Below are 57,671 nucleotides of genomic sequence, written 5' to 3'. Positions count from 1 at the left end.
GCGGCGTTCGCCCGCCATGGGTGCAGGTGCCAAGTGCCACCTACCTGACCGACCAGGAAACCGATTGCGGCCTGATCTACGACACCAAGGTGCCTTACTCGCGGGATGCGCTGCGCCAGCGCTATGGGAGCTTCGAGCATTACCAACAGGCCTTCGAAGACGCCAAGAACCAGTCGGTCAAGCAGGGTTATTTGCTGCCGGAAGATGCCGCCGGCCTGCGCACGATCGCGACACCTCAAGACTTCTAACCCCTTGCCCCCGCGGGAGAACAACAGATGTCATCCATACCTGTGATTACCTGGCTCTATGCCACACCGCTAAGCACCGCCATCAGGGACTTGCTCTGGGTCGTGCCCACGGTGCAGAGCATTCATATCATCGCCATCGCGGTGATCTTCGGTTCCGCCGTGATCTGCGACCTGCGCATGGCCGGCGTATTCGCCACCGACGAACCCTTGCGCGGCGTGGTGCGCCGCTACTATCCGTGGATGCGCAACGCGCTCGTCGTACTGCTCGCCACGGGCTTGATCATGGCCATCGGCGAGCCGGACCGCGTACTCGTCAATAGCACGTTCTGGCTGAAGATGGCCCTGGTCGTCGGCGCATTCACCCTGGCCTGGCGGGTGCGACGCCCCTTTCTGCGCCCCGTTGACCCCGCCCACCACACCCTCGACAAAGAACCGGTCAAGGCACTGGCATGGCTGTCGATCGCCCTGTGGTGCGCGGTGATCGTCTGCGGCCGCTGGATCGCCTACTCGATCTAAGCGTTTTCAACCCGAGCTATCAGGTATTTGTCATGGACATTCAATCAATACTGCAAGTCATAGAGGCCACCTCACTCGCCACACTGATCCGTGAGTCGGGCTCGGCCTTTCCAGCCCTGGAATCCGTGCATGTGATCGGCATCGCCCTGGTGTTCGGCAGCATCGCGGTGGTGGACCTGCGTCTGCTCGGCATTGCCTCCCATCGCCGCAGCGCGCTGCGGCTGATCCAGGAACTGCTGCCGTACACCTGGGTCGCCTTCGTGGCGTGCGTGATTACCGGCTCGCTCATGTTCGCCGCCAACGCCACCACCTATGCGCAGAACCCGGTGTTCCTGTGGAAGATGGGCGTGCTGATGCTGGCGGGCCTGAACATGGCGGTGTTCCACCTGGGCGCCTTTCGCCGCATTGACGAATGGGACACGCGCCTGCCGCCACCCGGCCAGGCGCGTGTCGCCGGGTTCAGTTCGATGGCGTTGTGGGTGGGCGTGATCTTTCTCGGCCGCTGGATCGCGTTTGTCTGATGGCATCCCTATCGCCCCCCTGGCATCGCCCCGACGGCGCACCCAGCCATGACGCCAACAGTCACGTCACGCTGGTGCGCCCGCGCTCCGGTCGCTGGGAAACCCTGGCCCTGCTGCTGGCAGCGCTGGGCGTCATCGCCAGTGTGAGCGGCTATATGCTGTTGCGGCCACAGAAGGTCGGCCCCCCCACGGTCTTGAGCTGGCAGGTGCGCTCCTTCGATGGCCTCGGCCCTGCCGATCAGGCCATCCATAGCGCGCTGTTGCCCGCCGGTGAAGAAATCATCTGGAACAACAACGATACCGGCGGCTGGATCACCCTGGAGCGTGCCCAGGAGCTTTTGCTGCCGCCCTTCTACCGGGACGCGTTCTGGAAGACCAACGGCAAGGTGCATTGGCAACTTATTCTGCCCGGCACCCACCCGTCCCATACGCTATCCGCCGACAAGCACGCCGACACCGACGGGCATGCCGACGCCGCCGTGGCCCCAGTGGACCAACCCCCCAGCGAGGTGTCGAAAGCCACCCAGGGCCAGGGCGCCACCGTCTACTACGGCACCGGCGGCAGCGCACCGGGCCAGAGCGCCTACCTGCTGGTCATCGGGCATGCTCATGCCGGGGTGATGTGGGCCAACCAGGCGACGATCTGGATCCACCCCAACCCGAATGCCCCCTACCCCGCCATCGTCAAGGCCGAGTCACTGGTTGGCGACGGCTGGCGACAGGTCATTCCTTACGACGGCACCAGCGAAATCGAACGCGTAAAAGGAACCCTGCCATGAATACCTTTGCAAAGCACCGCACGCTGTTGCGCCGTTGCCTCGCGCTGCTGTTGCTGATCCCGGCCATTGCCCTTGCCAGCACGGAACACCCTGCGGGCAAGCGCCTCAAGGTTGGCGTCACACTGCACCCCTACTACAGCTTCGTGGCCAACATTGTCGGGGACCGGGCGGATGTGATTGCGCTGATCCCGGCCGACGCGAATCCGCACAATTACCAGCCGCAACCGGACGATATCACCCGCGCGATGAACATCGATGTGCTGGTGGTCAACGGCATCGGCCACGATCAATGGGCCTTCGAGATCCTCAAGGCCGCTGGCCGCCGGGACACATTGCCGATCATCCAGGCCAATGCCTCGGTGGCGCTGATTCCTGTCAACGGCGACCAGGGCGACGTCAAAGTGGTGAATCCGCATACGTTCGTCTCCACCACCGCCGCCATCCAACAGGTGTTCGAGATCGCCCGTCGCCTGGGGGAGCTGGACCCGGACAACGCCGCAGCCTATCGCCACAACGCCCTGGCCTATGCCGGACGGATCAGAGCACTCAGGGCGCGCTTCATGACCCGGTTTGCCGCGCTGGATCTTTCGACGTTTCGTTGCGCGACGTTGCATGGTGGTTATGACTACATGATGCAGGAGTTTGGTTTGTTCGTGAGTGCGGTGATTGAACCGCGTCACGGCGTGGCCCCCACCGCGCGCCAGCTGGCCACTACCATCGACACCATCAAGAAAGCCAACGTCCGGGTGCTTTTCGCCGAGAAAAACTTTTCCCTGGACCTGGCCAAACCCATCGAGGCCGCCACCGGCGTGAAGGTCTTCAGCTTGTCGCACATCACCGGCAGCGCCTACAGCGCGGATGAGTTCGAGGTGGCCATGGGCGAAAACCTCGAGACCCTTGCCGAAGCTGTCGAGTTCACACAGCCATGAAGGGGGCACTTGCGATGCGCGGACCTGCGGTGGTTTTCGATAACGTCTCACTGCAATTGGGCGGCACCCAGGTGCTCGACCAGGTGAGCTTCAGGGTGCAAGCCGGTGCACTGCACTGCCTGGTCGGCCCCAACGGCGGTGGCAAGACCTCGCTGGTGCGGGCGCTGCTGGGGCAGATGCCGCACTCAGGGACCATCCGCCTCGAGGGCGTCGCCAAGCCGCTGGGCTATGTGCCTCAACTGCTGGATTTCGACCGCAACGTGCCAATGACGGTCAACGATGTGATGGCGCTGCTCGGTCAACGCCGCCCGGCCTTCCTGGGCGCGAACCGCCGCGCGAAGGCGGCGCATGCCGAGGCCCTGGCGCGTACCGGTGTTGCCGGCATGGGCGCCAAACCTTTTGGCAGCCTGTCCGGCGGCCAGCGCCAGCGCGTGTTGCTGGCCCAGGCGATCAGCCCCGCGCCGTGGCTGCTGATCCTCGATGAACCCACCGCAGGTATCGACGAAGCGGGGGTGCGCCTGGTGGAAGCACTTGTGGCCGAGTTGCACGGCAGCGGCGTCACCGTGCTCTGGATCAACCACGACCTCGAACAGGTCAGGCGCATCGCACAGTCCGTGACCGTTATCAACCAACGGGTGCTGTTTCATGGCCCTGCCGATCAGATCGACAGCAGACTGGAGAATCTGCGATGAATGCCTTGTATGACTTCATACGCGACCACCTGCAGGCACTCGCCGCCAGCCAGATACTGCCGCAACCGTTCGAATACGAATTCGTGATCAATGCGCTGATGTGCGCAATGCTCATCGGGCCGTTGCTGGGCGTGCTGGGCTCGATGGTCATGATCAAGCGCATGGCGTTCTTCAGCCAGTCCGTGGGCAATGCGGCGATGACCGGAGTTGCCATCGGCGTGCTGATCGGCGAGTCCTACACCTCGCCTTATCTGTCGATGTTCGGCTTCTGCCTGTTGTTTGCGCTGACACTCAAATACACGCAACACCGCACAACGCTGGCCAACGACACGCTGATCGGTGTGTTCCTGTCCATTTCGCTTGCCGTCGGCGCCTCGTTGCTGTTGTTCGTCTCGGCGAAGATCAACACCCACGTCATGGAAAGCGTGTTGTTCGGCTCCATCCTGGCCGTGGACCACACCGATATGAACGTACTGCTGGGCGTCACGCTCATTTGCGCGCTCATCGGGCTGCCTCTGTACAACGGCATGTTGCTGTCCAGCCTCAACCCGAGCTTGGCTCATGCGCGTGGCGTGCGGGTACGCAGTGTCGAATACGTGTTCGTGGTGTTGGTCACGCTGGTGACGGTGGCCTGCCTGAAGATCATCGGCGCGGTGCTGGTCGAGGCGCTGTTGCTGATACCCGCGGCGGCGGCGCGCAATGTCACGCGCTCCCTTCCCGCGCTGGTCGCGCTCGCCGTGGTGATCGCAACGTTCTCCTGCGTGGTCGGCATCCTGGCGCCCATGCAATTGCACATCCCGGTGCCGACCGGCGGCGCGATCGTGCTGGTCGCCGCGCTGGTATTCATCACCACTACCCTCATCCGCGCCACCTCACCGCGCTTCAGAGGGGCCAGCGTATGAAAGGGTTTTGTCTGTCACTGACAGTGCTGGCATGGCTGCTGGGGGCACCGCTCCCGGCCTCTGCCGACACCGACCACCCGCGAGTGCTGGTTGCACTGCCGGCGGTCTACGCACTCACCTCGGCACTCACCGAAGGCACACAGATCGATGCCGTGCGCCTGCCGCCAGATATGCCAGTGCCCATGGAGAGCCTGGCCAACGCGCTGTCGCGTCTTGACCCGGCGCTGTTCCAGCAGGCCGACGCCGTGGTGACCCTGGGCAATCTCTGGCGAGCGGACCCGCTCTATGCGACCGCACGTCGCCACAACCTGCGGATCATCGAGATCGACGCCTCGCGCTCATGGGAGGCTATCAAGCCCGGTGTGGCCGTGGTGCGCGTGCCGTCGAACGACGTACCCTGGGCGATGTCGGGTCACGTCGATGGCGGCCCATCGCCCTACGCCTGGCTGGGGCCGGTGAACGGTATGCGCATGTCAGCGCTGATCGCCGCCGACCTGGCACGCCTGTCGCCCGCCGATGCGCCTCGCATAGAGCGCAACCTCGCCACCCTTGAAAGCCGCTTGCGCCAACTGAAGGCCGAGTACGGCGCCCGGATGGTGGCGCTGCCAGATGTGCGCGTGCTGTCGCTGGCCAACGAGTTCATCTACCTGTTCGGCGAATTCGGCGTCTTCGTCGACGGCTGGTTCGTGCGCCAGGACATCGACTGGAGCGACGCCGACCGCGCCGCACTCACCCAATACCTGCGCGAGCGTGACATTCGCGTGGTGGTCCACAAGTGGGCGCCGAACGAAAAAATCGCCAAGGCCATCAGCAATGCCGGCGCGCGCCTGCTGATCCTGGACACGGGCAACCCGGGAATACTCGCCGACTCGGCGATCAGCTACGAGGCCCTGTTGCGCTCAAATCTGGATGCACTGCTGGCGGCCTTCCCCGCGCCTGACCACCTCGCGGCAAAAGCCAGCGGCGCTGCGCAGGTGCCGGCTCAATGATGACTTCGACCAAGGAGACTCACCCGTTATGAAACCTCTAGGCTCAGCGCACTGGCCACTGATGGCCGGCGCTCTTTTATTCGGTCAGGCCGCCTTCGCCCATGGCCCCGTCTTCGATTGCTACATCGAGCACGCTGACGAGGTGAAATGCGAAGCCGGTTTCACCGATGGCAGCTCGGCCGCCGGGCGAAAAATTCAGGTCCGCGACATGAGCAACAAGGTGTTGCTTGAAGGCAGCGTCGGCCAGGACAGCACCTATTCGTTTCAAGCCCCGGCGGGCACCTACTCCGTGATATTCCTCGGCGGAGAGGGCCATGAAACCACGATTCAATCTGCCGATATTGCAAGGTGAGACCGACCATGATGATCAACCGACTTTCCCAGGCCTTTGTCACCGCGACCGCGCTGTGCCTGGCCGGTGTGGCACAGGCGCACTTCCAGGTGCTCTACGTCGACGACACCGCCTTGCAGCGTGCACAACCCCTGGAGTTCGCGGCCGTGTTCACGCACCCCTTCACCGGGAGCCCGACCATGGCCATGGGCAAGCCCCTCGCCTTCACCCACATCGGCGCCCACGGCGGGGAGAAAACCGACCTGCTCAAATACTTGCGCCCGGTGCAATGGCAGAGCCGCGAAAACCGCGCGACCGCCTATCGCGCATCCATTCCACGGGAGTTGATGCGCGCGATGGGTGACCATATTTTCGTACTCGAACCCGAGCCCTACCTGGAAGCTGAGGAAGGCCTGTACATCCAGCAATTCACCAAACTGATCGTCAACGTCGGTGGCGTTCCCGGTGACTGGTCAGAACCCCAGGGACTGCCGGTGGAAATCCAGCCGCTGAGCAAACCTTATGCAAACTGGACCGGCGGTGTGTTCCGTGCGCGGGTACTGGCCGACGGTAAGCCGGTGCCGTTCGCCAAGGTAGAAATCGAATACCTGAACAACGCCGTCGACCTCAACAATAATGCGTTCGGCCCTGAACCCTATGTAAAGGCGCCCCAACCTTCGTTCAACGTGACGAGCACTTATACAGATGACCTCGGCATCGTCACCCTCGGCCTGCCACGGGCTGGCTGGTGGGGTATCGCCGCGCTCGACATTGGTACGACGAAAACACATAAAGGCAAACCCCTGTCGCAAGACGCCGTTCTTTGGGTACAGGCCAGAGACATGAAGTGACGTAGGGGTAGCCTGGGCTTATCCGCGCTGGGCGGTTAAGCCCGCCTTCATGCGGTTCGTCCGGATTTTTCGCCGGGTCAATCCCGCCCCAGCCACAACGTCGCGTCCTTCCACGCCCCCACTGTCACCAGCTCTTCCAGGGTCTCCAGCAGGATCTTTTCCCAGCTCAATGCCAGGCGGCTGTTTCTGCGATCCTTGAGCGTGGTCAGGGAGACCGTGGAACGAATCCCCGGCCGTTCAATGGCATGCCCCACCAAAAGCCCCTTGGCAAGGTCTTCCTGGACGGCGGCATGCGCCAGAATCGAATAGCCCATGCCATGACGAATGAACAGCGCCACTTGCAGCGGCTCTTCAAGCTTGGCGAGCTGCCGACTCAGCGCCGGCTGGGCGACGAAAAGCTCTTTGGCCGCGCGGCTGAAGCCGCCGCACTGGATGAGCGAGGACGACCGGTTTGATACACCAGGCGCCGGCAAGGCACCGATAAACCGTTCGCTTGAACGCGGCCTGGAGATTCTGCGGGCCTTCCGCGCGGGCACCGAGTACCTGGGCAATGGCGATATCAGCGAGCGCACCGGTTTGTCCAAGTCCACCACCAGTCGCCTGACTCAGACACTGATCCACAGCGGCATGCTGGTGTACGACGGCCAGCGCAGTGCCTATCGCCTCGCCCCGGCCACCCTGTGCTTTGCCAATGCCATGTACAACAGCAGCTCACTGGTGCAGTTCGCCGCGCCGCTGATGCGTGAAGCGGCCCACGCGCTGAGGGTGAATGTCGGGCTGGCCGCCGCCGACCGCGATGAGATGATTTACCTGGAATCGATCCGCCTGAGTCGCAAGAACACGCCGCGCACCGTACAAACCGGCCAGCGCGTGCCCATGGAGTTCACGTCCCTGGGGCGCGCTTACCTGGCGACGATTAGCGTGCGGGAGCGGCAAGTGTTGATGGAGCACTTCAAGGCCAGGCGTTGCGATGCCCGCTGGAAGGTGCTGGAGACCGAGATTGCCGACGCCTGCGAGAGCGTGCGACGTTCAGGGTATTGCGCAGCGTCCTGGCAGGCCGAAGTGGTGGCGATTTCCACCCCGCTCGGCATCCACAATTACCAGGACCCTATTTTGAATATCAGCTTATCCACCCCGCAGTCGATCGAGGCGGTCGTGGCGCAATATGCCGGGGCGCTGCTCAGCCTCAGGCCGCGCTGAAGAACGCAACCTTAGCAGTGAGGCGGTCGGCCAATTGCGCGAGCTCATGACTGGCGTCGGCCACCCGGCGCGAACCATTGGCCGACTGCACCGTCGACCCGTGAATACGGTTGATGTTTTGCGCCACCTCTTCGGCCACGGTGTTCTGCTGCGCGCAGGCGCTGGCGATCTGCGCGTTCATATTGCTGATGGCGCCCACCTGCTCGCTGATCCTGGCCAGTGCCGTTTGCGCACTGCGGGTTTGCACCACGGTCTGGTCCGCCAGTTCGCAACTGTCGCGCATTGTTTGCAAGGCGGTATTGGTGCCCGTTTGCAGCGTGCTGATCATCTGCCGAATTTCCTCGGTCGACTGCTGGGTACGGTTGGCCAGCGAGCGCACTTCATCGGCGACCACGGCAAACCCGCGCCCATGCTCTCCGGCCCGGGCGGCCTCGATGGCGGCGTTCAATGCCAGCAAGTTGGTTTGCGCCGCGATGGAGTTGATCACCTCAATCACTGACTCGATCTGTTCACTGTGCTGGGATACCTGACTCACCGTGCCCGTGGTTTGCTCCAGCCTGACGGCCAGTTGTTCGATGGCAACGGTAGTGCCTGCAACCAATTGATTGCCATTTTCCACCTCGATATCGGCAAGTCGGGAGGCATCGGCCGCCTGCGCGGCGTATCGGGAGACCTCATTGATAGTGGCGACCATTTGCGTGATCGCAGTCGCCACCTGCTCGGCTTCTCGGGTTTGCAGGCTGATTTGGTCATTGTTGGCCAATGAGGTGGAAGACAGCTGAGTGGACGAGTGGTTGACCTCCTGGGCCGCGCCCCTCACTTGCACCATGGTCTCGGCCAGATGGCTGAGGGCGTCTTTCAACACGCCCATCACACTGCGCGGATAGTCGGTAGCAATCGCCTGATTCAACTCACCCGCCGCTAACCGTTCGATGGCCGTTGCAACTTCGGTGGGCTCCGAGCCCAGCGTGGATTTAACGAAGCGAATAATCACCACCGACAACGTTATGCTCAGCAGCAGGGCAATGGCGGTCGCCACCAGCATCAGCGTACTGAACTGGCTGGCAGTGGCCTGCACCTCGCCCAGCTTCGCCTTGATGGACGTCTCTTCGTAATCAATCAGCGCGTTTACGCGGTTTAGCCACTCACTGTAGTCCGCCGATGTTTGCCGCATCAGCAGCGCCCGAGCGCCCGCAATATCGCCGCCCAGGCGCAGGGAGATGACCTGCTGGGTAGATTTCAGCGCTTGTCGTTCCATGTCCTTGATTGCGTTCAGTAGCCGAACTTCATCGGCGGTGACGTGCGCGTCCTTGAACAGTTGATCCATTGGGGCCGCCGAATCGGAGTAGGCCTTTTCCAGGCTGGTCACCTGCGCCAGGTGCTTTTGCAGATCCGCCGTGTTTTCCACCAGCACCGCATCGCGGATCGCAATGGCGCGGTTATGCACACTGCCCCGGAAGTTGATCGCATAGCGCTGCACATTCGCCGCGTTTTCGCTGACATCGCCCAAGGTGGAATCGATAAACGCCACGCGCTGAATGCCGATCGCGGTAATCACCACCAGTAACCCCAAGACCGCTGCGAAGCTCAGCCCTATGCGTGTGGCCAACGAAAGCGTTTTTTTCATGGATAGCTCGAAATAGGGAATGCAAGGGACTGGATTGGCGTGAATGATGCCATTATGCAATCACCGTGGATACAGCCACAATACGGCGATGCCAGATGATCGTCGAGTCAGGATGGGGCCCCCTCAATAACTCCGTGTCGTCAGGAGACACTGATCGTTTCGGGTGGTCAGGGAGGGACCTTTGTCTAATTGAGACCCTGGGGTTGCCATAGAATAACGCACGTCAAAACCCACCATGAACAATGCCCGCTCCAGACTCAGCAGCGTTACGCCTTGCCCCTGTGCATCAAGCGTTTGGATCACCTCGTGCAGGATGCGACCGGTGATCCGCACAAGTCTCGCCCAAACCTCTGCTTGAGATGGCTGTTTGGCGCTGCTTTTTTTGTAAAGGCAATCGAACTTGAAACCTTCCTGCGAAGGGCCACGTGTTTCGATCTTGTTATTGGACGGTTTCCGATTAGGCCCCCAGCGAAACGCAAGATCTGGCGGGACTACGCTTTGCCCGCTCCCCTCGAGCCATTTACGCGCCAATAACCCCAGCGCAGCCCCCACCCGGCCATCGTAAATGATGATGCCATCCGGGGCGGCGGCAGCGTAGATCTTGGTCATTGCGGCGTTCATCAGCAGGTTGATGCCATCGAAAGCCGCGAGTGATTCAGCGCTTGTGGGACGAAGCAGTTCGACCGCACGAAGGATCGCGCGGCACAACGTCCCGTTGACAGCATGCACCTGCACCCACTGCCAAGAAGCATTCTGAGGTGTATTGGCAACACCGCCCCATTTGAATATTTCCAGGCAGGCCGTTCGCGCATCAGCGCAAACATTCGCATCCAGTGCCGCGCGCAGTCGCGTCGCAATGCTGGCAAAGTCGTCAGGTGCTTTGCGTTCCGGCCAGGAATAATGCTCGGCTGCCTGGGCCAGCGACAAACACCACCAACTCTGGCTTTGCGACCGGGAGTATTCCTTCCATGGCCTCCACGCCCGGCTCCGGGTGATCGCGTAACGATGCTCGAAAGAACCCGGACCACCTGACCACAGTGTTACCAGATAGTCAGCAAAAGCCTGTTGAGCCGGACTGAGACTTCCAGCCGGCCTCTCTTCATCAACCCGTTGGCCCGGTACGCAAATCGTCGGTATCGCCATAGGCTGCGAAGTTAACCACGCAGCCGTGGGCAATGTCGGGCTGATTCCAACAACCCCCATTTGCTCAAGAATCGGAAGCACATACGTGATGTTTCGCGGGCCGTAGGTTCCGGCAGGGCGTTTTCGCGAGATTTTGCAAAGCGGGCCGGCCTTTTCATGGTCATTATCAGACTTGATTACACACGGATTACCTACGTAGTGGTCATTGACGTGCAGATAGTCCAGTGCTGCTTCAAAAGCGGTTTTCGGGATCATCAGTGTTGTCTCACCCACAGCGACCTTGACCCGATCAAACGTCACACCCTCGACACCGAATTCAGAACGTCGCGACGGTGTTTGAAGCGTTCCCAACTCACCCAGCCTTGCCCATACCGATGAGAGGGTTCGAACTGCCCAATGCGGCATGCTGACGTCCTTGCCTGATACCGGAAAAAACTAACGACGGACACTAACTGTAGCTCCCCATCCTGCGCAAGATCTCAATTTCCGCTTTAACGGTTTGCGCCTGTTCAGGGGTGAATAGCGCAGAAAAATCGTCAATCACGCCCCTGCCCCGCTAAAGCTTTTGTCGCCGATGCCGATGCAGAGCGATGGACAATCGCTGCGCAAACACGCAGTTCCACACCAACAAGGATGTTGTTGAATGCCTCAGGCAATCCCCATTTCCACGGTTCTCCTTGAGCCAAGCTCCGGACCAGCCTCCTCCGTCCCCATCGGACCGTGTCATTACCGTTTCGCTGAACAGGCGGCGGCCGCTCCCTGCGTTTTCCACATCATCGGAACACCGAATACGGCACAACGTGTCGTGGGCACGCATCACACCCGGCATTTCCCTTACCTCCATGACCAGAGTCATGACCCCTCGTTGCCAGCACACAAGGAACCGTAATGAACGCGCCTCAAGACCTTAACCGCCTGTACTCCGATGTTTCTGCCAATATCGCCAGCGCCATGGCAGATATTCTTGAGCTGAATGTCGAGCACAAAGATGGCAAGCGCGAAGTTGGCAATATGACCGAGACGCTTCGCGCCATTCAGGTTCGCTTCGATGGCGAACTCGATCAGTTGAAGACGCATGCCGAGTGGGACATGTTTACCATGGCGTTTTTCGGCGAAACCAACGCGGGCAAGAGCACGATCATCGAATCGTTGCGCATTCTATTCAAAGAAGAGTCTCGCCAAACGTTACTGGAACACAATGCTCACGACCTGGTGAAGTACGAGAAAGCGCTGGCCGAACATATCGATCAATTGCGCGAAGGCCTGAATGCAATTTACGAGGAATATGCGGCGCAAATCACTGAAATCCGCCAGGGAGTGCGCCGTCTTTCCGAGATTTTGCAGAAAGAAGCCATAGCCAGAAACAGCATCGCTGAAGCCGAAGCTCAGGCCCGAACGGCACTGGCAGAGCAAGAGGCCAATGCCCGATTAAAGGCCGAGCAAGAAGTGGCTGCGCAACGGCTGACAGTTGAACAGGAGGAAGCCGCGCAACGCCTGCGCCTGGCCCAGGCTCAATCCAACGCCCAAATCATGAAAAAATTGATTGCCTTTGCCTGCGGCGGACTGGTGATGGGGGCAGCCGCATCGGCCCTGCTCTTGAAAATGGCAGGAGCCTGAGATGAGCAACTTCGAACTCGACGAACTGTTCGATGAAGCGAACAGCGTGTCTGAAGAGGTAGTTACGGCAAGCCCCTTTGTTCAGCTCAAGACCCACTCGGCAGCCATGGATGAGGTGCTCAACCATCGATTGGCCGGCGTGTTTTCAGCGGCCCTGGCACTTGACCGGAAAAAGGCGCTGGCCTCGCGGATAGATGGAAGAATCATCGGCACGGGCGAAGAGGATTTTACTAAAGGCAATACGTGCTACACCCTCAACTACAAGGGCAAACGTTTTCAGTTGATCGATGTGCCCGGCATTGAGGGTGACGAAAGCAAATATTCTCACATGGTCCGCGAAGCAGTGGCCAAGGCGCATCTGGTGTTCTACGTGAACGGCACCAACAAGAAGCCTGAAAAAGCCACTGCGCAGAAGATCCGCTCTTATTTGCGCCTCGGTACCGAAGTGTGCCCACTGATGAACGTGCGCGGCAATGCCGATCAATACGAGTTTGATGGCGTCCCCGCCACTCTCGAAAGCGATGGCGATTCGACAAAGGCATTGCAGCAGACCGTCGAAGTGCTTGAGTCCGTGCTGGGCACTAAAGCCATGCAGCCCGGACACTGCGTACAGGGGTTGCTCGCTTTCTCATCTCTGGCGATGGCACCAGGAACCGAACGCACGACCATCCACCCATCTCGGGATCGAAACCTGGTCATTCACCAGCGCAATTACCGCAAATATTTCGCCTCGTCGAAAGCCATGTATGAGTTCAGCCAGATCAAGTCAATTGCCCAGGTACTTCACGGAAAACTGGGCACATTCAAAGAAGACATGATCGAAAGCAACAAGACCAAAGTGCATGAGTTGCTGGTGGAGAACCTCGCCATCCTGCAAGAGCTCCACACTAGTCACAAGGTGTTCGTGGCCAGAACAGAGCCGGAATTTGAAAAATGTCGCGCAGCTATCAGGGATGGGCTGACCAGGTTCGAACGCCTATTACAGGATGGCCGAAAGAACCTCTGGAATGGACTATTCATCGACTTGAGCGCCTCGGCCGATAAGATCGTCGAGGAGCATTTCGGTGACAACGATTTTATCTCCACCAAGATTCAACGGGCCTTCCGCGACCGTCAGCAACAACTGAAAGAAGATTTACAGGCACAGTTTGAAAAATATCTCGCGGAATTACAGGGCGACCTTGTCCAGGCCATGCAGCGCTTGCTGGAGGACGTTTCTCGGGTTGAATTCGAGCAGGCAATCGCTTACGCAGGCGAAGACCTCAATGCCAGCTACAAGACACCGGAGTTGGGTCTCGGCCTGGATCTCAAAGATTATGGCTGGATGCTATTCAACGTCGGTTCCTATGCCCTTGCAGGGGCTGGAATCGGTACCGCGTTCCCTGTGGTCGGCAACCTGATTGGCGCTGCTATCGGTGCTGCGGTGGGTTTTCTGATCAACCTCATGAACTTCCTTCTCAGCAAGGAAAAACGCATTCGCAAAGCCCAGGCTCAAGTCCAGGAAAAGATCGCCGAGGCGCGTACCAAGGCCGTCGGCGCCTTGCAGGGCGAGCTCAAGGATTTGCTCGCGCCGGTTCGCAGCCAAATCGAAGAAAAGGTCCTCGGACAAGTCAACGACATCCATGCCTCCCTGATTCGCCCACTGCACATTATCAAGCAGCAGATGGCGTCGATGCAGCGCACTAAAGATCAACTGGAGAAAATGCCCCATGGAACAATTCACTCAATTTAATGTTGATAAACAGGCAGCGATCAAAGGCCTGGATCAGCTTCGGGCCATCCTGAAAGAGCTGGGCGAGTTAGGCGCCGACGTTAATGTCGAAATGGAAAAGATCGACTCAGCTGTCAAGGCGATCGAATCGGATGTCCTGCGGATTGCGCTGTTGGGCGCCTTCTCCGATGGCAAGACCAGCGTAATCGCGGCATGGCTGGGCAAAGTCATGGCCGACATGAAGATCGACATGGACGAGTCCTCCGATCGCCTGGCGATCTACACGCCAGAAGGGCTGCCGGGCAAATGTGAGATCGTCGATACCCCAGGCCTCTTCGGTGACAAGGAAAAGACCGTCGATGGCGAACAGGTGGTTTATGAAGACCTGACCAAACGCTACATCTCTGAAGCGCATCTGATCCTGTACGTCGTGGATGCCACCAATCCGCTCAAGGACAGTCACAGCGCTATCGCCAAGTGGGTATTGCGCGACTTGAACAAGCTGTCTTCGACGGTCTTCGTCATTAACAAAATGGATGAAGTGACCGACTTGACCGAACAGGTGTTGTTCGATGATCAGGCCATCATCAAAAAGAACAACCTGAAAACCAAGCTGCAGCGTGCAGCCAACCTGACTTCAGAAGAACTGGCGCGCCTGAATATCGTCTGCCTGGCCTCTAACCCCGGTGGCCGAGGCCTGGAATTCTGGTTCGGCAAGCCCGAGCATTACGAAAGTCGCTCGCGGATCAACGACTTGAAGGCCATGACCACTCGCATCCTGCAGGACAACGTGCCCACGGTACTGATGGCCAAGACAGGCATGGATGTGGTGCGCGATATCGTCGGTCAGCATGTGACCCGGGCCGAAGAGCAACTGGGCAGGCTCAATGCCTTCGCGCAACAGAACGCCGAGGAGTCTGTGCGGATCAACCAGGACATTTCCAAGGGCCGCCGCGATGTCAAACGTCTTGCAGGGGAGCTGTTCGAAGAGCTGCGAAATGTCGAGAACGAATTGCTTGGCAAGCTCCGCCCTTTGTCTCTGGAGAATATCCGCGACTTTCTCGAAGACGAGATCGGTTACACCGAAGAAGGCGTCGGCTACAAACTCAACCTGAGAATCAAGGGCGCCATCGACCGCTCCTTCGACCAATCATCCAAGGTCACCAGCCGCATCTCTCAGGACATCGGCCGTCAGCTCAATTCAAGCGAAAGCTTCCTGAACGCCATGAGCGAGGGCGCACTCAAGTCCATGGGCGGCGCAGCGAAAGGTATCGCCAATCTGAGCCCGGACATCATCAAGGGTGCAGTGTTTGCCGCACGAGATGCGCTAGGCTCGGTGACTGGTGTGGTTATCAAGTTCAAACCGTGGCAAGCCACTAAAATCGCAGGTGCTATTTCCAAATGGGCCGGCCCTGCCGGTGCAGCCTTCACTCTGACCTCGGACCTTCTAAGCGCCTACAAAGCTCACGAACTCGAACAGGAACTGAAGGCCGCCAAAGAGTCCATCACCACGGTCATCAAGAGCTCATTCAAGGACATCTATGATCTGATTGGCGATGACGAAAAACTGCTTGATTTCTTTGCGCCACAGCTCAAAGAGTTTGAAAAGATCGTCGCAACCGTTAATGAGCGTTCGGCCTTCATCCATGCCAGCCAGGAAAAACTGATTCAGGTGCGCGAAAAACTCAGCGTACTGGGGCTTGCGGGCACCACAGTGCCTTCAATCGATGCGGTGACGGCTTAACCCGGACTTGAGCGCCGCCAGTGCAGCACGCCGCAATCAAAGCTTCTGCGACAGAGTGCCAAGCATCTCATCGGCCGTTTTGACGACTTTTGAGTTCATTTCGTAAGCACGTTGGGTGGTGATCATATTGACCATTTCTTCCACCGTGCTGACGTTGGAGGTCTCCAGGCTGTTTTGCAATGTGGTCCCGAAACCGTTGAGGCCAGGCGTGCCGACCTGCGGGGCTCCGCTGGCGGCCGTTTCGAGAAACAGGTTGCCGCCGACCGCCTGCAAACCCGCCGGGTTGATGAAGTCGGCTGTTTGCAGGTTACCGATGACCTGGATCGCCGGGCTCCCGGCCACACTGATGGAAACCGTGCCATCCCGGCCAACGGTGAAGGTCTGGGCGTTGGCGGGCACCACAACGGCCGGCTCAAGCGCAAAGCCGCTCGCATTCACGACTCGGCCATTGGCGTCCAGGTGGAACGTGCCGTCGCGGGTATAGGAGGTGGTCCCGTCCGGTTGCAGGATCTGGAAAAAACCTCGACCGTTGATCGCCACATCCAAAGGTTGACCGGTGGTCTGCAGGCTGCCCGCGGTAAAGTTTTTTTGCGTGCCGACGATGCGCACGCCGGTGCCCGTTTGCAGCCCGGAAGGCAGCTCCGTGTTTTGCGTGGACTGGGCACCGGGCTGGCGCTGGGTCTGGTACAGCAGGTCTTGAAATTCGGCTCGGTCACGCTTGAAACCGGTTGTCGAGACGTTGGCCAGGTTATTGGAAATCGTCGTCAGGTTGGTGTCCTGTGCGGACAGACCTGTCTTGGCTACGTAAAGGGCTGGAAGCATATTGACTCCTGAGCGCGCCGCCTCGGCGCCGGGCAATGTGAAACGCGACGGCGTTGCCGGCCACATAAGGTCGCTTGAGGAGGCATTCTACGAAGGCGCTGTGGAGTTTCAGTTGAGCGAATGTGGAGGGAGGATGGAGGTCGCGGGAAACGAGCTTGCCGGAACACGTTCGCCGACAAGCTCTCAGGGCCGGATCAACCCTTCGCTAGACCGATCGCGGTGCGCTGCATGCCGACAAAGTTTGGCAATGCCTCGATGCTGCTCAACCATGCCCGAACATTGGCGTATGGCGTCAGGTCGACATTTCCTTCCGGTGCATGGGCGACATAGGTGTAGGCCGCCACGTCGGCAATGGTGGGTGTGTCACCGGCCAGAAAGCGACTTGCGCCCAGTTCGTCTTCCATGACCTCAAGCAAGGCGTGCGAGCGCTTGATAGTGTCCTCGGCGTCGTGCTTGGCGCCGAATACCGTGATCAGTCGGGCCGTAGCGGGCCCCGCACTGATCTGGCCGGCAGCGACCGACAACCAGCGCTGCACCTTGGCTTGTGCAACCGCATCGCTCGGCAGCCATTGGCCGTTTGCGTACTTGACGGCCAGGTAAGTCAAAATGGCATTGGAGTCCGCCAGGACTGTCCCGTTGTCATCAATGACCGGCACCTGGCCAAAGCGATTGAGCGCGAGGAACTCAGGCGTTTTGTGCGCCCCTTTCATCAAGTCCACGTCTACCCGCTCAATCGGCAGGCCGAGCAGAGACAGCATCAGTTCCACACGATGCGCGTGGCCGGACAATGGGTGACGGTACAGTTTGATTGCGTTCTGAGACATGACGGACTCCATGTAGTTATCGGTGTTCGAAGCGACTATCGCGTCGATGAAGCTATCGTCCGGGTTTAAACCAGGCAGCGGAATAACCAGCGTTGGCAATCCAGCATTTCATTATTTGAAACAACGCGCGGGGCCCACACGGACGCGTCGAGCGCTCAAACCTCCACCGTCACAGGTTCGCTGCCCTCGGCGGGCACTGCACAGCAAATCAATACCTCACCCTGCGCCAGAGGCAGCGCCGGGGTGTTCAGGTAATGCACCTGGCCGCTGTTGAGACGGGTCTTGCAGGTGCCACAGGTACCGCCTCGGCAACTGAACTCCGGGCTCAGGCCACGTGCCTCGGCCAGTTCCAGCAGCGTGCCGGCACCTGGCTCCCAGCGCGCCTCCTTGCCCGAGGTGGCAAACAACACCTTCACCGGGGTGCTTGCCACCTGGGTAAGTGGCGGCGTCGCCGCGCTGACCTCGACATCCCGCACGAGTGTGGAAGGGCCGAAGGTTTCCGCATGAATGCGTTCGTCGGGGATGCGCAGCTTTCGCAGGCCGTCATACAGCGCTTGGGTAAAGGTTCCGGGGCCGCACAGGTAGTAGTCGTAGTCATCGAGGGGCAGCAATGATTTGAGCAGTGCGAGATCAATCCTGCCCGCCACGTCATGCCCTCCTTGTGTGCCCTCGGCGGGCGGTTGGCTGACGACACGCACGTGTCGGACCTTGTCGCCGCCACGCGTCACCAACTCATCAAACTCTTGGCCGAATGCAAGATCGTCCACGGTGCGAGCACTCTGTATCAACCAGGTCGGGCGCATGCGATTGATACGTTTACCCTCGTAAACTACCGCGCGGAGCATCGACAACAACGGTGTGATGCCCACCCCCGCCCCCATCAGCACCAAGGGACGCCTTTCGGCGGGCTGTACGGTAAAACCGCCCTGGGGCGAACGCGCGTCGATCCAGTCACCGACCTGCAGCCGCTCATGCAGGTGCGAAGACACCACGCCGTCGCGCTTGACGCTGATGCGCAGGAACCCATCGGACGGTGCGCTGGATACGCTGTAGGTACGAATCAACGGCGCTGCCTGCCCCATTACCGCAACGCGCACCGGCAGGTGTTGACCGGGCTCGTAACGGGGCACCCCGGCGCCGTCGTCGGCCTCCAGATAGAACGAGCGGATGTGCGGGCTCTCGTCGACGATTCGCGCGACGCGCAGCGCGCGCCATTGTGTGCGCAGGGCTTCGGCGCGCAGGCGTTGAGCCGCTTGCTCCCAACTGCCGGTCATCGACGAACTGGGCGAATCACCCTCGGCCTGCTCCGCCCAGCGCAGGGGGATGGCGGCCGGGCGAAAAACAATACGTTGCGGCACAAAGCGCCACAACCGTTCGGCGCCCTGGAAGGCGGCAATTTCAGGATCGTCCAGTAACACCTCGGCCTGGCCGGTCATTTGCAGCAGGTCGCCGGTGTGAAAGTCGACGAACACCAGCCCCGCGCGCGGGTTCAGAAGGATATTGCCCAGGGTGTTGAAAAACAGGTTGCCGGAAAAGTCGGGGATCGTCAGCGTACCGTCTGCGGCCATGCGCACGAAGCCGGGTTTGCCACCCCGGTGGGAAGCGTCGACCTGCATCTCGGTGTCGCGCACGACATAAGTGGCGACATAAAACGAATCCGCCGCAGTGACCAGGCGCCGAACCTGTGGGTCGGTTGCCGTCAGCGCCACGGCCGTGGGCGTTTGCTCTTCGGCAAACGTGTATTGGCGAAGGTTGATGTAGCGCGGGCAATTCCCGTAAGCCTGGCTGACCGATATCTCAATACCGCGTTCGAGTTGGGCGCGCACGCTGCCATTCATGCGGTTGCGGCGCCGCGTGTGCAGTTCAATGCCCAGCATGCCAAGCGCCCGGCCTTCGGCCAGGCCTTCATCGGCCGGGTCGTGGGGCTGTGGATCGAGGGTGATCCGGAGCGTTTCGGGAGTCGGCGAGTACATGAAGCCCGGCGCCCCGGTGCGCAGGGTTGCCCAGACATCACCGTGGTTGTCGACGCTGCCCAGCACCACGAAGGGCAATTGCCGATAGAACTCACGGTGCTGGTCCGGCATCCAGGTTCGCGCCATTTGCCGTTGCCCCACGCCAGCCATCATTTCGACGGCGCCAACGGCACGCTGCAAGGTCAGTTCGCCTTCATGCCACGGCGAGGCTTGCGCTTTCGAACTATCGTTCATTCACTTTCTCCTCGCCTGCAGCGTCGTCATACTGGCGTCGTCGTCAGGTGCTTGATCGCACCGGATCACACACAGCGCTGGCAGTGATCTTCACACCGTCTTCCCGGCGGCGGAACTGACATAAACTGCAATCCACCGTTTCAGAATATGAAACAGCGACACGCCTCCTCCTGGGGCTGGCGGAACGCTATGGGGTAGGCAATCATGGGGTTCAGAAGCAAGCTTCTTTATAGGGTGGTGACGTGAAGCGTGATAGCCGGCTCGTTGTGCTTATGCTGTTTGTGGTCGGCTGCTCGCTGGGAGCGCTGACGGTGTGGAAAGTGCTGGCCTCTCGTGACCGAACGTTGGAGGCAGTGGACGTCCATGGCATGAACCTCACGCAGGCGCTTGCCACCTATTCCGAAGGGATTGTTCGTCAAAGCTCGATACTCCTGCTCGGGCTGGTGGAGCGCTTGGAAAACGAAGGAAGCGGCCCCGCGCAGATCCAGCGGCTGAGCGTATTGATCGCTCAGCAGCGCCCCCTGATGCCGCAACTCAGTGGCGTCACCATCTGCGACGCGCAGGGGCACTGGCTGTTGACCTCCAATCGGCCGATCCCGATCAACCCCAGCAGCAGTGATCGCGCCTATTTCATGCATCATCGCGATAACCCCTCCAACGCGCCGTTCATCGGCCCGCCAGTGCGAAGCCACTCCACCCAGGAGTGGATTGTTACCGTCAGCCGGCGTTTCAACGACGCTGACGGAAAATTCGCTGGCGTAGTGGTCATAACCTTGGGGGTGGAGAATTTCCTGGGGCTTTTCGGGAAAATCGACGTTGGCCAGGAAGGCACCATCGGCTTGTCCCATACCGATGGCACGCTGCTGGTGCGCTACCCATTTCGCGAGCGGGACATTGGCATCGACCTGTCCCGATCGCCCATCTATACCAAATACCTGGTGGACCATTCTGACGGGACCGCGACATTTACCTCCAGCATAGACGGCGTGGAACGGCGCTACGCGTTTCATAAGAGTGATCAAATTCCGCTGATCACTACTGTGGCAATTGGCAGACACGAAGCGCTGGCCGCGTGGCGCCTGGAAACACTGATGTCGGTGGCGGTGGTATCAGGGCTGCTCGGCCTCACCTGCATGATTGGCTGGTACCTGATCCTGGACATGCGCCGCCGTACCGCACTCGAGCTCGTGTTGAGGAGCACTCAGGAGCAGCTACTTTCCTCCAATGAGCAACTTGAACAGCTGGCCATGAAGGACGCCCTGACGGGGTTGGCGAATCGACGCTGCTTTGATGAAAGACTGGCCATGGAGACACGCCGAGCACAGCGCGAGAGATCCTCCTTGGCGCTGCTCATGATTGATGTCGATTATTTCAAGCTGTTCAATGACTTCTATGGGCATGTTGCCGGCGATGCGTGCCTGCAGGGCGTCTCCAAACTCTTGGAAGAATGCATACGACGGCCATCGGACCTGGCGGCGCGCTATGGTGGCGAAGAGCTGGGGGTTATCATGCCCAATACTGACCGCGCCGGCGCACAGGTCGTGGCGCAACATATCCTTGATCGTTTGCAGCAAGCGAACATTACCCACGAATCCAGCCCATTGGGGCGCGTGAGTGTCAGCATCGGCATTGCCGCAACTGATGGCTCCCAACCAGAAACCCTGCAGAGCTTGATCGAAACAGCAGACCAGGCGCTGTATAAAGCCAAGTCATTGGGACGCAACCAGTATGTGATCCTGTAAGAAAACCATCTGATGATCGGGATGGCGTCGATGATTGTCAGTCATCTGGACCGGTTGGCGCCCGCCTGAACCTCAGCTGAAGACAATGGCTATCGGGCCTAAACCGATTGATAAATGCTGGCGTGTATTCAGATCATGGCGGGCCTGTCCGACGAGGCTTGGCCGCCTGTATTGAAGCACTCGGAAAAATGCCATTGACGCTCAAGATTCCCTTTGCGCGATGCCTGTCAGCGGCCGTGCTATCTACCGCTTTGCTGGTACCGCAGCCGTCTCTGGCGGCCAGCCACGCCGACGGTTTTGCCAAGGCCGTGACCGGGGGTGGCGAAGCGCCGACGGTGCATCCCGCCACGCTGGCCGAACTGAAAAAAGCCCTGTGCGCGAGCTTCGACACGCGCGGCAATTGCACCGATGAGACACCGCGCGTTATTGCCTTAGACCGTGTTTTTGACTTTCGCGGTTCGGTGGTATCCGACGGCAGCGCCCAAGCGACAGAAACCGGGTGCATGGCCAACGCCTGCCCCCACGCCGACGGGCAATGGGCAATCGACGGTGCCAACCATTTCTGCCAGTCGAAACCGCCGACCACGGTGACCTATGACAAGGCAGGGTTGCAGCGCCTGAAGATCGGCTCGAACAAAACCCTGGAGGGCGTGGGTGCCCATGCCGGTATTCAGGGCATGGGGTTGTTCATCGGAAGTGGCGCGCACAATGTCATCGTGCGCAACCTGACGCTGTCGGACATCAACCCGCGCGTGGTCTGGGGCGGCGATGCTCTCACCCTGGACGATGCCGACGGCGTGTGGATCGACCATGACACCTTTGCCCGTATCGGCCGGCAGATGATCGTGACCGGTTGGGGCAGCGCGACCCATGTGACGATATCCAACAACGAGTTCGATGGTCGCACGCCCTACTCGGCGACCTGCGATGGCCATCATTACTGGGTCTGGTTGTTCCTGGGCCATCACGACACCCTGACACTGCTTAGAAACTACGTGCATGACACTTCGGGGCGCGCGCCCCATTCCGGCGGAATGGGCAATGCCGAGGTTAGCGCGCAACTGGTCAATAACGTGTTTGCCCATCTGACATACCAGGGCGCGATCATGTCCCGTACCGCCAGCTCCCATCTGTTGGTGGAAGGCAATGACTTCGAAGATGTGACGCACCCGCTGTTCAACGATACCCGGCAACCGGGCACGGCGTATGCCCTCTTCGCCCCTCTCGCGCAGTCGGCCAACGACACCTGCCAGGCCGCGCTTGGCAGGCCCTGTGTTGCCAACCAGCAGCACCTGAGTGGCGACGACTATCGTCCTCAGGACACTCCCGCAGTGGAGGCGTTCAAGCAGTACCGTCAATACCTTATTGCACCGCAGCCTGCCGAAATGGCGCGAGTCGAAGTTCCGCGCGACGCCGGTGCGGGCCACAGCGATCATGGAGACCACTGATGCGACGCCTTTTGCTGATGATGTTTTGCGCGCTTTCGGCCCATGCACACGCCACCGGCTTCGGCTTCACGCACACCGGTTCCCGAATCGTCGTTGACACCGATGCACACCTGCTATTCAGCGTGGACACACGCAATGGCGATCTGGTCTCCCTGCGTTATCGCGACAATGAACTGCAGACCACCGAACCCAAAGCCTCGCAGATTGCATCCGGCCTGGGCAGCGCCCAAGTCGACGCACGCACGCTGGGGGACGTGATTGTCATACGTGCACGGGCGGGTGATCTGACCCACTACTATCTGGCGAAAAAAGGTCGCGCAGCCATTTACATGGCGACCTATGCCCCCACCTTGCTGCCCGTTGGCGAACTGCGCTTTGTTGCGCGGCTCAACGTCAGCAAGCTGCCCAAGGCCGACCGTGGCACCGACTCCAATGTCGGCACGGCGATCGAAGGCAAGGACGTGTTTCTGCTGCCGGACGGACGCACCAGTTCCAAGTTCTATTCGGCACGCCCCATGATCGACGACCCGTTGCACGGTGTTAAAGGCCCGGGCGTCGCCGTGTATATGTTGATGGGCAATCGCGAACTCAGCTCGGGCGGTGCATTTTTCAACGATATTGCCACCCAGAAAACGCCGAACACCCATGAGCTTTACAACTACATGTACTCCAACCACACCCAGACCGAGCCCTATCGCGGCGGCTTGCACGGGGTTTACGGGCTGTTGTTTACCGACGGTGACGCGCCCGACGCCACGTTGACCGACCTGGGTTTTGTCAACAATGACCTGGGCCTGACCGGCTTCCTGGACAGTGCCGGGCGCGGCACGCTGGCCGGCCAGGTTGCCGGCGTGGCCAGTGCGCTGCCGGCAGTGGTGGGTTTGAGCAATGCCAACGCCGAATACTGGGCGCGCGCCGACGACAACGGGCGGTTCGTAGTGACCGGGGTTCGACCGGGACAATACCGCGTCACGCTGTATCAGCGTGAGCTGGAAGTGGCGCAGACCACAGCCACCGTGAGTGCCGGCAGCACCACGCAGACGCGCTTGCAGGCGCAACCGCTGGCCGGCCAGGTGAAATGGCAAATCGGCATGCCCGATGGCACGCCGGCAGGGTTTCTCAACGCCCACCTGCTGCCAGCCGCACACCCCAGCGATTCACGCATGGCGCCATGGGCCCCGGTCACCTACCGCGTTGGCACCCGCACGGCCGACGCATTTCCCGCCGCGCAGTGGCGCGACGTCAACAGCCCCACGCGCATCCAATTCGCATTGGCCGCCAACGAAGTGAGGGCGTATCGGTTGCGTCTGTTTATTACGCTGGCTCAAGCCGGCGGGCGCCCAGCGGTGAGCGTCAATCAACACTGGCAGGCGCCCGTGCCATCGGCCTCGAACCAGCCCGACAGCCGTGGTATCACCCGAGGCACTTATCGCGGTAACAACACCCTGTTCGAGATCAATATCCCGGCCACCGCGCTGCAGGCGGGGGTTAACACGCTGGAGATCGGCGTTGCGTCGGGCAAAACGGGCAAAGGCTTTCTGAGCCCTGGTTTTGTGTTTGATTGTGTGCAATGGGTGCAGTAGATAGTGGCAGATCGCTGAGATGATGGATAAGCGGTCGGCTCCTGGGCTCTCTTTCAGGTGTTCTGCAAGAAAGAATTGCTTTCCATACCTTCGAGCCAGCGACTCTCCGACTGCTTGAGGTGGTAGCGCATCGCGGTTTGTGCCCCCACTAGATCCTTGGCCTGGACGGCATCAAGAATGGCTTCATGCTCAATCACTGCGGCCGCCCAGGTACCACGGCTTTCTGCGTGTTCCCTGATGTGAGCAGACATCGGGCTGTGCCTTTCATCGAATAATGCGCAAATGATTTTAAGCAGCGCAGTGTTGCCACTCATTTTGGCGAGCCGATAGTGAAATTTCCGGTCTTCATCAACGGCCTGCGTGCCTGTTGCAACGCCCTCTCGCATACCGTCGATACACGCCTTCAAATAGCGATAATCGGCTTTGGTGCCATTCATGCAAGCCATAACAATGGACTCGCCTTCAATAATAGCGCGAGCCTGCATCAGTGCCGATGGACTCTCCCCAAACGTGGAGGTTTTACTTTTTGCGTCGAGCAGCTTCTGGCAAACATAAATCCCGGAGCCCATTTTTATTTCGATACTGCCGTCTATTTCCAGAGCAATGAGTGCTTCACGCAATGAGGGTCGGGATACCCCAAGTATTTGCACAAGATCGCGCTCTGCCGGAAGACGGGAGCCCGCCTTGAATTCCCCCTGACGTATGCGCTCCCTGAGACGATCAGCGATGATTTGGTAGACCTTACGTTCTGCAGGTATCTTTTCTTGAGGCATTGAAGAAAGTCCGTGATTATCGCGAAAAGATTACCATAGGGACGTCCAGTTCTCTGCAGGCAGCCGCTTACAGGCGGGCATCTCTGCGCGCAGCTATTGGATAGCGTCGCCGGTGCGCAAGGTGGCGCTTAACCTGAAAATCTCCTTGGACAGCTTCCATTTTCCGCCTGCGGAGCCTGGTATTGCGCACTGAAATCGCCACATCAGTTGCTCCCACTCCTGCACTTTCGGGTTGCTGGCTTCCATTGTCTGCAGGCGCTCAAAGGAAAAGTCATCGCCGGCTTCCAACAGCATGATCAGTCGATTCTGATAACGCCAAATGGTCATGTCTTTCACACCCGCCAGGCGCAAATGATCCAGTACCTCAGGCCATACCGCCTGGTGGTACATCTCATATTCGGCGATCAGAACGGGGTCATCCTTGAGGTCGAGTACTTGGCAATATCTCATCGTGGCGAGCTCTGATGCGTGTCAGTTTGTTTAGCACTCTGGAAAAAAGCCGACATTTCTTCACGTGTTGGCAGCCCGTCACTATCGCCGGGAAAACCCAACACCCGAGCGCCAATCAGGTTTCCTCTGTCGACTGCCTGCGCGATGGGTAAGCCTTCAATCAATGCGCTGATAACACCACACGCAAATCCATCACCTGCTCCGACCGTGTCAACCACATCGCTGACCACGTAGCCTGGGCAAAGCCCCCGCTCGGTCGGCGTTCCATAGTAGGCCCCTGCCGCGCCAAGCTTGACCGCCACCCGTGAACAGCCCTTGTCGATATAAAAACTCACGATGTCATCCACCGTATCCAAGCCGGTAAGAAGCTGCGCTTCCGCCAGCCCGGGAAATACCCAATCGGCAAGACCTGACAGTTCGTTGAGGCACTCTCTCATCACTGTGGCGCTCGGCCAGAGTGCTGCGCGCAGATTGGGATCAAACGATACTGTTCGCCCGGCCGCTCGCATGTCCCTGGCCATGTGAAATATGAGTGCGCAGGCACTTGGACTCAGCGCGGGGCTGATGCCTGTTATATGCAAGTGTCGAGCAGCCGTGCAATAACTTGCGGGGTAATCGTCGATGCCAAGGTGGCTCGCGGCGGAGCCTTTGCGATGATACTCAATGTCCGGATCGCCTCCGTCGGATCGACGTGATTTGAACATCAGCCCCGTTGAATGCAACGGGTCCTGAATCACAAATCGGTGATCGATATTCTCCCTGGACATCACTTCTCGAAGCCAATGCCCCAGGCAGTCGTCACCCAATCGGCTGACGAAGCCCACACGGTGTCCCAGGCGGGAAAGCCCGGTCGCGACATTCAGTTCCGCGCCGGCAGCTACCCTGACATAACGATCCGCGTCCTTAAGGGGGCTGGCCTTCTGCGAAGCGAAGAGTCCCATTGCCTCTCCGCAGGTCACGACACTCATCACGGGTGCTATTACGTTCATGTCACATCACCGCCCCGATTTGCCAGGGCAGGAACTCATTGTCGCCCATGCCGTTTTTCTCGCTGCAGGTTTTGCAACCCGACGCCGTTGCGATCATCAACTCGAACAGCCTGCGCCCCGCATGAGCCACCGATTCATGGCCAGTGACAATCTCGCCAGCGTTGAAGTCCATGTCCAACTCCATACGATGGAACAGTTCGGTATTGGTCGCGATTTTCAAGGAAGGCGTTGGCTTACACCCGTAGGTCGAACCCCGTCCCGTTGTAAAGCAGATAAGGTTGGCGCCTCCCGCCACCTGGCCGGTCGCCGAGACCGGATCGTAGCCGGGCGTATCCATGAATACCAAGCCTCTGGTCTTTACCTTTTCTGCATATTGGCAGACGTCCATCAGCCCCGTCGTTCCAGCTTTTGCCACGGCACCCAGTGATTTTTCAAGAATGGTGGTAATCCCTCCGGTCTTGTTACCCGGTGACGGGTTGTTGTTCATATCTCCACCGTTGTGCAATACGTACTGTTCCCACCAGCGCACACGCTGCATCAATCGATCAGCGATATCCGACGTGGCGGCGCGTGCGGTAAGCAGATGTTCGGCGCCATAGATTTCCGGAGTTTCGGACAGTATCGCCGTGCCTCCTTGACGTACCAGCAGGTCGACCGCCTCACCTAACGCCGGATTGGCACTGATACCCGAGTAACCGTCGGAGCCTCCGCACTGAAGGCCGACTATCAGATGACTGAGCGGCTGAGAGGTACGCCGTGCGGCGTTGACGACAGGAAGCATGTGCTCGATGAGCGCGATGCCCTCCTTTACCGTTTCTCGCGTTCCGCCAGCCTCCTGGATAATCAGGCTCGACATGAGGCCACTTGGACGTGGACTCAAGTCATCCATCAGGGGGACGAGCTGATTGACTTCACAGCCGAGCCCGATCAACAAAATACCTGCAAAATTAACGTGGTTGGAGTAGCCCAGCAGCGTGCGCTTGAGGATGTCCATTCCCTCCCCTTTTGCCCCCATGCCGCATCCGCTGCCGTGGGTAATTGCAACGACGCCATCAACCTGCGGCCATGGGTTGAGGGCATCGCCCTTGAAGGCTTCGGCAATTTGCTTGCAGACGGTGGCGGAGCAGTTGACGCTGGAAATAACGCCGATAAAGTTGCGCGTACCGACCCGCCCGTCGTCTCTCAGAAAGCCTTCGAAGGTGATTGGTTTTTCAACCAGGGACGTAGGCCGATATACGCTTTTCAGCGCCTGTGACGAAGCGTCTGAAGGCATGTCCAGATTATGAACATGAACATGATCGCCAGGGTGCAGGTCGCTCGTTGCCTGCCCTATGACCTGACCGTACTTGTGCACGAGGCTACCGGTTCTGAGCGCTCTAAGCGCTATCTTGTGGCCTGAAGGGATGAGGTCTTGCGCAACGACGGTGACGCCGTCGACACTCACCTCTGTCCCCTTGTCCAGAGCTGTCCGAGCAATCGCGACATCGTCGCCAGGTGCCAGAAGAATTAACGGGCTAAGTACTGCCATTTCCTGGATCCTCATTAGGCAAGCCTCACTGAGTGGCCGCTCGAGAGCGCTTCATTTAAACGTGGTTGAACCCGTTCGGGACAAACCTGTGCCGCCAGCTTTATCAACGGCAAGATCCGTCGACGCTTTTTCTCTTCATGGTTCTGGGCGATGTCGGCAATACGGTGCTGCAGAAATGGATTGAGCAGGCGATCCCTGACGGTGGCGAGGTAAGCTTGAGCGATCTCGCTTTTGCCCAGCGCATCGAAAACCGGTAGCACTTCCTGCGCCCAAACCCTTTCCAGGTCGGCCCGCAACACAGGATCACTCATGGCCTGGTGCACTGTTTCGTCCTGGGCCCGCCCCTCCTCAAGCCAGCGTTCGGCGAGGTAGCTATGCCCCAGATTGAGCAGAAACAACTTGAGCTGCTCAAACTGTTCAAGGTCGTCGGTTAACACCACCGCAGGGTGCGAACAGGGCAACGTCAACCCCGCCTGACGCTCGATCGCCCACAACGCATAGGGTTCAGCTACCGCACCGATGGGTTGGATCGGCTCGGAGACGATGCGGTCAACCAGTGAGTTGGCCCAAAGGCACGTTTGGGACAGGTAGCGAATAAACGCCTGATCCAGTTGCCACTCCGCCGCCAATGCGACGATCAAGTCCCGTAGCACATCGCCGTTACGCACCACTAATTCACAGGGAAACAGGGAAATCGCAGCCGTCGGTCTTTTTGACCAACGACCCTGCAACAGCACGAGCAGCTTTGCGGGAAAGCTCCTTGGCGTCGGCGCGTGGTGTGCCAGCAAACTTGCGTTGTCGAGAGGGTCCAGCCGATAACCACTGTCGCCGGTATTGGAAATGACCACCTGGATGTCGTCTATAAATACCTGGCGCAATAACGCCCATTCAGCCTCCGCATGGACAGCCCGTTGCACTGACGAGGACCAATGAACTTCGTCGACCTCCCGGCCATCCCGGATGCCCTGGACTTTTACGGGATAAGCGCTTCCCGATGCCAGCGCAGCCACTCGCTGCGCACTGTCCGGATTGCCCGTGGTCTGTACGACAGTAATCTTGCCCAACGCTTGACCGCGCGCCAGCGCATCGGACACGAAGAGATCGACATGGGCCTGAAGAAAGCGGCTGGTACCGAACTGCAGAATTGGAGCTACATCTGACGCGATCATTGCCAAGCTCCTAGCACTCGATGATTGCCTTGACGACGCCTTGCGAGGGGTCCAGCAACGTAGAGAACTGGCTCACGACGTCGACCAGTTTCATCCGGTGGGTATTGAGCGCGGCATCCGGTATCAGGCCTTCACGCAGACACTGCTGCACATAATGAAAGTCCTCGACGGTTGCATTGCGGCTGCCGAGCAACGTCGCTTCGCGTTTGTGAAACTCTGGATCGGCAAACGTGATGGTGTCCTTCACAACGGAGATCATCACGTATTTGCCTCCATGGGCGATGAACTCAAAGCCCCGTTCCATCGCTTTGGCATTCCCGGTGGCATCGAATACAACATCAAAGAATTCGCCGTCGGTAAGCGCCGAAAGTTGTTCCTTATCGCTGTCGCCGACCGTCACCGTGGCATCGACCTTGAGGTGTTCACGGCAAAATTCGAGACGGTCATCACGGGTGTCCAGAACGCTGACCACCGCGCCCCTGAGCTTCGCGAAAATCGCCGCAGCCATGCCTATCGGCCCTGTGCCGACTACCAGCGCGCGTTGACCGGACTGAATGTCGGAGCGCCTTACGGCATGTGCGCCAATAGACAGAAATTCGATCATGGCGGCTTGATCGAGGGTGATCCCCTCAGCCTTGTGTACGAATTGAGTGGGCAGGCTGAGGTACTCGGTGAACGCGCCATCGCGATGCACACCGAGCACCTGGATGCGTGTGCAACAGTTGGTTTTGCCCTGCCTGCATGCAATACAAGTTCCACAGGAGATATACGGCATTACATACACCACGTCGCCTGCCGCCAAGCCACTCGCGGCGTCACTCTCCTCAACGACGCCTGAAAATTCATGCCCCATCACTCTGGGGTATTCAAGATAAGGCTGATTTCCCGTGAAGATATGCAAGTCGGTACCGCAGACTCCCACACGCCTGATTCGAATCAATGTTTCGCCATCGCCACGGGTCGGAGTTTTACGCTCCAGAGCAACCAGCGAACGCGGCTTTTCACAAATAACTGTCAACATGATTATTCCCCGATCCACTTTGAGTGGTTGGTTGTCGATGCAAGGGCAGACTCAGGACTGGATGAGCGCGGGTCGGCCGCAATCAATCCGATAAAAAAGACAGGCGTTGATGCCCATGATCAATTGGGTACTTTCGCGGATAGATCGGCTCTCATGCTCCTCCAGGTACTGGCGAGTCATCGTCCACCACGCGAAGTAATCCGAAGCGAGATTGATCACAGGCCAATCGCTGCCCCACATCACCCGCTGTGGGCCAAATAACGCAAGGACGCTGTCCATGTAAGGTTGCAATGCCTGGGCACCGTCGCCTTGCGCGGCCTCCGTGAGCAGACCGGACAGCTTGCAATACACGTTTGGCAGGGCTGCCAGCCGCTGGAGGTGATGGCGCCAGGGCTCGGTCTGCCGACTGGCGATATCCGGCTTTCCCGCGTGATCGATCACGATCCTCAATGCGCGATTACGCGAGGCCAAGGCCACCACCCCGCTAAGATGCTTAGGCAAAACCAGCACATCGAGACTCAGATCGTGCTCCACAAGCGCATCCAGAGCACCTTGGATCTGGCTCTCCTCGATCCAGTTGTGAGCCGGCAGAGCTTGCAACATGGCGCGCACCCCCTTGAATTTTGGATGCTGAGCCAAGCGTGTTATCTCCTGCACTGCCGTGGTTGAGGTCAGGTCGACCCACCCCACTACGCCCAGGATGCTTGCGTGTCGGTCGGCCAACTCCAGCAGGAAACCGGTATCGCCCAAGTGGGGGTTCGATTGAACGGCGACGGTTCCATCGATACCACATTCGCGCAGGTGTTCATTCAAGTCCTCAGGTGTGAAGTCCTTGAAAATAGGCGCCAGGTCAGCCGAAGGCCAATCCCCATGGCCGCTGCCGAGACGCCAGTAGTGTTGATGGGCATCGATGCAAAGCGTCATGGGGCACCTTTGGGCAATGGCGCATCAGCGTCAATCAACGCCCGATCTTGAAGTGCCTTCCAGAAAGCTTCCGGTATGTCCTGCTCGAACCACGCGATACTCCGGTCGAGTTGCTGTGGCGTGCGTGTACCAACGACACAAGACACCACCGCGGGATGCGCCATCGGAAACTGCAAGGCTGCCGCGGGCAGAGGCACCTCAAATTCTTCACAGGCCGTTTTCAGCGCCTGGACTTTTGCAATCACCGCAGGGGGCGCTTCGCCATAATCAAAGTGTGCGCCGCCGGCAAGAATGCCTGAGTTGAATACCCCCCCGACTACAATTGAATTGCCCTGCTCCAGGCATTTGTTCATCAGTAGTCCGAGACTTTGCTGATCAAGCAGCGTGTAACGCCCCGCCAGCAATGTGCAGTCCAACTGGCATTCGTTCATGCTGTCCTGCACAACTTCCCATTCGTTGACACCCAAGCCAATGGCGGCAATCGCTCCGCTCTCTCGCAGACTTTCAAGCGCTCGAAATCCGCCTCCTCTGGTCAAATGATCCCAATGAATAGAGTGCCGTTCGCCGTGGGTAAGCCGCCCGATATCATGCACGTACAGGATATCGATGCTGCAGACCCCCAGACGTTGAAGGCTGTCTTCATAAGCGCGCATGATCGCGTCGTACCCATAGTCGTACACGGGCCGGAAAGGCAGCGGATTGGCCCATCCGTCGTCCCCATTGCGTACGGAATCATCGGCGCGCAGCAGCCGACCGACTTTTGTACTAAGGATAAAATCGGCCCGCGAGCGCTCGGCCAATTCAGTGCCCACCCGGCGTTCGGAACGGCTGTACCCATAAAAGGGCGCCGTATCGTAATAACGGATTCCCCGATCCCAGGCGGCTTGCAGCGTTTGTGTCGCCTGGTCCGCAGAGACTTCCCGGTAGAGGCCACCCACTTGTGAGCATCCCAAGCCGAACACCCCTATTTCCAGCGAGCGTTTGGAAAGCCATCGTTTTTCGGAGATTTTCAAGTTTGCTCACTCCCTTCCAATCAATACAGGACGTTCCGAGCCTCGGAACTGTCGATGTTCGATTTATCGATCAGGAGGACGCCGGTATCGATATTCTTGGGCACTGCAGTCCCGGCGATGACCTTGGCGACGGCGGTCACCGAATCTAGCCCCATCTTGTACGAGCTTTGAACGATGATTGAATCGAGGGTGCCATCCTTCACAAAGTTCTGAAGGTCTTCGTTGCCGTCAAATCCGATGGCGACCAGTTTTCCGGCTTTTCCGGCTTGTGCGATAGCGCGGGCCATGCCTACGGCCGTCGGCTCGTTGGCACCATAAATGCCTTTAAGATCGGGATTCGCCGCCAGCACATCGGTGGTTTGATTGAGCGCGTTGGCCATCTGGGCCTGAGAATAGAATGGGCCCACGATAGTCAGGTTCGAGTGCTGCTTTATGTAGTTGATGAACCCGCCTACTCGACCAATTTCAGATCCCGCGCCGGGCACGTAGGACATCACGGCGATCTTGCCGGTCTTTCCGACTTTTTCGATCATGCGTTGCGCGCAGAGCTCGCCGGCCCTGGCGTTATCCGTTGAGAGGAACGACTGATAATAAGCAGCTGCGTCCGGGGAAACCGCCGAGTCGATAAGTACCACCGGAATATGCGCTTCCCAGGCCAGTTTTATGGCAGGCACCAGGGCATCCGGGTCGGCAGCGGCCAGAACAATCCCGGAAACCTTGCGGTTGACCGCATTGACCACCATGTTCACTTCATCCGCTACCGCCGATTCGGATGCAGGCCCCTGAAAAGTTACCGTCATGTTCGGCAGTTCCTTTGCGGCCGCTTGCGCACCTTTTTGAACATTCTGCCAATAGTTGGAATTTGCACTTTTGACGATCACTGCAATTTCATTATTACTTGCGAACGTGGGGGCGGATGCGAGTAAGGCAGTCATAACAATCGCAATCAAGTTTAGCTTGTTCATCGAGATTCCTTATTGTTGTCGATCTATGGCTTATCTTTTCCGGTTTCTGAGCTGGTCAATACACACGGTCAGCAAGATGACGAGCCCGATGATGATTTGTTGGGTAAAACTGGAAACACCCAACATATTCAAACCATTGCGCAAAATGCCTATGGTGAACGCACCAATTATGGTGCCGGATACACTACCGATACCGCCCGATAAGGAAGTACCGCCAATGACCGCGCTGGCAATAGCGTCGAGTTCATACATGACACCTTCATTGGGCTGTGCGGTTACCAACCGGGACATCAATACACAGCCGGTCAACCCTGCAAGCACACCGGACAGTACATAAGTGAACAGCGTCACTCGGTTAACATTCACCCCGGACAATCTTGCCGCTTCCGCATTGGATCCGACGGCGTAAATGTGACGCCCCAGGCGTGTACGGCTCAAGATCATCCAAAGCCCGATTGCCAGGGCGATCATGATCACCACCGGGTACGGGATACCGGGAAAGATGACATCCGGGAAACCATTGGCACCGATGTTCTCTATGCGAAAAAGAGTACCGTTGCCCAGGGTGCCGAACCCCTTGCCCAGGCCCGAGACAGGTTGAGCATCCGTCAGCCGCAGGGCGAGGCCTCTGGCAACCAGCATCATTCCCAACGTGGCAATGAAGGGTGGAAGCTTCAGTCGAGTGATGAAAACACCGTTAATGGCGCCGCATATCCCCCCCACCAGCAGGCCGACCAGGATGCCGACGGGAATTGAGGCACCGGCTTTGATGGCCAGTGCGTTGGCTACCCCTGCCAACGCCAGGACCGAGCCCACCGAAAGATCGATACCGCCGGTGATAATGACCGCGGTCGCACCAAGCCCGAGGAAGGCAATAGAGGTGACTTGCAGCGCCACGCTCATACCGTTGCCCATCGATAAGAAAGCCTCGCTGGTACTTGCGAATACGAGGATCAGGGCAAAGAGGCTGGCCAAGGCGCCGAACTTTTGTAAAAGCTCTTTGCGTCGATCGGTATTGATCGGGTTTGCGGTAACGGGTGCGGCAGGCTTATCGATACTCAGGTCGCTCATTTGGAATACCCCGACGCGTAACGCATGATTTCTTCTTGTGATGTAGTGCGAGCATCAAGTTCGCCGGTTGCATGCCCCTCATGGAAGACCAGAATTCGATCACTCATACCCAAGAGTTCGGGAAGTTCGGAACTGATCAACACAATCCCGATACCTTGCGACGCCAACTTATCAATCAGTTCATAGATGGCATACTTGGCACCGACGTCTACGCCCCTGGTAGGCTCGTCAAAAAACAGAATTTTGGAGTTTCGAAACAGCCATTTGGCGATAACAACTTTTTGCTGGTTTCCACCCGAAAGATAGCGGGTAATCTGTTCAGGCGAAGGGGTGCGAATGCCGAGACTATCGATGTAGCTGCGTGCGGCCTTGTTTTCATCCTTGAATCGAATGAATCCAAAAGCGTTACAGACCGCCTCCATGTTTGCCAGGGTAATGTTGCTCGCAAGCGACATTTTCAAGGCCAGTCCGTCACTCTTGCGGTCTTCCGACAGGTAAGCGATGCCGTGCCGAATGGCGTCCTGTGGCTTGTTGATCGCAATGGGGTTGCCGAAAAGCTCCAGGCTGCCGGTATCGATAGGATCCGCGCCAAAAATGGCACGTGCGATCTCAGTCCTGCCTGCGCCCATCAGCCCTGCAAATCCCAGGATCTCGCCTTTGCGAAGCTCAAAATCAATCGACTGAAATGCGCCTTTTCGGCTGAAATTCCGGACTCTGAGCAACACCTCTTCAGTAGGCACGCCGGTTCGCGGCGGAAACTTTTCCTTCAGCGACCGACCGACCATTTCAGCAACGATCGTATCGATGGTGGTGTCGATGAAGAGCGAGGTAGAAACATAACAACCGTCCCGCATGACGGTGACCCGATCAACAATGTGTTGCATTTCGTCCAAGCGATGCGAGATGTACAGCATGCCGACGCCCTGGGTCTTCAACTCCTTGATAATTCGAAAAAGCTGAGTCGTCTCCGTTTCGGTCAGTGACGAGGTGGGTTCGTCAAGGATCAGCACTTTTGCATTCAGCGATAAGGCCTTGGCGATTTCGACCATCTGTTGCTGAGCGACGGAAAGTTTTTTAACCAACATGGTGGGGTCAATATCGACCCCTAGGCGTTGAAGGCACTCGCGTGTGTCCGAGAGCAGTTTTCGCCGGTCGATGAGTCCGAACTTCACAGGCTCTCTTGCCAAGTACACGTTTTCAGCGACAGACAGATGCGGTACCAGATTGAGTTCCTGGTGGATGATTGCAATGCCAACCCGCTCGGCATCCCCCACCGATTGAAACATTCGCTCTTCACCCAGATAGGCAATTGTCCCTTCGTCGGGAGCCAGTTGCCCACTGATGACTTTCATCAAGGTCGATTTGCCGGCTCCATTTTCGCCGCATATCGCATGCACCTCTCCTTCATTGAGGCTAAGCGACACACCGTTCAATGCGAGTACACCGGGAAAACGCTTGACGATGTTTTTCAATTGCAAGCAAGGAGGAGCCGGGGGCGGTTGAAATGCAGGCTCACGAGATAGAGATGGCAAGACATTCAAGGTGGCGTTCTCATTTATTTTTATTAAAGGTCTAGAGACCCATTAAGAAAATGCACTCCCCGCAATCTACGCTTGAGAAAAATTATTGGCAAGACCAATTTTGTTTTTTAATGATTGGACAGACCAGTTTGGATTTTTTAAGCGCCTGCGAGGCAAAAACCAGGCGTTAAAAAATGCCGTAGCACGCGCAGTCGCACGCATGCTACGGGCGTGGCAGTCAGGCCATCAGTCCGACTGTTGACGCATAGCCAATTCCACGCCACGGATTTCCGCCAGGCCCTTGAGGCGTCCGATCAGCGAATAGCCGGGGTTACTTTTACGGTGCTGATCGTCGAGCAGTTGATGCCCATGGTCCGGACGCAGCGGCAAGCGCGGGCCGCCTTCGCGCTCACGTCTGCGCTCTTCCGCCACCAGGGCACCGATGACCCCGACCATGTCGACGTCGCCGTCCAGGTGATGGGCTTCATGGAAGCTGCGCGGGTCAGCCTCACGGCGGGTTGAGCGCAGGTGAGTGAAGTAGATGAACGGCGCGAAGTGCTTGGCCATCGCCACCAGGTCGTTGTCTTCACGCACGCCATAAGACCCGGTACAGAATGTCAGGCCATTGGCCGGGCTGGGGACGGCGTCCAGCAACCACCGGGCATCTTCGGCGGTGGACAGAATACGCGGCAGGCCAAGCAGCGCACGGGGTGGGTCGTCTGGATGGATCGCCATGCGTACGCCCACTTCCTCCGCAACCGGAATCACCGCGCGCAGAAAATACCCCAGGTGTTCACGCAACCTGTCGGCGTCGATGCCAGCGTAGGTGCGTAGTAAAGCCCGAAAGTCTTCCAGGCTGTAATGCTCCTCGGCACCGGGCAAACCGGCGATCAAGGTATTGACCAATGTCTCGGTGCGGGCTGGCGTCAGTTGCTCGAAGTAGGTTTTGGCCCGCTGGATATCCTCGGCGCTGTATTCGGCCTGGGCATCCGGACGCTGCAGGATGAACAGGTCGAACGCAGCAAACGCGGTTTGATCGAAACGCAGCGCCCAACCGCCATCTGCCAGCTCCCAGGCCAGGTCAGTGCGGGTCCAGTCGAGCACCGGCATAAAGTTGTAGCACACGATATCGATGCCGCAACTCGCTAGATTGCGCACGCTTTGCTGGTAGTTGGCGATGTATTCGTCACGTCCGCCGCAGCCGCGCTTGATGTCTTCATGCACCGGAATGCTTTCCACCACCGACCAGCTCAAGCCTGCGGCTTCGATCATCCGTTTGCGCGCCGCGATAGCCGCCACCGGCCAGACTTCGCCATTGGGGATGTCGTGCAATGCGCTGACAATGCCAGTCGCACCGGTTTGACGGATGTCCGCCAGAGAGATCGGATCTTTGGGGCCAAACCAACGCCATGTGTGTTCCATGGGGTACTCCTGTCCTGTTATTTCGGGGCAGCACGGTTGTGCAGAAGACTCGCCATGCCATCGCGGGCCAGGGCGGCATAGGCGCGTTGCACTGCTTCGCGAAAGACTGCGCGATCGGACAATACGGCCGGGAACACTTCGTCCAGGCCGAGAAAGGCATCCACCAACGCCGCGCCTTCGAACCGGTCGGCAAGACCGGCAAAGGTTGCGCTCAAGGGGTCATCGATCGCCTGTGCCGAACCGTCGGCCTGCGGCTGCGTGCAGTAGTGAATCCAGGCAGCGATGCCCAATGCGGTACAACTCAGGTCGCGCCCCTCGTCGAGCAACTGCCGTGCACCGAGCAACCAGCGTTGCGGCAGTTTCTGTGAGCCATCCATGGCGATCTGGCGCAGCCGATGTTGCAGACTGTCATTGGCAAACCGCGCCTTCAGCTCCTGGGCGTAGAGCGCGAGATCAATGCCCGCCGGCATGGCCAGGGTCGGCGCTGCTTCCTCGGCCATATAGCGTTCGATGAAATGCGCCAGGTCCGCATCGTTGATAGCGTCGAACACCGAGTCGTGGCCGACCAGCAACCCCACATAGGCCAGCAACGAATGACTGCCGTTGAGCATGCGCAGCTTCATCGTTTCAAACGGGCGGACGTCCTCCACCATCTGTACCCCTTCCACTTCCCAATCCGGACGCCCGAGAGGAAAGTGATCCTCGATCACCCACTGGCTGAAACGCTCGCAGACCACGGCCGCACGGTCATGACAGCCCAGTTGCTGTTCCAGCCGAGTGAAGGACTCGCCATTCATGGCGGGAACGATTCGGTCCACCATGCTGCCAGGGAACGCCACATGCTCATTGACCCATTGCGCCAACCCTTCGTCCTGCACCGCCGCCAGCGCGCTCACTGCCTGGCGGGTGCGCTGGCCGTTATCGGGCATGTTGTCGCAGCACAACACAGTGAACGCAGGAATGCCGGCTGCGCGGCGGCGGCGCAAGGCTTCGAGGAGAATGCCGGGGGCTGTGCGCGGCGCGTGTGGATGAGCGATGTCGTGGACAATCGCTGGATCTTCAGTGCGCAACTGCCCGGTGGCAGGATTCAGGCAGTAACCTTTCTCGGTAATCGTGAGCGTGACGATGCGTGTTTGCGCTGCAGCCATGCGCTGCAACAGCTGCTCAAGTTCATGACCACCCTCGCCCACATACAAGGCCTGGCGCAGTACACCGATCTCACGCAGCGTCACCTGTTCGCGGTCGCGATACTCGGCTACATGGTAGCAGCCGTCCTGCTCGCGCAATTGATCGACCAACGTGCGATTCGAACGCAGGTTCGCGCTGCACAATCCCCAATCACTTTCACCATGACGATTGAGATGGTGTTGCAGGTAGACCGCCTGGTGGGCGCGATGAAACGCCCCCAGGCCAAGATGCACAATTCCAATCTCACGGATGGCGCCGCTGGAGGGCACACGGTTGACTATGGGCATCGACACGCTCCTTTCATGACGGGTTATGGCCGGCTCAGGACCGAGCGTGGTTGCGCGCCGTGTACCGGCGAACTACCACCGGCATCCGCCGCCGACAGGGGTTTGACATAGCGCGCCACACACACGGCGCCAATCACGGTCAACACTCCCGCCAGCAAAAATGCGCTGGTGAACGAACCGGTGAATTGCACCAGAAAACCAGTCAAGGTAGGCCCGATAATGCCCGAGGTGTTGGCCAGAAAATGCATGAAGCCACTGACGCCGCCCACCCGTGCGGCAGGCACGGTGTCTTGGATGATCGCCCAGTAGATGGCACCGGTTAGGTAAAGGAAGAACACCGCCAAGGCGACGAGGATGACCGCCGGATACAGGGTTTTGACGATCCCGGCAAAGGCGATACACGCGGCGCAGAACAACAGGCACGTCACCAGTACGACCTTGCGGGAGAACATCATCCGCCCGGTTCTTTTGAACACGAAGTCGGAAATGAAACCACCGAGGGCCAGGCCGAGGAAACCCAGGACCCAGGGAATGACGGTGGCAATGCTCATGTCTTTGACGTTGAGACCGTGGGCCATGGTCAGGTAGCTGGGGAACCAGGTCAGGAAGAAGAACAGCGTGTAGTTATAGGAAAAGAATGCCAGGGACGTGAACAGCACCGTAGGCTGCTTGAGGTAGTACCGTAACGGGAACACCGGCTGCGCCGCCAGCTCGCCTTGGCTTTCGGCCCGCTGAATATCCTCGGCGCCTTCGCCTTCAGGCCGTTCCTTGACGAACTTGTACCATACCGCCGCCCAGATCAGGCCGATCACCATGATGATAATGAACGACATCTTCCAGCCGTAGGTAACGGCAATGAAGCCCACCACCGGCCCGGAAATCGCCCCGCCCAACGGTGTACCGGACATCGACGTGCCAATCGCCCGCGCCCTGCGCTTGGGGGCGTACCAGTTGTTGATCATCTTGCTCGTCGTGACACTCAGTGGCCCCTCCCCCATCCCGAACAGGATGCGGATGAATACCAGCGAGGCAAAGCCAATCGTCAGCACCGTAAGACCGCTGAACAGTGACCACAGCACCATCGCCAGCAGCAGCGTGGTTTTCGCGCCGTAGCGGTCGGCCGCCCAGCCGCCGACAAAGTTGAACACCGCATAACCGACGAAAAAACTACTGAAGATCATGCCCATTTCACCCGTTGAAAGACCGTAGTCTTTCTGGATAAAAGGCGCGGCAACGGACAATGCCGAGCGATCCAGGTAATTGATGACGCCTGCCAGGAACAGCATGACGATGATTAATGTGCGACCTTGACCAAACATTGGAACCTCCCGCTTCTTGTGTTTATTCGGTGAGGGTGCCCCGCAGGGCACGAGTCTCTGCAGACTGCTATTGATTGACGCCGCTCAGCTCCACGAGGACCTTGCGGGTTTGTTCGGGGTGGTTTTCGATCAAATCGATGGCCGCAGGCATTTCATCGAAGCTCACGCGGTGACTGATCATGTCCTGGACCTTCAATTTGCCGCTGGCGATCAGTTCGATCACCTTTGGAAACTTGCGGTTGTTCAGGCGCGAGCCCACCAGCGTCAGTTCTTTTTTGATCACTTCCAACTGCACCAAATCGCTCGGCACGGTGTTGAAACCCAACAGGCCGATACGGCCCGCCGGCGAGGCCAGCCGGACCATCTGCGGCATCAGTGCGGGAATGCAGGCAGCGTCGACGATCAGCGGCACGCCTTCGCCACGAGTCAATTCGCGCATCGTTGCCTCGACGTCCACATCCTTGCCGTTGAGGGTCCGGCTGGCGCCGAGCGCCTTGGCCGTTTCCAGGCGGGTGTCGATGACATCCGTCACGGTGATATCGCTCAGCCCCAGCGCTCGAGCCATCTGCACCAGGGTCAGGCCGATCACACCCGCGCCGTAGATCAACAAGCTGTCGCCTGGGTGGAGCTGCATGCGATCAAGCACATTGAGGGCGATGGAATAAGGTTCGACCAGCGCCGCGTGACTCAGCGACATCGAGTCAGGCAAGCGGTGGGCATTGGCGGCCGGCACGCAGACCTGCTCACTGAAGCCGCCATCGCGGTGCACGCCAATCACTTGCAGCCGTGTGCAGACGTTCGGCCGGTTGATCCGGCACGGGTAGCAGGTGCCGCAGCTGATGACCGGATCGATGCACACGCGATCACCGACCTTGAGGTTCTCAACGCCCTCGCCCACTTCGCGCACCAGGCCTGAGAACTCATGGCCGGTCACCCGTGGGAATTGCACAAAGGCATTTTGCCCATGGATGATGTGCATGTCCGAGCCGCAAATACCGGCGTAGGCGACGTCTACCTTGACTTCACCTTGCGCCACTTTCGGCATTTCGACCTGTGCAAGGCCGAATTCAAAAGGTGCTCTTACTTGAAAAGCTTTCATCGGGTATCTCCAGCCAGGGTGAGTGGCGCCCTGTGTGCTTGTCGTTATTGATCAATCCAAACAGCGTTTACCAATGCCAGAGCGTGCCGTCTTCCAGGCGGTTGACCGGCAGACTGGCACGCTTGTAGGGGTATTTCGCCGCCAGGTTCTCGTCGATGTCGACGCCATGCCCCGGCGTTTCACCTGGCGTGAAGTGGCCATCCTCAAAGCGATAGGCGTGGGGAAACACTTCGTCGATACGTTCGTCGTGGGGCATGTGTTCCTGGATACCGAAGTTGGGCACCCAGGTATCGAAATGCAGCGCTGCGCCCATACACACCGGCGACAGGTCGGTGGCGCCGTGAAAGCCGGTGCGCACCTGATAAAGCGCGGCAAAATCGGCAATACGGCGCACGTGCGTGATGCCACCGGCATGCACCAGGGTGGCGCGGATGTAGTCGATCAACTGCTCCTGGATCAGCTCACGGCAGTCATGAATGGAGTTGAACACCTCACCGACCGCCAGCGGCGTAGTGGTGTGCTGGCGGATCAGGCGGAAGGCTTCCTGATTCTCGGCCGGGGTGCAGTCTTCGAGCCAGAACAGGTTGAATGGCTCGACCGCCTTGCCCAAGCGACCCGCTTCAATCGGCGTAAGGCGGTGATGTACGTCGTGCAGGATGTGCAAGTCATCGCCGAAACGCTCGCGCACCGCGGCAAACAGCTTGGGCGCATGGTTCAGGTACTTGGCGGTGTCCCACACATGTTCGGCGGGCAGGTCACTGTCAGCCGGTTCATAACGCTCACCGCTGCGTTTGGCTACGCCATAGGTGGTCGCGATGCCGGGAATGCCGCACTGCACGCGCACCGCTTTGTAACCCAACTCGACATGCCGGGCGACTTCGTCCAGGCAACCTTCGATGTCCTTGCCCGTGGCATGCCCGTAGACCATCACCCGCTCGCGACTTTTGCCACCGAGCAACTGGTATAACGGCATTTGCGCGGCCTTGGCCTTGATGTCCCACAGGGCGATGTCCACAGCGGCAATCGCGGTCATGGTCACCGGGCCTCGGCGCCAGTAGGCACCGCGATACAAGTACTGCCAGATGTCTTCGATACGCTGGGCGTCGCGACCGATCAGTGCTGGCAGCACGTGTTCTTCAAGGTAGGCGACCACTGCCAGTTCGCGGCCATTCAAGGTCGCATCACCGATGCCGTAGATACCGGAATCAGTAACGATTTTCAGGGTGATCATGTTGCGACCAGGGCAGGTAACGATGACGCGGGCTTCAGTGATTTTCATAAAGACAGGCCTCTGCGGCAGAAGAAAAGGAAGGCGTGCTCATGCCCGGCATGGCGGCTTTGGGAATCAGCGCAGCGCGATGCTGGACGACTTGGGCCGCCAACCGATGGCCCCACCGCGCCACCAGTTGCGGGTCACCGCCTTGCAGACGGCACGCAGGGTATGCCGCACTGAAGGAGTCGCCCGCAGCCGTGGTGTCAACGCTCCCTTCATCGCGCCACGACTGACACATGGCGTCGCTGAAACTATCGGCGCCTAGGGCAGTGACGTAGCCCACAGCAATTCGGGCGGCCGGGCTCAGTCGGGTCAGGTAGACCGCGGCATTGAACGTGTCGCCGCCGAAGGTCTGGCTGAAGCCTGATACAGGCTCACCGCGCATCTCGATCATGCACTCGCCCAGCAACGCTACTCTCAGGCGGCGATGTGACAGGGATTGCGGGCACCGTCCTGGAATTACGTTCATTACTGCGCGCCTTTATTTTTTTAAAACGGCGGTTCATTTTAATGTTCGTGGTCGAGTTTAATCTGATTTCCCACACCGTCAAGAAAAATGAAACAGCGTTTTGACTTGCCAGCGTATATGCTTGGACTTTCCGTTCTCGTCGGAGCCCTCATGAACGACAGCACCACCCAGAACAACGAACTGGTCTCCGCCGTAGGCCGAACCATGGCCATCCTTGAAACGCTGGCAGGGAATCCCGAGGAAAGTGGGTTGTCGGAAATCGCGCAGAAACTCGACATGTCCAAAAGCACGGTTTACCGTTTTTTGCAGTCACTCAAGGCTCGAGGCTATGTGATGCAGGATGCCGAGGATCGTTATCGGCTCAGCGTTCGGCTGTTTGAACTGGGCGCACAAGCCCTGCCCCACCTGGACATCGTCCGTGAGGCGGAACCGGGCATGCGGCGTATCAACGAATTGACTGGCGAGACTGTGCACCTGGGTATTCTCGACGAAGGCAGCATCGTCTACGTGCACAAGATCGACTCCAAATACAACCTGCGCATGTACTCACGCATCGGCCGACGCGCGCCGCTGTACTGCACCGGTATCGGCAAGGTATTGATGGCGTGGCTGGAGCAGCCCGAGCTGATCGCTCATTTGCAGGAAGAAAGCTTCGAGCGCCGTACCGCCAACACCTTGACCAGCATCGAGGCGTATCTGCAAGAGCTGGAAGTGGTTCGCGCCCAGGGTTACGCCGAAGACCATGAAGAGTTTGAAGACAATATGCGCTGCCTGGCGGCACCGATCCGTGACCGTTTTGGCCATGTGATTGGAGGCCTGAGCGTGTCATTCCCCTGCTTTCGGTTCCGCGAAGAGCTTAAGCAGGACTACGTCAAGCGGTTGGTGGAAGCCACGCAGCAGATTTCCCGGCAATTAGGCTGGCATGCGAATTAGCTTACGCAATCTGTCCTGCAAAGAGCTGCTCCTGATGGAGGGAGCCGGACATCCTGTCGACATGAGTGCAGGTATTTCTCAGGCACAAAAAAAGCCACTCATCCGAGTGGCTTTTTTCTGAATCCTGGAGCGGGAAACGAGACTCGCATCTGGCGTCCTCCCCATTGAAATACAAGGGTTTTCTTTTCCTTCAGAAACAGGGAACACGCGCCTCGTCGACAGGCCTTACCGTATCCGGTACAGCACAGCAGCCCCTGGCTTGGGTTCGAAAGCCGGCACAGTGCGCTGCTCAAGTGCCTCACCTTTGGCATCCCAAACCAAGGTGTCCGATGGGTACTCGTCCTTGCGGGTCATGGCGTCGATCTGCTTGGCGATCACCTCCGAGCTTGCAGGCACTTCGGGGTTCCATTCGAATACACCAACTCTACCGTAGAACACAGCCGGCGCGTCGACATCAAGGCGCCGGTCGGGACACATCACCAAGCCGCGGTCGAGCATAACCCGCAACGCGCCGACAGGCACCGCCTTCACCGTGGGCGTGGTGCGCTCGGTGCTGTGGCCTGGGCAGACATTGGCCGAGCGAGTAACCATGTCCTCGACCACTTGACGATCGGATTGGGCCTGCGCCGAAAAGGCAACGGCAGACAGGGCGAGCGCTACAAGATTTGACTTCCAGAGCACGCGAAACCTCCTATGGAAAAAAATACTCCAACGTTGCGGACCGCCCCATGCAAGAACCGTCCGTTGCCAGGGGGCACTCTGAAGACTACCAAGACATTGGTTGGTTCCACTTGCTGATTAAGGGCCATTCATCTGCATGCATAGATGAGTGAGGGTATTTCTCATACTTCGTTTTTTCCCACACTGCGTACCGCCCTCGGTACATCCCTGCGGCGCCGACAGCTCAACCGAGAGGAAGAGCGACTGATACGTTACTACCGTGTATTGTCAGAGCAGGATCGTGAAGCTGTGCGCTGTCTGTTCTTTGCGATCAAGGAAACCAGCCGGGCCGAACGCCCGAAGCACTAGGACGTGACACAGGTACCTGTCAGCAACAATGAAGCACCCGCGGGGTTGGACACGTTGCAGGGAGCCTGTCACCAACACCCTCCCGATGAATTTTTCCTACTCATCAGCCGACACGGGAAGCGGCGGAATCGTAGCAGTCGCACAGGCATCCCATTGCCACCAACCAGATGGGTAGTTGGCATTGTAGTGAGCAATTTTGACCACCTTTCGCGCCAGATACTCCGGCGTGTTCATACCGAACACCTCCATCGGATAGTCGCCGGCCATGTCCAGCAGCCAGAAATCCGGGAATACCACATCAAACGCCGCATCAAAGCGAAGTGGCTTGTAGAAGCTGCGTTGGTTGTCGTAGAGCAACTTTTCCACCGTTGCCTCATAACCGGAGTCCAAGGGTATCAGGCGTTCACTCACTCGCATCAGCGCCACCTTGTTCACATCCGCATAGGGCTTGGTTCCGGCCCGTACGCTCACATGCAAAATGGCGTAGATCTGAGCACCCGCCTGCCAGGCATTCAACTCGGCGGCGAAGCTCTCGGTTAACGCCGTCCTCGCCATATCGGCCAGGTACATAGCGGGCATGCCGGCGGCGCTGCGCAGGGGTAGTCGTTCAAGCACCGCATCACGATCCGGGTTGTATCTTGCCAGCGGCGCAATGGCCACCACGTTGCGCTTGTGTTGCCGGGCAGCCGCCACGACCTGGAGGTTCCTTTCCTTTTCCTTGGAGCCATCAGCGGCTGGCACCAATAGCACGTCGTTCAGCGTCATTCGTGCAGTGCTGATCCTTTGCGCGTGCTCGGCCATCAAACGCGCGACAAGCCATTCCCCACGCTTTCCATCCATTGCCGGGTACCACTTGATCAGACCGCTTTCGGTCCAAAGCAGATGCAAGAGTCCCAGCAGCGACATCGCGTCCCGTTTCACGCCCGATCCAGCAACGCGCGGCGATGCTGGTTTGGCCTCTGTATTGGCTTGACGCGGCTGACGCAGTGCAAAGTCCAGCCGAACATTCAGCCCTCCATCCTCAAGTTCCTTGACCGCCTTGAGGCTGTAACCCTGCAACCCCGAACTGGTGGCATCCGGTGAGTAGAAGCGGCAATTGCGGCGATGATTCGGACCAGAGCCTGGGTAACGATGCAGGTGATAGTTGTTGCGCAACTGAACCGAAAGCCGACCTTCGCCAGTCTGCGTGCAAAGGCAAACGAAATGGGTCACACGGTGGGCACGGGTAAGCGCAGAGATCCAGCCAGCTCCTTGCTGGCTGTTTCTGTCAAAAACCTTGCCGGTGTTGGCAACCTTGAGTGAGTAAATTGTCGTCATCCCATCTCCATGTTGGTTCGATTCAGTGGCCGGCCTTGCTCACTATTGATCAAGGCCGCTCCTCTAGCTCACGGGTTATAGAACCCCATGATCAGGAAGGCGCGCAATGCAAGGACGCATCTGCACTGCTATGTGGCTGTCGGCGTGACCCATCAATCGCCGTGGGTGGCACAGGCTCTGCAGCAGCTACCGGGCCGGGCGAAGGCAATGCACTTGACGTCAATGCACCCTCCCGATGGGCTTGAACCAAACCCCTACCCTCAGCAATGACCGGACTTAGCATGCGCTGTCCTTTGAAAGCGACTGCCATCCTCGCAGACACGCACGAACTCGCGGGCCGCTGGATAGTCCCTCAGGACCACAAACGCGGAATCCTGGTAGGCAAGGGCCAGACGCAACGCACGCGGATCCAAGCTGATCCGCATGCCGAAGGCTTCACAGACATCCATCACCAGCACCATGGGGTGCACCTTATTCCATGCCCCGCAGAGCAACAGCTCGCGCAAACGCTGAGTCCGCTGATGAGAGAGGCTCGCTGAGTTATTCAACCACGTGACCAATAGCGTCAGAAAAGCGATCACCAGCGGCACAACGATGGCTTGCCACACCTGAAAATCCATAAGTAGCTCCCTGCTGAGCGTTGAAGGTAAACAGTGCCTACTTTCGCATACCCCACCGCCGCATTCAGCTAAGGCATCGGTACTCATTGCTCAGGCAAACAGGACAGTCGCCACATCGGTTTGCCGCTGTCACATCGAGGCGGCCACACCCACGCTACCCCCCAGCACTGCCGACCCGCTCGGCACCTGCCCAGGTAGCCCAAACCTTCAAGGCCATGACGCGGCGTTCACCGTGTTGGTCCAACGGCCTGTCCGAACTCCCACTTGATGCGCAGTGCGCGCAAGGAGGCGGGCAAGTTCACCGAAGGGGTGATTCTGTCCAAATCGATGGAAGTATTTTTCCGCGCGGTGCCGCCGAGTCTGTACTTGGCTATGGCGATGACTGGACCGGAGGAGAAACACCAGTGTCACCAGTTGTTGATCCTGCGTTCCTGCCGCCCTGTTCCGGGTGCGAATTTCTTATCACTCCCTCGGGGTTCCTTGCCCCTTGGGGCGGGCCGCGCAAAACAATCCCGGCTTGAAAGACCTGCTGAACCGCTCCGTTCCGCGGTGCAACTGATGCTTCGGAAGTACCCCGTAAGCTGCCGGCCCTATGAACCTCAAGGCGCCCGATTCGGGCGCCTTTTTTGTCTTATCGGTCAACATCCAACGTCCTGCTGTAGCCTATTTCCGTCATCCCACAAACACTTTGCCGTGGGCTCCGTCTCGATTCCGTCCAGGTGATTGTGGGGCCTACTACGCGCTCCTAGACTCCGCCGCTGTAGGGCAAATCCCTGTCCCATCGATGATTCCCACAGGCGGCATGTCGCACAACTCGCTGCCGCCGCCACTCGCAAGGAGCCACACCCGTGACCAAGACCTCAACCGCCCTCCTACTGCTTGCACTGACCAGCCTGTTGGCGGGTTGCTCTACTAACCCCAATGTTCTGCAAATGCACAAAGTCACCGCCGAGGCGATCGGCCTCGCGTCCACGGATGAACTGACCATGGGCCCGGTAACCAAGGGCAAGGAGGACTTCCTGGGTGGCGCTGAACTGACCTTTAAAGCCACGACCGCCAAGGGGCGTGTGTTCAACTGCTCAACGTTCATGACTCCAGGCATCCTGCTTGAGCCGCCGACGTACTCGCGACTGACCTGCACCAAGTAAGCCCAGCATCCGGAGCGAACATCGCGCGCACCGGCTTGCACTAAGGGTATCGGTCGCGGCGCATAGTGCGGCGACATCCGGGCACGCTGTTGTTCAATCGCTTCGCCAGCCAGTTCGGCTACAGTCTGCGCTGGGGCCAGTTGCCGGTGACGCGCGGGCTGGTCGAGGCTGTCACCGTCAGGGACAGGCCGTCAATATCGCCGAGGGTGTAGTCTTTGCCGGTGGGCTTGGCCTACCGGACGGCAGCATCAGAAAGAGCCATGCTTCTAGCCTCTCTTGTAGCAATCACGTGCCACTCATGGGCTGGTGCATCGACGCGCGCGATCTGCAACCAGTCACCAGAGAATGAAGGACATCCTAAGGTGCTCGGCGACATCAGCAAGCGGTCATTCGCGACTGGCTGCATTCGACCCGCTCCTGCCCTCCGTCCGCCATCGCGCCACGCCGCCCTCCCCTCACATATGCAAAGAAATGAAATCCACGAAACAGCGCAGCTTGGGCGTGATAAAGCGGTTCGGCGGCCACAGCACACTGAAGTGAATGGTGCGAGTCACCTCCTGGGTCAGCACGGCCTGCAGTGCCCCGGACTCAAGGGCCTCCTTGACGGCAAATTCCGGCAGGCAGGCGATGCCACGCCCTTCCATTGCTGCATTGAAAAGCATGTCGATGTTATTGCAGACCAGCACGGCCCGCAGGTCCTGCGTGCCGTTGTGGGACTTATCCGGTAGCGGCCAGCGCTCAAGCTTGCCCGTGGATGGCACCCGGTATAACAGGCAGTCATGGTTGCTCAATTCGCTGGCGTCCACCGGCGTACCCTGGGCCTGGAAATAGGCCGGGGCGCCCACCAGCAGGAAACGGAAAGCACCCAATCGCCGCGCCACCAGGCGAGAGTCGTTCAGCTCACCGGTCCTGACCACCGCATCGAAGCCCTCCTCCACGACATCCACCAGGCGATCGCTGAAATCCAATTCCAGATGAATGTCCGGGTATCGCTTGGCAAAGCTGGACAACAACGTGAACAGGAACTGCCCGGCCAAGGGCAGGCTCACGCGCAGCTTGCCGCGCGGTTCGCTGCTGGTGCTCGACAGTTCCAGCTCTGCTGCTTCCAGCTCATTGAGCACGCGCTGGCAGCGGTTCAGGAAAAGCATGCCCTCCGCCGTCAGGTTGATGCTGCGGGTGCTGCGATGAAACAGCCTGACGCCCAGGCGCTGCTCCAGGCGCGCGACGCTTTTGCCGATCGCCGATGAAGACACGCCCAGCTGCCGTCCCGCCGCGACGAAGCTACGAGTTTCGGCGACCTGGACGAAGACCGAGATTCCGCTGAGGTTGTCCACGCTCTCTCCTTGAGTTTCTTGCGCTTTGGATTGCGGAACGAAACGTCCGATGTGTCAGGAATTCTAGCCTCTGTTTCCCCTGCCGTCTGCGACCTAGCATGGCGACGTCCATTACAGCAGGGAATCGCGATCATGACCGCCAAAGAAACCATTCAACTCTCCAGCGATATCGCCACTGATCCCATGCAGGCGCGAATCGACGCTGCCTTGAACAGTGCCATCGAAGACAAACGCCTGGTGGGCGCCGTGGTGCTGGTCGCCCGTCACGGCGAAATCACTTATCGCAACGCCGTGGGCCTGGCCGACCGAGAGACTGGCCTGCCGATGCGCACCGACGCCTTGTTCCGGCTCTCCTCGGTGACCAAACCTATCACCTCGGCCGCCGCCCTGGCCTTGGTCGCCCAAGGCCGCATTGGCCTGGATGACCCTATCGCTCGCTGGCTACCGGAGTTTCAACCAACCCTGGCGGACGGCACTCGCGTATCCATCAGCGTGCGCCAGTTGCTTAGTCATACAGCGGGCCTGGGTTACGGTTTTCTCGAAGGCACGGGCGGCGGCGCCTATGCGCAGGCCGGTGTGTGTGACGGGCTGGAAAATGCGCCGCTGACCCTGGAGGAAAACATTCGGCGACTGGCGACCGCGCCGCTGCTCTATCGTCCTGGCACCAATTGGGGGTATTCAATTGCCACCGACGTACTAGGCGCGCTCATTGCCAAGGTATGCGGGACCAGTCTGGCCGATGCAATCAACCAACTGGTGTGCGAGCCACTCGGCCTGTCCGATACCCGTTTCAATGTCGTCGACACTTCCCGCTTGACGGCCGCCTATCTCAATGCCGATCCGGCGCCACGTCGCATGAATGGCGTCGAAGTGATCGAGGTTTTCGAAAACACCGCCGGCATCCGGATGGACGCGGATCGGGCCCTCGACAGCAATGCCTACCACTCAGGAGGCTCAGGGATGATCGGCTCCGCCGAAGAATTTCTGACCTTGCTCGAAACCTTGCGCCAGGGTGGTGGCCCGCTCATGCCGGCGGGCCTGGCGAAAGAAATGGGAACCGTCCAGACCGGCAACCTGGAACTCGCCAACTGGCCCGGCCGTGGTTTCGGCCTGGGGTTCACCGTGATGACTGATCCGCAGGCGGCACAAGCGCCGGAGTCTGTGGGCACTTGGCGCCTGGGCGGGGCTTTCGGTCATTCCTGGTTTGTCGATCCGGCGCAGCAGATCTCCGTGGTGGCGTTTACCAACACCGCCTTCGAGGGGATGTTCGGACAGTTCACGGTCGATCTGTGCAACGCCGTATACGGCGCTTGAATGAGGCAAGTCAGTTGCCGCGATAAGAAGTCCATCATGAAAAGACCGGCTTGAGAGCCGGCCTTCATGCGAATGCAGTTTGAGTTGTCCAGCTTTGTCTTGGCTACCTGCCCCACGGAATTGACCTGGCGCTTCGGACCCCGACAGTGCTGCGGATCTTTATTGAAAGGTATCGACTCATGACGCATTCACGCCCGTACCACAATCATGCCAACGTACGCCTGGACTCCCTGACAGGGTTTCGATTTATTGCGGCTGCCTTGGTGTTCTTCTTTCATGCCTCACTGACAAAAATCATCGGATTCAATCCGTTTGCCGACCCACAGATCGTCGTCGGCTTCCAGCGCTTGTTCAGCGTGGGTGGCTGGCTTGGGGTCTCGTTTTTTTTCGTGCTCAGTGGTTTCGTCATCACCTGGTCGGCCCGCAGGAACGATGCGCTCGGCGCTTTCTGGCGCCGACGCTTGGTGAAGATCTACCCCAACCATCTGGTCACCTTCGTCCTGGCGATGATTCTGTTCGCCGTACCACTGACGGCCGTCAGCGCCTGGCTGCCCAACTTGCTGCTGGTCCATGCCTGGGTGCCGGACATGTCGGTGTTTCTGAGTGTCAACGGACCGTCCTGGTCGCTGTGTTGTGAATTGGTTTTCTACCTGGCGTTCCCGTTTCTCTTGCGCGCGTTGTGGAAGGTTCCAGGGAACCGACTCTGGTTGACTGCAGGCCTGACAGTCTGCTCGATGGCCGCAACCCACTGGTTCATCGCCGAGTTTGTCAACGGTACGCCGCAGATCGTCGAATACCCGATATCCCTGAACCAGTGGTGGCTGGCTTATTACTTTCCGCCGCTACGGCTGTTCGAATTCGTTCTCGGCATGCTGATGGCGCGGATCCTGATGACTGGGCGCTGGGTTGCTATCCCAGTCGCTCCGTCCCTGACGTTGGCGGCGGTGGCTTATTTCCTCGCAGGAGAAATGCCTTTTATCTACAGCCTGTCACTCACCACCGTCGTTCCCATTGCCTTGCTGATTACCAGCCTGGCCGCCGCCGATGTCGCGCAACGCAAGTCCTGGTTTCATCATCCGCTGATGGTCTGGCTGGGGGAGATATCGTTCGGGTTCTACATGATCCACCTGCTGATCATGATGGGCGTGACCTCGCTGCTGGACGGCCAACGTTTTTCCGTGGTGCCCGCCTCTTTCATTCTTGCCGCCACGTTCTGCCTGTCGCTCCTTGGTGGCTGGCTGCTCTTCGCCTTTGTTGAGCGGCCCGCCATGCAACGTTGGGGCAAGGCCAAGCCGATGGAGCGGCCATTGAGTGTCCCTCAAGCCTGATTTTTTACATAGAAAGGATGCTTGCCATGTCATCGTTAATTCGCAGGTTGACCGGCGTGCCCGCTTGGGCGCTGGGTATATTGGTGCTAGCGGCACTTGCCGGCTTTGCTATCAGCATGCGGGGCCCGGTTGCCCAGGCAAAAACCGCCCCAGCACCGCTACCCCAGGTGCAAGTGATGACTGCCGTCACGCGTGATGTTATCGATTGGCAGAGCTACACCGGCCGCCTGGTCGCCACCGACACCGTGGTGATCAAGCCTTTGGTGGCGGGCACGCTCATCAGCGTGCACTTCAAGGACGGCGCGCTGCTGCGCAAAGGCGATCTGATGTTCGAGATCGACCCCCGCCCTTATGCCGCCACGCTGCAACAAGCCCAAGCCGCGTTGGTGGCTGCCCGGTCGATGAGCCTGTTTGCGCTGAAAGAGCTGCAGCGCTACGAGCATTTGATCACCAGCAATGCCATCGCAAAAACCGACCTGGACAAGCGCATACAAAGCGCCAACGAAGCCCAGGCCAGGGTCAATGAAGCCCAGGCCAGGGTCGAGCTGGCCCGGCTCGATCTTGAGCACACCCGCATCCTCGCGCCATTTGATGGCCGGGCTTCACGGGCAGAGGTGACACCGGGCAACATCGTCGATGTGGGGGAACGCTCCACGGCGCTGACAAACCTGGTGTCGATCTCACCGATCTACGCTGACTTCGACGTGGATGAACAAACCTTCCTGCGCTACCTGGGCAACCGTGTGGCAGACGATCCGGTCCCGGTCATGCTCGGGTTGGCCCACGAAGAGGGATATCCGCGCAAAGGCAACCTGAGCTCCCTGGACAACCGGCTGGATACCCGGTCAGCCACTATCCGGGTCAGAGCCAGTTTCGACAACAGCAACGGCGAGCTGCGCCCGGGCCTGTTTGCCAGGGTCCTGCTGCCAGGCAGCGCCAGCCACCCCGCTACCTTGATTGAAGACAGCGCCATCGGCACCGACCAGGACAAAAAGTACGTGCTGGTGGTCGATGCCGAGGGCCGCGTCCAGTATCGCCAGGTCAAGCCCGGGATACGCCAGGGTGCGCTACGGGTCATTGACCAGGGCATCGCACCCGAGGAGCAGGTTGTCGTGAATTCCCTGCACTTGGCGACGCCCGGAACCCAAGTCGATCCTGTACGCGCGCCGTCCCAACCACAGGCGCAACAATGATGAATATTTCCGGATTCTTCATCGACCGTCCGATTTTCTCCGGCGTCCTCAGCGCCCTTGTCCTGCTGGCCGGCCTGCTCTCGCTGACGCGGTTACCGGTCTCGGAGTACCCCGACGTCGTGCCGCCGCTCATCGTGGTGAATGCACAGTACCCAGGCGCCAACTCCAAGGTGGTGGCTGAAAGCGTTGCCGCGCCGCTTGAAGAGCGCATCAACGGTGTGGAAGGCATGCTGTATATGCAATCCCAGGCCAACAGCGATGGCACGCTGGCGATCAATGTGACATTCGCCTTGGGCACTGATCCCGACAAGGCGCAGCAGTTGGTGCAGAACCGCGTCTCCGAAGCACTCCCGCGCCTGCCGGCCGATGTGCTGAACCTGGGCGTGACCACCAGCAAGTCGTCATCGACGCAGACCCTGGCGATTCACCTGGTGTCGCCCAACAACGAATACGACGCCAACTACCTGCGCAACTACGGCATCCTGAACATCAAGAGCCAGCTCGAACGCGTCCCGGGGGGCGGCGAAGTGCGAATCTGGGGCGGCGGCGATTACGCCATGCGTATCTGGATCGACCCTGACAGCGTGGTGCAGCGAGGCCTCACCGCCGGCGAGGTGGTCCAAGCCATCCGGGAGCAGAACATCCAGGTTGCGGCCGGCGTCATTGGCGCTTCTCCCATGCATGCCGGCGTCCCGTTGCAGCTGTCGGTGAATGCCCAAGGTCGGCTGAAAACCGAAGAGGAATTCGGCAACATCGTCGTAAAAACGGTGCCGGATGGGGGCGTGACGTATCTGCGCGACGTGGCCCGGATCGAACTGGCGGCTTCTACCTACGCGCTTCGCTCGCTGGTGGACGGGCAGCCGGCGGTGGGCTTCGGTGTTTTCCAGATGGCTGGCGGCAATGCGTTGGACATCTCCGCACGTGCACGGGAAATCATGGCTGACGCCAAGGCCGATATGCCGGCAGGCGTCGATTACAAGATCGTCTTCGACCCGACCCAATTCGTTCGTTCGAGCATCGATGCGGTCATCAGCACTCTGTTCGAAGCCGTCGTGCTGGTCGTGCTGGTGGTCATCATGTTCCTGCAAACCTGGCGCGCCTCAGTCATTCCATTGTTGGCAGTGCCAATCTCCATCGTTGGCACACTGGCGTTCTTGCTGGCGTTCGGATTTTCCATCAATGCCTTGTCACTGTTCGGCCTGGTATTGGCGATCGGCATCGTCGTGGACGATGCGATCGTGGTGGTGGAAAACGTCGAACGCAATATCAGCCAGGGATTGTCCCCTCACCAGGCGACTCACCGGGCGATGGCAGAAGTCAGCAAACCCATCATTGCCATCACCCTGACGCTGGTTTGCGTGTTCATTCCATTGGCGTTCATGCCTGGTCTCTCCGGCGGGTTCTACCGCCAGTTCGCTTTGACCATTGCGATATCCACGGTGATATCGGCGTTCAATTCGTTGACCCTTTCTCCAGCCCTCTGTGCCCTGCTACTCAAACCACACGGCGCGCCGAAGGATCCACTGGAGCGCGGCATCGACAAAGTCATGGGGCGTTTTTTCAAAGGCTTCAATCGTCGATTCAAGCAGGCCGAGGACCGCTATGGCGCCGGCGTGCGCGGTGTCCTGGCGCACAAGGGCAGGACCTTCGCGTTATTCGGCGCTTTGCTGTGTGCCTGCGCATGGCTCAGCCACACGCTGCCGACGGGGTTCGTCCCGGCCCAGGACAAGGAGTTCCTGGTGGGTTTCGCCCAATTGCCCGCTGGCGCCTCGCTGGATCGCACCGAGCAGGTCATCCAACAAATGAACGACATCGCGCTAAAGCATCCTGGTGTTGCCCATACCCTCGAATTCCCCGGCATGTCCGTCAATGGCCTAATGAATTCCTCGAGCGCAGGAATCATTTTCGTGATCCTGAAACCCTTTGCCGAACGCGCCGGCGAGACGCTGGGGGCGAACCAGATAGCGACAGATCTCAATGGCGAGTTCAGCAAGATCGCGCAGTCGTTCACAGCCGTGTTTCCACCGCCGCCCGTCCTTGGCCTGGGAACGCTTGGCGGTTTCAAACTGCAGATCGAGGACCGGGCGAGCCTGGGTTCTGTCGCCCTCGATAGCGCCGTCAAGGCGTTCATGGCCGAGGCTGCCAAAGCGCCGGAATTGGGACCGCTATTCTCCAGCTACCAGATTAACGTGCCCCAACTGGACGTCGATCTCGACCGGGTCAAAGCCAAGCAGCTCGGCGTCTCGGTAACGGACGTGTTCGAGACCCTGCAGATTTACCTGGGGTCTTTATATGTCAACGATTTCAACCTGTTCGGGCGGGTCTACCAAGTGCGGGCGCAGGCCGATGCGCCGTTCAGGGCCAACCCGGAAGACATCACACGCTTGAAGGTGCGCAATGCCTATGGCGACATGGTGCCCCTGTCGACGCTGCTGTCGGTAGACCCCAGCTACGGGCCAGAAATGGTCGTGCACTACAACGCCTTTACGGCGGCGGATGTCAACGGCGCGCCCGCCCCCGGTTACTCCTCGGGCCAGGCCGAAGCGGCCATCGAGCGCATCGCCCGGGAAACACTGCCCCAGGGAGTACGTATGGAATGGACCGACCTGACCTACCAGCAGCGGCTAGCTGGTGGCGCGACCGGCTGGGTATTGGCGGTCAGCACGCTGCTGGTATTCCTTGTGTTGGCCGCACTGTACGAAAGCCTTCTGTTGCCGCTGGCAGTGATCCTGATCGTTCCGATGGGCGTGCTCTCGGCCTTGGCGGGCGTCTGGCTGACCGGAGGCGATAACAACATCTTCACCCAGATCGGCCTGATGGTGCTGGTGGGTCTGGCGTCGAAAAACGCCATCCTGATCGTCGAGTTTGCAAGGGACTTGGAGCGCCAGGGTCATACTCCGCTGAACGCCGCCTGGGAGGCCAGCAAGCTGAGGCTTCGACCGATCCTGATGACCTCGATTGCCTTCGTCATGGGCGTCGTTCCCCTGGTGATTTCCACCGGTGCCGGGGCGGAAATGCGCCAGGCAATGGGTGTCGCGGTGTTCTTCGGCATGTTGGGTGTGACCGCTTTCGGACTGATTTTCACGCCGCTCTTCTACGTGCTGGTTCGCAGCGTCGGTCGCCGGCTACCCCAGGGCCAATCCATTGCAATTGCGGACACATATATCCGTTAACACCGGAACTCCAGCGCGTTTTTCTGCATTGGACGCGCCTCTAGACTGCAAACGTTCCTAATCCTTGCGAGAAATGCCATGACACGTGTCGTTCGATTTTATGAGTATGGTGACCCAGACGTTCTACGGATAGAGGACTTGCCGGTCGCCCAGCCAGGCCCCGATGAGGTCCGCATCCGCGTGAAAGCCATCGGTCTCAACCGCGCTGAATCGATGTTCAGGCGCGGCCAGTACCTTGAACAGGCGGCGTTTCCCAGCCGACTGGGTTATGAAGCAGCCGGTTTTGTCGAAGCCGTGGGCGACGCCGTACACGGCTTCGAAATAGGTGATCCGGTCAGCCTGGTCCCACCTTCGAGCATCGCCCAATGGGGAACCTACGCCGAGCAGGCGGTAGTGCCGGCAGCGATGCTGGTCCGTCACCCGGACAACCTCAGCATGGAACAAGCCGCTGGTATCTGGATGCAATACCTCACAGCCTGGGGCGCGTTGCTGCCCGTGGCCGGGCTGGTCGCGGGTGACTACGTACTCGTCACTGCGGCTTCGAGCAGCGTAGGCCTTGCCGCCATCCAGATCGCCAACCGCGTAGGGGCGATCCCCATCGCAGTGACCCGTGGTGAACAAAAGGTGCGCAAACTGCTGGCGGCAGGCGCAGTCCATGTGATCGTCAGCGACCAGGAAGACCTGGCAGCGCGCGTCGAGCACATTACCGCTGGCAATGGCGTGCGGGTTGTCTTCGATCCTGTCGGCGGGCCGGCTATCGAGCAGTTGGCGGACGCTACCCGTCGCGGCGGCATCATCATCGAATACGGTGCCCTGAGCAGCGAACCCTCGCCTTTTCCGCTGTTCACCGTATTGGGTAAAAGCCTCACGCTGCGGGGCTACCTGCTACACGAAATCATCAACGACCCCGCCCTGTTCGCCCAAGGCAAGGCGTTCGTCTCCAGCGGCCTGGTCGATGGCAGCCTGTCCCCTGTGGTCGCCAAGACCTTTGCCTTCGATGAAATCGTCGAGGCCCACCGCTACCTGGAAGCTGGCGAGCAGTTCGGCAAAGTCATCGTGACGCTGGAGGACCAGCCATGAAAATGTTCAACCCGTTGTTCTTCATTGCCCTGGGTTTGTTCGGTGTCTACACCATCGAATTCGGCGTGGTCGGTATCTTGCCGGTGATCATCGAACGCTACAGCGTCAGCGCCTCCGAGGCGGGTTATCTGGTGGGTGTTCGCCCTGATCATCGCGGTGTTCGGTCCCTTCATGGTGTTGTGGTTTTCGCGTTACAACCGCAAGCGGATCCTGACCCTATCGCTGTTTATTTTCGCCGGTGCAAGCGCCTTGTCGGCCTATGCGCCCAATTATGGAACGCTCGCGATCCTGAGGAT

General features: G+C 59.1%; 51 protein-coding genes and 4 pseudogenes (2 of these 55 running past the window's edge). 26 read left to right on the top strand and 29 right to left on the bottom strand.

Going from position 1 to position 57,671, the window contains the following annotated elements; all coding sequences use genetic code 11:
• The 10 genes in view from AB4O05_RS14840 to AB4O05_RS14795 are tightly spaced (at most 32 nt apart) and all read left to right on the top strand, a layout consistent with a single transcriptional unit that may run on beyond the window.
• A protein-coding gene (locus tag AB4O05_RS14840; RefSeq protein WP_460136861.1) for an alpha/beta hydrolase domain-containing protein crosses the window boundary here: on the top strand, positions 1–248 show its final stretch. It extends 1,261 nt beyond the left edge of the window; 248 of the gene's 1,509 nt are visible here — the last part of the coding sequence; its start codon lies beyond the left edge, outside the window; its stop codon occupies positions 246–248.
• Positions 249–275: 27 nt separating this feature from the next.
• A complete protein-coding gene (locus AB4O05_RS14835; RefSeq protein WP_460136862.1) occupies positions 276–764 on the top strand; it encodes a DUF6644 family protein in 489 nt (162 codons plus the stop codon).
• Positions 765–796: 32 nt separating this feature from the next.
• Positions 797–1,285: a DUF6644 family protein gene (locus tag AB4O05_RS14830; RefSeq protein ID WP_460136863.1), complete on the top strand. Its 489-nt coding sequence runs from the start codon at positions 797–799 to the stop codon at positions 1,283–1,285.
• Positions 1,285–2,064, top strand: coding sequence for a DUF6162 family protein (locus tag AB4O05_RS14825; protein WP_460136864.1), 780 nt, complete (start codon positions 1,285–1,287; stop codon positions 2,062–2,064). Before AB4O05_RS14830 ends, AB4O05_RS14825 begins: the two co-directional genes overlap by 1 nt.
• A complete protein-coding gene (locus AB4O05_RS14820; RefSeq protein ID WP_460136865.1) occupies positions 2,061–2,993 on the top strand; it encodes a metal ABC transporter solute-binding protein, Zn/Mn family in 933 nt (310 codons plus the stop codon). Before AB4O05_RS14825 ends, AB4O05_RS14820 begins: the two co-directional genes overlap by 4 nt.
• A 14-nt stretch (positions 2,994–3,007) precedes the next feature.
• Positions 3,008–3,685: a metal ABC transporter ATP-binding protein gene (locus AB4O05_RS14815; RefSeq protein WP_460136866.1), complete on the top strand. Its 678-nt coding sequence runs from the start codon at positions 3,008–3,010 to the stop codon at positions 3,683–3,685.
• Positions 3,682–4,587, top strand: a complete 906-nt coding sequence (locus AB4O05_RS14810; RefSeq protein WP_460136867.1) for a metal ABC transporter permease — start codon at positions 3,682–3,684, stop codon at positions 4,585–4,587. The genes AB4O05_RS14815 and AB4O05_RS14810 overlap by 4 nt, the downstream gene beginning before the upstream one ends.
• On the top strand, positions 4,584–5,576 hold the full coding sequence (locus AB4O05_RS14805) for a metal ABC transporter substrate-binding protein (RefSeq protein ID WP_460136868.1): 993 nt from the start codon (positions 4,584–4,586) through the stop codon (positions 5,574–5,576). The genes AB4O05_RS14810 and AB4O05_RS14805 overlap by 4 nt, the downstream gene beginning before the upstream one ends.
• A 28-nt stretch (positions 5,577–5,604) precedes the next feature.
• The gene (locus tag AB4O05_RS14800) at positions 5,605–5,928 is read left to right on the top strand and encodes a hypothetical protein (RefSeq protein WP_460136869.1); all 324 of its coding nucleotides are present in this window, start codon (positions 5,605–5,607) and stop codon (positions 5,926–5,928) included.
• A gap of 8 nt (positions 5,929–5,936) precedes the next feature.
• On the top strand, positions 5,937–6,758 hold the full coding sequence (locus AB4O05_RS14795; protein ID WP_460136870.1) for a DUF4198 domain-containing protein: 822 nt from the start codon (positions 5,937–5,939) through the stop codon (positions 6,756–6,758).
• 77 nt (positions 6,759–6,835) lie between these two features.
• On the opposite strand, the gene AB4O05_RS14790 is transcribed toward AB4O05_RS14795, so the two are convergent.
• Both AB4O05_RS14790 and AB4O05_RS14785 read right to left on the bottom strand, forming a co-directional pair.
• Positions 6,836–7,096 carry a hypothetical protein gene (locus AB4O05_RS14790; protein WP_460137762.1) on the bottom strand — a complete coding sequence of 87 codons (261 nt, stop codon included), beginning with the start codon at positions 7,094–7,096 and terminating at the stop codon, positions 6,836–6,838.
• 30 nt (positions 7,097–7,126) lie between these two features.
• A pseudogene (locus tag AB4O05_RS14785) lies at positions 7,127–7,231 on the bottom strand (hypothetical protein); the annotation flags it as partial.
• Here AB4O05_RS14785 and AB4O05_RS14780 point away from each other — a divergent pair.
• Positions 7,191–7,958 (top strand): IclR family transcriptional regulator, encoded by a 768-nt coding sequence (locus AB4O05_RS14780; RefSeq protein ID WP_460136871.1) that lies wholly within the window; start codon positions 7,191–7,193, stop codon positions 7,956–7,958. The pseudogene AB4O05_RS14785 and the gene AB4O05_RS14780 overlap by 41 nt on opposite strands.
• Here the strand turns inward: AB4O05_RS14780 and AB4O05_RS14775 are convergent.
• Complete coding sequence (locus AB4O05_RS14775) at positions 7,945–9,585, bottom strand: methyl-accepting chemotaxis protein (protein WP_460136872.1); 1,641 nt, start codon at positions 9,583–9,585, stop codon at positions 7,945–7,947. The genes AB4O05_RS14780 and AB4O05_RS14775 overlap by 14 nt on opposite strands.
• Before the next feature lie 123 nt (positions 9,586–9,708).
• Positions 9,709–11,133 (bottom strand): hypothetical protein, encoded by a 1,425-nt coding sequence (locus AB4O05_RS14770; protein ID WP_460136873.1) that lies wholly within the window; start codon positions 11,131–11,133, stop codon positions 9,709–9,711.
• Between the two features lie 483 nt (positions 11,134–11,616).
• Between AB4O05_RS14770 and AB4O05_RS14765 the strand changes: the two genes are divergently transcribed.
• The 3 genes from AB4O05_RS14765 to AB4O05_RS14755 are packed head-to-tail and all read left to right on the top strand — an operon-like array spanning position 11,617 to position 15,800.
• Entirely contained in the window at positions 11,617–12,345 is a 729-nt protein-coding gene (locus tag AB4O05_RS14765) for a hypothetical protein (protein ID WP_460136874.1), read from the top strand.
• A gap of 1 nt (position 12,346) precedes the next feature.
• On the top strand, positions 12,347–14,077 hold the full coding sequence (locus AB4O05_RS14760) for a hypothetical protein (protein ID WP_460136875.1): 1,731 nt from the start codon (positions 12,347–12,349) through the stop codon (positions 14,075–14,077).
• Positions 14,055–15,800 (top strand): LeoA/HP0731 family dynamin-like GTPase, encoded by a 1,746-nt coding sequence (locus AB4O05_RS14755; protein ID WP_460136876.1) that lies wholly within the window; start codon positions 14,055–14,057, stop codon positions 15,798–15,800. The genes AB4O05_RS14760 and AB4O05_RS14755 overlap by 23 nt, the downstream gene beginning before the upstream one ends.
• 36 nt (positions 15,801–15,836) lie before the next feature.
• Here the strand turns inward: AB4O05_RS14755 and flgG are convergent, their stop codons facing one another.
• The 3 genes from flgG to AB4O05_RS14740 all read right to left on the bottom strand — a co-directional run bounded on the left by flgG (position 15,837) and on the right by AB4O05_RS14740 (position 19,653).
• Entirely contained in the window at positions 15,837–16,622 is a 786-nt protein-coding gene (gene flgG, locus AB4O05_RS14750) for a flagellar basal-body rod protein FlgG (RefSeq protein ID WP_460136877.1), read from the bottom strand.
• A gap of 194 nt (positions 16,623–16,816) precedes the next feature.
• Complete coding sequence (locus AB4O05_RS14745; protein WP_460136878.1) at positions 16,817–17,446, bottom strand: glutathione S-transferase family protein; 630 nt, start codon at positions 17,444–17,446, stop codon at positions 16,817–16,819.
• 155 nt (positions 17,447–17,601) lie between these two features.
• Positions 17,602–19,653, bottom strand: a complete 2,052-nt coding sequence (locus AB4O05_RS14740) for a 2Fe-2S iron-sulfur cluster-binding protein (protein WP_460136879.1) — start codon at positions 19,651–19,653, stop codon at positions 17,602–17,604.
• A 242-nt stretch (positions 19,654–19,895) separates the two neighbouring features.
• Here AB4O05_RS14740 and AB4O05_RS14735 point away from each other — a divergent pair, with 242 nt between their 5' ends.
• The 3 genes from AB4O05_RS14735 to AB4O05_RS14725 all read left to right on the top strand — a co-directional run bounded on the left by AB4O05_RS14735 (position 19,896) and on the right by AB4O05_RS14725 (position 24,426).
• Positions 19,896–21,395, top strand: coding sequence for a sensor domain-containing diguanylate cyclase (locus AB4O05_RS14735; protein ID WP_460136880.1), 1,500 nt, complete (start codon positions 19,896–19,898; stop codon positions 21,393–21,395).
• A gap of 188 nt (positions 21,396–21,583) precedes the next feature.
• Positions 21,584–22,843 (top strand): pectate lyase family protein, encoded by a 1,260-nt coding sequence (locus tag AB4O05_RS14730; RefSeq protein WP_460136881.1) that lies wholly within the window; start codon positions 21,584–21,586, stop codon positions 22,841–22,843.
• Positions 22,843–24,426 carry a rhamnogalacturonan lyase B N-terminal domain-containing protein gene (locus AB4O05_RS14725; protein ID WP_460136882.1) on the top strand — a complete coding sequence of 528 codons (1,584 nt, stop codon included), beginning with the start codon at positions 22,843–22,845 and terminating at the stop codon, positions 24,424–24,426. Before AB4O05_RS14730 ends, AB4O05_RS14725 begins: the two co-directional genes overlap by 1 nt.
• A 53-nt stretch (positions 24,427–24,479) precedes the next feature.
• Here AB4O05_RS14725 and AB4O05_RS14720 read toward each other — a convergent pair whose 3' ends face one another.
• From AB4O05_RS14720 to AB4O05_RS14635, 18 genes and pseudogenes are all read right to left on the bottom strand, one after another.
• Positions 24,480–25,199, bottom strand: coding sequence for a FadR/GntR family transcriptional regulator (locus AB4O05_RS14720; protein WP_460136883.1), 720 nt, complete (start codon positions 25,197–25,199; stop codon positions 24,480–24,482).
• Between the two features lie 93 nt (positions 25,200–25,292).
• Positions 25,293–25,649, bottom strand: coding sequence for an L-rhamnose mutarotase (locus AB4O05_RS14715; RefSeq protein WP_460136884.1), 357 nt, complete (start codon positions 25,647–25,649; stop codon positions 25,293–25,295).
• The gene (locus AB4O05_RS14710; protein ID WP_460164910.1) at positions 25,646–26,617 is read right to left on the bottom strand and encodes a sugar kinase; all 972 of its coding nucleotides are present in this window, start codon (positions 26,615–26,617) and stop codon (positions 25,646–25,648) included. The genes AB4O05_RS14715 and AB4O05_RS14710 overlap by 4 nt, the downstream gene beginning before the upstream one ends.
• Positions 26,618–26,639: 22 nt before the next feature.
• Complete coding sequence (locus tag AB4O05_RS14705) at positions 26,640–28,166, bottom strand: UxaA family hydrolase (protein WP_460136886.1); 1,527 nt, start codon at positions 28,164–28,166, stop codon at positions 26,640–26,642.
• 14 nt (positions 28,167–28,180) lie between these two features.
• Positions 28,181–29,335 carry a mannitol dehydrogenase family protein gene (locus tag AB4O05_RS14700; protein WP_460136887.1) on the bottom strand — a complete coding sequence of 385 codons (1,155 nt, stop codon included), beginning with the start codon at positions 29,333–29,335 and terminating at the stop codon, positions 28,181–28,183.
• 10 nt (positions 29,336–29,345) lie between these two features.
• Positions 29,346–30,356 (bottom strand): zinc-binding alcohol dehydrogenase family protein, encoded by a 1,011-nt coding sequence (locus AB4O05_RS14695; protein ID WP_460136888.1) that lies wholly within the window; start codon positions 30,354–30,356, stop codon positions 29,346–29,348.
• Positions 30,357–30,407: 51 nt separating this feature from the next.
• On the bottom strand, positions 30,408–31,280 hold the full coding sequence (locus tag AB4O05_RS14690; RefSeq protein WP_460136889.1) for an amidohydrolase family protein: 873 nt from the start codon (positions 31,278–31,280) through the stop codon (positions 30,408–30,410).
• Entirely contained in the window at positions 31,277–32,293 is a 1,017-nt protein-coding gene (locus AB4O05_RS14685; protein WP_460136890.1) for an aldo/keto reductase, read from the bottom strand. Before AB4O05_RS14685 ends, AB4O05_RS14690 begins: the two co-directional genes overlap by 4 nt.
• A 20-nt stretch (positions 32,294–32,313) precedes the next feature.
• A complete protein-coding gene (locus AB4O05_RS14680; protein ID WP_460136891.1) occupies positions 32,314–33,258 on the bottom strand; it encodes a substrate-binding domain-containing protein in 945 nt (314 codons plus the stop codon).
• A gap of 30 nt (positions 33,259–33,288) precedes the next feature.
• Positions 33,289–34,329, bottom strand: a complete 1,041-nt coding sequence (locus tag AB4O05_RS14675; protein ID WP_460136892.1) for an ABC transporter permease — start codon at positions 34,327–34,329, stop codon at positions 33,289–33,291.
• Positions 34,326–35,870: a sugar ABC transporter ATP-binding protein gene (locus AB4O05_RS14670; protein WP_460136893.1), complete on the bottom strand. Its 1,545-nt coding sequence runs from the start codon at positions 35,868–35,870 to the stop codon at positions 34,326–34,328. The genes AB4O05_RS14675 and AB4O05_RS14670 overlap by 4 nt, the downstream gene beginning before the upstream one ends.
• Before the next feature lie 225 nt (positions 35,871–36,095).
• Positions 36,096–37,271, bottom strand: coding sequence for a mannonate dehydratase (gene uxuA / locus AB4O05_RS14665; protein WP_460136894.1), 1,176 nt, complete (start codon positions 37,269–37,271; stop codon positions 36,096–36,098).
• Positions 37,272–37,288: 17 nt separating this feature from the next.
• Positions 37,289–38,746: a mannitol dehydrogenase family protein gene (locus tag AB4O05_RS14660; protein WP_460136895.1), complete on the bottom strand. Its 1,458-nt coding sequence runs from the start codon at positions 38,744–38,746 to the stop codon at positions 37,289–37,291.
• A 23-nt stretch (positions 38,747–38,769) separates the two neighbouring features.
• Entirely contained in the window at positions 38,770–40,065 is a 1,296-nt protein-coding gene (locus AB4O05_RS14655) for an MFS transporter (protein ID WP_460136896.1), read from the bottom strand.
• A gap of 67 nt (positions 40,066–40,132) precedes the next feature.
• Positions 40,133–41,164 carry a Zn-dependent oxidoreductase gene (locus AB4O05_RS14650; RefSeq protein ID WP_460136897.1) on the bottom strand — a complete coding sequence of 344 codons (1,032 nt, stop codon included), beginning with the start codon at positions 41,162–41,164 and terminating at the stop codon, positions 40,133–40,135.
• 67 nt (positions 41,165–41,231) lie between these two features.
• A complete protein-coding gene (gene manD, locus AB4O05_RS14645) occupies positions 41,232–42,443 on the bottom strand; it encodes a D-mannonate dehydratase ManD (RefSeq protein ID WP_460136898.1) in 1,212 nt (403 codons plus the stop codon).
• Positions 42,430–42,675: a PfkB family carbohydrate kinase gene (locus AB4O05_RS14640; RefSeq protein WP_460137582.1), complete on the bottom strand. Its 246-nt coding sequence runs from the start codon at positions 42,673–42,675 to the stop codon at positions 42,430–42,432. Before AB4O05_RS14640 ends, manD begins: the two co-directional genes overlap by 14 nt.
• Positions 42,649–42,906 (bottom strand): annotated as a pseudogene (locus tag AB4O05_RS14635) (PfkB family carbohydrate kinase); the annotation flags it as partial. The pseudogene AB4O05_RS14635 and the gene AB4O05_RS14640, both read right to left, overlap by 27 nt.
• A gap of 150 nt (positions 42,907–43,056) precedes the next feature.
• Here AB4O05_RS14635 and kdgR point away from each other — a divergent pair.
• Positions 43,057–43,839, top strand: coding sequence for a DNA-binding transcriptional regulator KdgR (gene kdgR, locus AB4O05_RS14630; protein ID WP_460136899.1), 783 nt, complete (start codon positions 43,057–43,059; stop codon positions 43,837–43,839).
• 225 nt (positions 43,840–44,064) lie between these two features.
• Here the strand turns inward: kdgR and AB4O05_RS14625 are convergent, their stop codons facing one another.
• The 3 genes from AB4O05_RS14625 to AB4O05_RS14615 form a co-directional block, all read right to left on the bottom strand.
• A complete protein-coding gene (locus AB4O05_RS14625) occupies positions 44,065–44,520 on the bottom strand; it encodes a hypothetical protein (RefSeq protein WP_460136900.1) in 456 nt (151 codons plus the stop codon).
• A gap of 444 nt (positions 44,521–44,964) precedes the next feature.
• Positions 44,965–46,185, bottom strand: coding sequence for a DUF1173 family protein (locus AB4O05_RS14620; RefSeq protein ID WP_460136901.1), 1,221 nt, complete (start codon positions 46,183–46,185; stop codon positions 44,965–44,967).
• Positions 46,186–46,445: 260 nt separating this feature from the next.
• Positions 46,446–46,805, bottom strand: a complete 360-nt coding sequence (locus tag AB4O05_RS14615; protein ID WP_460136902.1) for a hypothetical protein — start codon at positions 46,803–46,805, stop codon at positions 46,446–46,448.
• Positions 46,806–47,069: 264 nt separating this feature from the next.
• Here AB4O05_RS14615 and AB4O05_RS14610 point away from each other — a divergent pair.
• Positions 47,070–47,225, top strand: a pseudogene (locus AB4O05_RS14610) (conjugative transfer ATPase); the annotation flags it as partial.
• A 428-nt stretch (positions 47,226–47,653) separates the two neighbouring features.
• Positions 47,654–47,953, top strand: a complete 300-nt coding sequence (locus AB4O05_RS14605) for a hypothetical protein (protein ID WP_094991432.1) — start codon at positions 47,654–47,656, stop codon at positions 47,951–47,953.
• Positions 47,954–48,408: 455 nt separating this feature from the next.
• Here AB4O05_RS14605 and AB4O05_RS14600 read toward each other — a convergent pair whose 3' ends face one another.
• Positions 48,409–49,287 carry a LysR family transcriptional regulator gene (locus AB4O05_RS14600; protein ID WP_460136903.1) on the bottom strand — a complete coding sequence of 293 codons (879 nt, stop codon included), beginning with the start codon at positions 49,285–49,287 and terminating at the stop codon, positions 48,409–48,411.
• 183 nt (positions 49,288–49,470) lie between these two features.
• Between AB4O05_RS14600 and AB4O05_RS14595 the strand changes: the two genes are divergently transcribed.
• The 6 genes and pseudogenes from AB4O05_RS14595 to AB4O05_RS14570 form a co-directional block, all read left to right on the top strand.
• Positions 49,471–50,601: a serine hydrolase domain-containing protein gene (locus tag AB4O05_RS14595; protein WP_460164909.1), complete on the top strand. Its 1,131-nt coding sequence runs from the start codon at positions 49,471–49,473 to the stop codon at positions 50,599–50,601.
• A 146-nt stretch (positions 50,602–50,747) separates the two neighbouring features.
• Positions 50,748–51,929 (top strand): acyltransferase family protein, encoded by a 1,182-nt coding sequence (locus tag AB4O05_RS14590; protein WP_460136904.1) that lies wholly within the window; start codon positions 50,748–50,750, stop codon positions 51,927–51,929.
• A gap of 176 nt (positions 51,930–52,105) precedes the next feature.
• Positions 52,106–53,122, top strand: a complete 1,017-nt coding sequence (locus AB4O05_RS14585) for an efflux RND transporter periplasmic adaptor subunit (protein WP_460136905.1) — start codon at positions 52,106–52,108, stop codon at positions 53,120–53,122.
• On the top strand, positions 53,122–56,295 hold the full coding sequence (locus AB4O05_RS14580) for an efflux RND transporter permease subunit (RefSeq protein ID WP_460137583.1): 3,174 nt from the start codon (positions 53,122–53,124) through the stop codon (positions 56,293–56,295). The genes AB4O05_RS14585 and AB4O05_RS14580 overlap by 1 nt, the downstream gene beginning before the upstream one ends.
• A 78-nt stretch (positions 56,296–56,373) precedes the next feature.
• Positions 56,374–57,375, top strand: coding sequence for a zinc-dependent alcohol dehydrogenase family protein (locus AB4O05_RS14575; RefSeq protein ID WP_460136906.1), 1,002 nt, complete (start codon positions 56,374–56,376; stop codon positions 57,373–57,375).
• A pseudogene (locus AB4O05_RS14570) lies at positions 57,372–57,671 on the top strand (MFS transporter); it runs 889 nt beyond the window's last position. Before AB4O05_RS14575 ends, AB4O05_RS14570 begins: the two are co-directional and overlap by 4 nt.

This window comes from Pseudomonas sp. S1_G07, from assembly GCF_054668565.1.
Note: the sequence above shows the minus strand (reverse complement) of the source record. Positions and strands in the feature narration are given on the sequence as shown.

Coding starts and splice junctions, on each gene's coding strand:
- AB4O05_RS14835 (WP_460136862.1), top strand. CDS start 276: ATGTCATCCATACCTGTGATTACCTGGCTCTATGCCACACCGCTAAGC.
- AB4O05_RS14830 (WP_460136863.1), top strand. CDS start 797: ATGGACATTCAATCAATACTGCAAGTCATAGAGGCCACCTCACTCGCC.
- AB4O05_RS14825 (WP_460136864.1), top strand. CDS start 1,285: ATGGCATCCCTATCGCCCCCCTGGCATCGCCCCGACGGCGCACCCAGC.
- AB4O05_RS14820 (WP_460136865.1), top strand. CDS start 2,061: ATGAATACCTTTGCAAAGCACCGCACGCTGTTGCGCCGTTGCCTCGCG.
- AB4O05_RS14815 (WP_460136866.1), top strand. CDS start 3,008: ATGCGCGGACCTGCGGTGGTTTTCGATAACGTCTCACTGCAATTGGGC.
- AB4O05_RS14810 (WP_460136867.1), top strand. CDS start 3,682: ATGAATGCCTTGTATGACTTCATACGCGACCACCTGCAGGCACTCGCC.
- AB4O05_RS14805 (WP_460136868.1), top strand. CDS start 4,584: ATGAAAGGGTTTTGTCTGTCACTGACAGTGCTGGCATGGCTGCTGGGG.
- AB4O05_RS14800 (WP_460136869.1), top strand. CDS start 5,605: ATGAAACCTCTAGGCTCAGCGCACTGGCCACTGATGGCCGGCGCTCTT.
- AB4O05_RS14795 (WP_460136870.1), top strand. CDS start 5,937: ATGATGATCAACCGACTTTCCCAGGCCTTTGTCACCGCGACCGCGCTG.
- AB4O05_RS14780 (WP_460136871.1), top strand. CDS start 7,191: ATGAGCGAGGACGACCGGTTTGATACACCAGGCGCCGGCAAGGCACCG.
- AB4O05_RS14775 (WP_460136872.1), bottom strand. CDS start 9,585: ATGAAAAAAACGCTTTCGTTGGCCACACGCATAGGGCTGAGCTTCGCA.
- AB4O05_RS14770 (WP_460136873.1), bottom strand. CDS start 11,133: ATGCCGCATTGGGCAGTTCGAACCCTCTCATCGGTATGGGCAAGGCTG.
- AB4O05_RS14765 (WP_460136874.1), top strand. CDS start 11,617: ATGAACGCGCCTCAAGACCTTAACCGCCTGTACTCCGATGTTTCTGCC.
- AB4O05_RS14760 (WP_460136875.1), top strand. CDS start 12,347: ATGAGCAACTTCGAACTCGACGAACTGTTCGATGAAGCGAACAGCGTG.
- AB4O05_RS14755 (WP_460136876.1), top strand. CDS start 14,055: ATGGAACAATTCACTCAATTTAATGTTGATAAACAGGCAGCGATCAAA.
- flgG (WP_460136877.1), bottom strand. CDS start 16,622: ATGCTTCCAGCCCTTTACGTAGCCAAGACAGGTCTGTCCGCACAGGAC.
- AB4O05_RS14745 (WP_460136878.1), bottom strand. CDS start 17,446: ATGTCTCAGAACGCAATCAAACTGTACCGTCACCCATTGTCCGGCCAC.
- AB4O05_RS14740 (WP_460136879.1), bottom strand. CDS start 19,653: ATGAACGATAGTTCGAAAGCGCAAGCCTCGCCGTGGCATGAAGGCGAA.
- AB4O05_RS14730 (WP_460136881.1), top strand. CDS start 21,584: ATGCCATTGACGCTCAAGATTCCCTTTGCGCGATGCCTGTCAGCGGCC.
- AB4O05_RS14725 (WP_460136882.1), top strand. CDS start 22,843: ATGCGACGCCTTTTGCTGATGATGTTTTGCGCGCTTTCGGCCCATGCA.
- AB4O05_RS14720 (WP_460136883.1), bottom strand. CDS start 25,199: ATGCCTCAAGAAAAGATACCTGCAGAACGTAAGGTCTACCAAATCATC.
- AB4O05_RS14715 (WP_460136884.1), bottom strand. CDS start 25,649: ATGAGATATTGCCAAGTACTCGACCTCAAGGATGACCCCGTTCTGATC.
- AB4O05_RS14710 (WP_460164910.1), bottom strand. CDS start 26,617: ATGAGTGTCGTGACCTGCGGAGAGGCAATGGGACTCTTCGCTTCGCAG.
- AB4O05_RS14705 (WP_460136886.1), bottom strand. CDS start 28,166: ATGGCAGTACTTAGCCCGTTAATTCTTCTGGCACCTGGCGACGATGTC.
- AB4O05_RS14700 (WP_460136887.1), bottom strand. CDS start 29,335: ATGATCGCGTCAGATGTAGCTCCAATTCTGCAGTTCGGTACCAGCCGC.
- AB4O05_RS14695 (WP_460136888.1), bottom strand. CDS start 30,356: ATGTTGACAGTTATTTGTGAAAAGCCGCGTTCGCTGGTTGCTCTGGAG.
- AB4O05_RS14690 (WP_460136889.1), bottom strand. CDS start 31,280: ATGACGCTTTGCATCGATGCCCATCAACACTACTGGCGTCTCGGCAGC.
- AB4O05_RS14680 (WP_460136891.1), bottom strand. CDS start 33,258: ATGAACAAGCTAAACTTGATTGCGATTGTTATGACTGCCTTACTCGCA.
- AB4O05_RS14675 (WP_460136892.1), bottom strand. CDS start 34,329: ATGAGCGACCTGAGTATCGATAAGCCTGCCGCACCCGTTACCGCAAAC.
- uxuA (WP_460136894.1), bottom strand. CDS start 37,271: ATGGAACACACATGGCGTTGGTTTGGCCCCAAAGATCCGATCTCTCTG.
- AB4O05_RS14660 (WP_460136895.1), bottom strand. CDS start 38,746: ATGCCCATAGTCAACCGTGTGCCCTCCAGCGGCGCCATCCGTGAGATT.
- AB4O05_RS14655 (WP_460136896.1), bottom strand. CDS start 40,065: ATGTTTGGTCAAGGTCGCACATTAATCATCGTCATGCTGTTCCTGGCA.
- AB4O05_RS14650 (WP_460136897.1), bottom strand. CDS start 41,164: ATGAAAGCTTTTCAAGTAAGAGCACCTTTTGAATTCGGCCTTGCACAG.
- manD (WP_460136898.1), bottom strand. CDS start 42,443: ATGAAAATCACTGAAGCCCGCGTCATCGTTACCTGCCCTGGTCGCAAC.
- AB4O05_RS14640 (WP_460137582.1), bottom strand. CDS start 42,675: ATGTGTCAGTCGTGGCGCGATGAAGGGAGCGTTGACACCACGGCTGCG.
- kdgR (WP_460136899.1), top strand. CDS start 43,057: ATGAACGACAGCACCACCCAGAACAACGAACTGGTCTCCGCCGTAGGC.
- AB4O05_RS14620 (WP_460136901.1), bottom strand. CDS start 46,185: ATGACGACAATTTACTCACTCAAGGTTGCCAACACCGGCAAGGTTTTT.
- AB4O05_RS14615 (WP_460136902.1), bottom strand. CDS start 46,805: ATGGATTTTCAGGTGTGGCAAGCCATCGTTGTGCCGCTGGTGATCGCT.
- AB4O05_RS14595 (WP_460164909.1), top strand. CDS start 49,471: ATGCAGGCGCGAATCGACGCTGCCTTGAACAGTGCCATCGAAGACAAA.
- AB4O05_RS14585 (WP_460136905.1), top strand. CDS start 52,106: ATGACTGCCGTCACGCGTGATGTTATCGATTGGCAGAGCTACACCGGC.
- AB4O05_RS14580 (WP_460137583.1), top strand. CDS start 53,122: ATGAATATTTCCGGATTCTTCATCGACCGTCCGATTTTCTCCGGCGTC.
- AB4O05_RS14575 (WP_460136906.1), top strand. CDS start 56,374: ATGACACGTGTCGTTCGATTTTATGAGTATGGTGACCCAGACGTTCTA.